The 57,671-nt window shown below is 39.2% G+C and carries 61 protein-coding genes (1 of these 61 running past the window's edge); 28 read left to right on the forward strand and 33 right to left on the reverse strand.

Annotation, left to right across the window (positions count from 1 at the left end; genetic code table 11):
• The coding region (locus ACLCDL_RS14460; protein WP_423149085.1) for an Ig-like domain-containing protein at positions 1 to 1,175 on the forward strand (1,175 nt) is incomplete at its 5' end.
• Here the strand turns inward: ACLCDL_RS14460 and ACLCDL_RS14465 are convergent.
• The gene (locus ACLCDL_RS14465; protein ID WP_423149086.1) at positions 1,176 to 1,463 is read right to left on the reverse strand and encodes a hypothetical protein; all 288 of its coding nucleotides are present in this window, start codon (positions 1,461 to 1,463) and stop codon (positions 1,176 to 1,178) included.
• Between the two features lie 196 nt (positions 1,464 to 1,659).
• Here ACLCDL_RS14465 and atpD point away from each other — a divergent pair, with 196 nt between their 5' ends.
• The 14 genes from atpD to ilvA all read left to right on the forward strand — a co-directional run bounded on the left by atpD (position 1,660) and on the right by ilvA (position 18,302).
• Positions 1,660 to 3,165: a F0F1 ATP synthase subunit beta gene (gene atpD, locus ACLCDL_RS14470; protein ID WP_423149088.1), complete on the forward strand. Its 1,506-nt coding sequence runs from the start codon at positions 1,660 to 1,662 to the stop codon at positions 3,163 to 3,165.
• Between the two features lie 71 nt (positions 3,166 to 3,236).
• A complete protein-coding gene (gene atpC / locus ACLCDL_RS14475) occupies positions 3,237 to 3,479 on the forward strand; it encodes an ATP synthase F1 subunit epsilon (protein WP_423149089.1) in 243 nt (80 codons plus the stop codon).
• Between the two features lie 573 nt (positions 3,480 to 4,052).
• A complete protein-coding gene (gene ilvD / locus ACLCDL_RS14480; protein ID WP_423149090.1) occupies positions 4,053 to 5,771 on the forward strand; it encodes a dihydroxy-acid dehydratase in 1,719 nt (572 codons plus the stop codon).
• Positions 5,772 to 5,849: 78 nt separating this feature from the next.
• Positions 5,850 to 7,589 (forward strand): biosynthetic-type acetolactate synthase large subunit, encoded by a 1,740-nt coding sequence (gene ilvB / locus ACLCDL_RS14485; protein ID WP_423149091.1) that lies wholly within the window; start codon positions 5,850 to 5,852, stop codon positions 7,587 to 7,589.
• A gap of 23 nt (positions 7,590 to 7,612) precedes the next feature.
• Positions 7,613 to 8,218, forward strand: coding sequence for an acetolactate synthase small subunit (ilvN, locus tag ACLCDL_RS14490; RefSeq protein WP_423149092.1), 606 nt, complete (start codon positions 7,613 to 7,615; stop codon positions 8,216 to 8,218).
• 95 nt (positions 8,219 to 8,313) lie between these two features.
• Positions 8,314 to 9,372 (forward strand): ketol-acid reductoisomerase, encoded by a 1,059-nt coding sequence (gene ilvC, locus ACLCDL_RS14495; protein ID WP_423149093.1) that lies wholly within the window; start codon positions 8,314 to 8,316, stop codon positions 9,370 to 9,372.
• A gap of 148 nt (positions 9,373 to 9,520) precedes the next feature.
• Positions 9,521 to 11,035: a 2-isopropylmalate synthase gene (locus tag ACLCDL_RS14500; protein WP_423149094.1), complete on the forward strand. Its 1,515-nt coding sequence runs from the start codon at positions 9,521 to 9,523 to the stop codon at positions 11,033 to 11,035.
• 84 nt (positions 11,036 to 11,119) lie between these two features.
• The gene (leuC, locus tag ACLCDL_RS14505) at positions 11,120 to 12,538 is read left to right on the forward strand and encodes a 3-isopropylmalate dehydratase large subunit (RefSeq protein ID WP_423149095.1); all 1,419 of its coding nucleotides are present in this window, start codon (positions 11,120 to 11,122) and stop codon (positions 12,536 to 12,538) included.
• Between the two features lie 111 nt (positions 12,539 to 12,649).
• A complete protein-coding gene (gene leuD, locus ACLCDL_RS14510; RefSeq protein WP_423149096.1) occupies positions 12,650 to 13,246 on the forward strand; it encodes a 3-isopropylmalate dehydratase small subunit in 597 nt (198 codons plus the stop codon).
• Between the two features lie 112 nt (positions 13,247 to 13,358).
• Entirely contained in the window at positions 13,359 to 14,876 is a 1,518-nt protein-coding gene (locus tag ACLCDL_RS14515) for an alpha-isopropylmalate synthase regulatory domain-containing protein (RefSeq protein ID WP_423149097.1), read from the forward strand.
• A gap of 26 nt (positions 14,877 to 14,902) precedes the next feature.
• A complete protein-coding gene (locus ACLCDL_RS14520) occupies positions 14,903 to 15,481 on the forward strand; it encodes an O-methyltransferase (protein ID WP_423149098.1) in 579 nt (192 codons plus the stop codon).
• A 66-nt stretch (positions 15,482 to 15,547) separates the two neighbouring features.
• Positions 15,548 to 16,609 (forward strand): 3-isopropylmalate dehydrogenase, encoded by a 1,062-nt coding sequence (leuB, locus tag ACLCDL_RS14525; RefSeq protein ID WP_423149099.1) that lies wholly within the window; start codon positions 15,548 to 15,550, stop codon positions 16,607 to 16,609.
• 104 nt (positions 16,610 to 16,713) lie between these two features.
• Complete coding sequence (locus ACLCDL_RS14530) at positions 16,714 to 17,028, forward strand: antibiotic biosynthesis monooxygenase family protein (protein WP_423149101.1); 315 nt, start codon at positions 16,714 to 16,716, stop codon at positions 17,026 to 17,028.
• 32 nt (positions 17,029 to 17,060) lie between these two features.
• Complete coding sequence (gene ilvA / locus ACLCDL_RS14535; protein WP_423149102.1) at positions 17,061 to 18,302, forward strand: threonine ammonia-lyase IlvA; 1,242 nt, start codon at positions 17,061 to 17,063, stop codon at positions 18,300 to 18,302.
• A gap of 6 nt (positions 18,303 to 18,308) precedes the next feature.
• On the opposite strand, the gene ACLCDL_RS14540 is transcribed toward ilvA, so the two are convergent.
• The 5 genes from ACLCDL_RS14540 to ACLCDL_RS14560 all read right to left on the reverse strand — a co-directional run bounded on the left by ACLCDL_RS14540 (position 18,309) and on the right by ACLCDL_RS14560 (position 22,624).
• Positions 18,309 to 19,313 (reverse strand): ABC transporter ATP-binding protein, encoded by a 1,005-nt coding sequence (locus ACLCDL_RS14540; protein ID WP_423149103.1) that lies wholly within the window; start codon positions 19,311 to 19,313, stop codon positions 18,309 to 18,311.
• Positions 19,314 to 19,379: 66 nt separating this feature from the next.
• Positions 19,380 to 20,168 carry an outer membrane beta-barrel protein gene (locus ACLCDL_RS14545; RefSeq protein ID WP_423149104.1) on the reverse strand — a complete coding sequence of 263 codons (789 nt, stop codon included), beginning with the start codon at positions 20,166 to 20,168 and terminating at the stop codon, positions 19,380 to 19,382.
• A 21-nt stretch (positions 20,169 to 20,189) separates the two neighbouring features.
• Positions 20,190 to 20,921 carry a hypothetical protein gene (locus tag ACLCDL_RS14550; RefSeq protein WP_423149106.1) on the reverse strand — a complete coding sequence of 244 codons (732 nt, stop codon included), beginning with the start codon at positions 20,919 to 20,921 and terminating at the stop codon, positions 20,190 to 20,192.
• The gene (locus ACLCDL_RS14555; RefSeq protein WP_423149107.1) at positions 20,911 to 21,480 is read right to left on the reverse strand and encodes an RNA polymerase sigma factor; all 570 of its coding nucleotides are present in this window, start codon (positions 21,478 to 21,480) and stop codon (positions 20,911 to 20,913) included. Before ACLCDL_RS14555 ends, ACLCDL_RS14550 begins: the two co-directional genes overlap by 11 nt.
• A 55-nt stretch (positions 21,481 to 21,535) precedes the next feature.
• On the reverse strand, positions 21,536 to 22,624 hold the full coding sequence (locus ACLCDL_RS14560) for a hypothetical protein (protein ID WP_423149109.1): 1,089 nt from the start codon (positions 22,622 to 22,624) through the stop codon (positions 21,536 to 21,538).
• 88 nt (positions 22,625 to 22,712) lie between these two features.
• On the opposite strand from ACLCDL_RS14560, the gene ACLCDL_RS14565 reads away from it, so the two are divergent.
• Both ACLCDL_RS14565 and vapC read left to right on the forward strand, forming a co-directional pair.
• The gene (locus ACLCDL_RS14565) at positions 22,713 to 22,892 is read left to right on the forward strand and encodes a type II toxin-antitoxin system VapB family antitoxin (RefSeq protein ID WP_423149110.1); all 180 of its coding nucleotides are present in this window, start codon (positions 22,713 to 22,715) and stop codon (positions 22,890 to 22,892) included.
• On the forward strand, positions 22,892 to 23,299 hold the full coding sequence (gene vapC, locus ACLCDL_RS14570; protein WP_423149112.1) for a type II toxin-antitoxin system VapC family toxin: 408 nt from the start codon (positions 22,892 to 22,894) through the stop codon (positions 23,297 to 23,299). Before ACLCDL_RS14565 ends, vapC begins: the two co-directional genes overlap by 1 nt.
• Before the next feature lies 1 nt (position 23,300).
• Here the strand turns inward: vapC and hemJ are convergent, their stop codons facing one another.
• The 10 genes from hemJ to ACLCDL_RS14620 all read right to left on the reverse strand — a co-directional run bounded on the left by hemJ (position 23,301) and on the right by ACLCDL_RS14620 (position 34,813).
• Positions 23,301 to 23,837, reverse strand: coding sequence for a protoporphyrinogen oxidase HemJ (hemJ, locus tag ACLCDL_RS14575; RefSeq protein WP_423149113.1), 537 nt, complete (start codon positions 23,835 to 23,837; stop codon positions 23,301 to 23,303).
• 7 nt (positions 23,838 to 23,844) lie between these two features.
• Positions 23,845 to 24,882 carry a uroporphyrinogen decarboxylase gene (gene hemE, locus ACLCDL_RS14580; RefSeq protein ID WP_423149114.1) on the reverse strand — a complete coding sequence of 346 codons (1,038 nt, stop codon included), beginning with the start codon at positions 24,880 to 24,882 and terminating at the stop codon, positions 23,845 to 23,847.
• Between the two features lie 4 nt (positions 24,883 to 24,886).
• Positions 24,887 to 25,399: a hypothetical protein gene (locus ACLCDL_RS14585; RefSeq protein WP_423149115.1), complete on the reverse strand. Its 513-nt coding sequence runs from the start codon at positions 25,397 to 25,399 to the stop codon at positions 24,887 to 24,889.
• An 8-nt stretch (positions 25,400 to 25,407) separates the two neighbouring features.
• On the reverse strand, positions 25,408 to 26,112 hold the full coding sequence (locus tag ACLCDL_RS14590; protein WP_423149116.1) for a response regulator transcription factor: 705 nt from the start codon (positions 26,110 to 26,112) through the stop codon (positions 25,408 to 25,410).
• Positions 26,113 to 26,117: 5 nt separating this feature from the next.
• Positions 26,118 to 26,978: a sensor histidine kinase gene (locus tag ACLCDL_RS14595; RefSeq protein ID WP_423149118.1), complete on the reverse strand. Its 861-nt coding sequence runs from the start codon at positions 26,976 to 26,978 to the stop codon at positions 26,118 to 26,120.
• A gap of 41 nt (positions 26,979 to 27,019) precedes the next feature.
• Positions 27,020 to 28,393: a glutamate-1-semialdehyde 2,1-aminomutase gene (gene hemL, locus ACLCDL_RS14600; RefSeq protein WP_423149119.1), complete on the reverse strand. Its 1,374-nt coding sequence runs from the start codon at positions 28,391 to 28,393 to the stop codon at positions 27,020 to 27,022.
• Between the two features lie 243 nt (positions 28,394 to 28,636).
• Complete coding sequence (gene hemB, locus ACLCDL_RS14605; protein WP_423149120.1) at positions 28,637 to 29,608, reverse strand: porphobilinogen synthase; 972 nt, start codon at positions 29,606 to 29,608, stop codon at positions 28,637 to 28,639.
• 12 nt (positions 29,609 to 29,620) lie between these two features.
• On the reverse strand, positions 29,621 to 31,210 hold the full coding sequence (gene hemC / locus ACLCDL_RS14610; protein WP_423149121.1) for a hydroxymethylbilane synthase: 1,590 nt from the start codon (positions 31,208 to 31,210) through the stop codon (positions 29,621 to 29,623).
• Positions 31,211 to 31,283: 73 nt separating this feature from the next.
• Entirely contained in the window at positions 31,284 to 32,510 is a 1,227-nt protein-coding gene (gene hemA, locus ACLCDL_RS14615; RefSeq protein WP_423149122.1) for a glutamyl-tRNA reductase, read from the reverse strand.
• A 401-nt stretch (positions 32,511 to 32,911) separates the two neighbouring features.
• Positions 32,912 to 34,813 carry an ATP-binding protein gene (locus ACLCDL_RS14620; protein ID WP_423149123.1) on the reverse strand — a complete coding sequence of 634 codons (1,902 nt, stop codon included), beginning with the start codon at positions 34,811 to 34,813 and terminating at the stop codon, positions 32,912 to 32,914.
• 170 nt (positions 34,814 to 34,983) lie between these two features.
• Between ACLCDL_RS14620 and ACLCDL_RS14625 the strand changes: the two genes are divergently transcribed.
• On the forward strand, positions 34,984 to 35,385 hold the full coding sequence (locus ACLCDL_RS14625) for a response regulator (protein WP_423149124.1): 402 nt from the start codon (positions 34,984 to 34,986) through the stop codon (positions 35,383 to 35,385).
• A 500-nt stretch (positions 35,386 to 35,885) separates the two neighbouring features.
• On the opposite strand, the gene ispG is transcribed toward ACLCDL_RS14625, so the two are convergent.
• From ispG to ACLCDL_RS14650, 5 genes are all read right to left on the reverse strand, one after another.
• Positions 35,886 to 37,877: a (E)-4-hydroxy-3-methylbut-2-enyl-diphosphate synthase gene (ispG, locus tag ACLCDL_RS14630; RefSeq protein ID WP_423149126.1), complete on the reverse strand. Its 1,992-nt coding sequence runs from the start codon at positions 37,875 to 37,877 to the stop codon at positions 35,886 to 35,888.
• A 67-nt stretch (positions 37,878 to 37,944) separates the two neighbouring features.
• Positions 37,945 to 38,553: an RDD family protein gene (locus ACLCDL_RS14635; RefSeq protein ID WP_423149128.1), complete on the reverse strand. Its 609-nt coding sequence runs from the start codon at positions 38,551 to 38,553 to the stop codon at positions 37,945 to 37,947.
• Between the two features lies 1 nt (position 38,554).
• A complete protein-coding gene (locus ACLCDL_RS14640; RefSeq protein WP_423149129.1) occupies positions 38,555 to 39,487 on the reverse strand; it encodes a LiaI-LiaF-like domain-containing protein in 933 nt (310 codons plus the stop codon).
• Between the two features lie 4 nt (positions 39,488 to 39,491).
• Positions 39,492 to 40,037 (reverse strand): PspC domain-containing protein, encoded by a 546-nt coding sequence (locus ACLCDL_RS14645; RefSeq protein ID WP_423149130.1) that lies wholly within the window; start codon positions 40,035 to 40,037, stop codon positions 39,492 to 39,494.
• A 20-nt stretch (positions 40,038 to 40,057) separates the two neighbouring features.
• Positions 40,058 to 40,756, reverse strand: coding sequence for an SDR family NAD(P)-dependent oxidoreductase (locus ACLCDL_RS14650; RefSeq protein WP_423149132.1), 699 nt, complete (start codon positions 40,754 to 40,756; stop codon positions 40,058 to 40,060).
• 75 nt (positions 40,757 to 40,831) lie between these two features.
• Between ACLCDL_RS14650 and ACLCDL_RS14655 the strand changes: the two genes are divergently transcribed.
• The 5 genes from ACLCDL_RS14655 to msrA all read left to right on the forward strand — a co-directional run bounded on the left by ACLCDL_RS14655 (position 40,832) and on the right by msrA (position 45,083).
• Positions 40,832 to 41,566 (forward strand): MlaE family ABC transporter permease, encoded by a 735-nt coding sequence (locus ACLCDL_RS14655; RefSeq protein ID WP_423149134.1) that lies wholly within the window; start codon positions 40,832 to 40,834, stop codon positions 41,564 to 41,566.
• Entirely contained in the window at positions 41,563 to 42,315 is a 753-nt protein-coding gene (locus ACLCDL_RS14660; RefSeq protein ID WP_423149135.1) for an ABC transporter ATP-binding protein, read from the forward strand. The genes ACLCDL_RS14655 and ACLCDL_RS14660 overlap by 4 nt, the downstream gene beginning before the upstream one ends.
• Positions 42,316 to 42,395: 80 nt before the next feature.
• A complete protein-coding gene (locus ACLCDL_RS14665; RefSeq protein WP_423149136.1) occupies positions 42,396 to 43,280 on the forward strand; it encodes an RsmD family RNA methyltransferase in 885 nt (294 codons plus the stop codon).
• A 102-nt stretch (positions 43,281 to 43,382) separates the two neighbouring features.
• Complete coding sequence (locus ACLCDL_RS14670; RefSeq protein ID WP_423149207.1) at positions 43,383 to 44,435, forward strand: hypothetical protein; 1,053 nt, start codon at positions 43,383 to 43,385, stop codon at positions 44,433 to 44,435.
• 102 nt (positions 44,436 to 44,537) lie between these two features.
• Entirely contained in the window at positions 44,538 to 45,083 is a 546-nt protein-coding gene (gene msrA / locus ACLCDL_RS14675; RefSeq protein ID WP_423149137.1) for a peptide-methionine (S)-S-oxide reductase MsrA, read from the forward strand.
• Positions 45,084 to 45,088: 5 nt separating this feature from the next.
• Here msrA and ACLCDL_RS14680 read toward each other — a convergent pair whose 3' ends face one another.
• The 3 genes from ACLCDL_RS14680 to ACLCDL_RS14690 are packed head-to-tail and all read right to left on the reverse strand — an operon-like array spanning position 45,089 to position 48,591.
• Positions 45,089 to 45,403, reverse strand: a complete 315-nt coding sequence (locus tag ACLCDL_RS14680; RefSeq protein ID WP_423149138.1) for a nucleotidyltransferase domain-containing protein — start codon at positions 45,401 to 45,403, stop codon at positions 45,089 to 45,091.
• Positions 45,400 to 45,831 (reverse strand): nucleotidyltransferase substrate binding protein, encoded by a 432-nt coding sequence (locus ACLCDL_RS14685; RefSeq protein ID WP_423149139.1) that lies wholly within the window; start codon positions 45,829 to 45,831, stop codon positions 45,400 to 45,402. The genes ACLCDL_RS14680 and ACLCDL_RS14685 overlap by 4 nt, the downstream gene beginning before the upstream one ends.
• Positions 45,832 to 45,852: 21 nt before the next feature.
• Positions 45,853 to 48,591: a DNA gyrase/topoisomerase IV subunit A gene (locus tag ACLCDL_RS14690; RefSeq protein WP_423149140.1), complete on the reverse strand. Its 2,739-nt coding sequence runs from the start codon at positions 48,589 to 48,591 to the stop codon at positions 45,853 to 45,855.
• 94 nt (positions 48,592 to 48,685) lie between these two features.
• Here ACLCDL_RS14690 and ACLCDL_RS14695 point away from each other — a divergent pair, with 94 nt between their 5' ends.
• Positions 48,686 to 49,123: a DUF6157 family protein gene (locus tag ACLCDL_RS14695; RefSeq protein WP_423149141.1), complete on the forward strand. Its 438-nt coding sequence runs from the start codon at positions 48,686 to 48,688 to the stop codon at positions 49,121 to 49,123.
• Positions 49,124 to 49,132: 9 nt separating this feature from the next.
• On the opposite strand, the gene ACLCDL_RS14700 is transcribed toward ACLCDL_RS14695, so the two are convergent.
• A complete protein-coding gene (locus ACLCDL_RS14700; protein WP_423149142.1) occupies positions 49,133 to 49,390 on the reverse strand; it encodes a type II toxin-antitoxin system RelE family toxin in 258 nt (85 codons plus the stop codon).
• Positions 49,390 to 49,575, reverse strand: a complete 186-nt coding sequence (locus tag ACLCDL_RS14705) for a hypothetical protein (protein WP_423149143.1) — start codon at positions 49,573 to 49,575, stop codon at positions 49,390 to 49,392. Before ACLCDL_RS14705 ends, ACLCDL_RS14700 begins: the two co-directional genes overlap by 1 nt.
• A 138-nt stretch (positions 49,576 to 49,713) precedes the next feature.
• Between ACLCDL_RS14705 and ACLCDL_RS14710 the strand changes: the two genes are divergently transcribed.
• On the forward strand, positions 49,714 to 50,139 hold the full coding sequence (locus tag ACLCDL_RS14710) for a nuclear transport factor 2 family protein (protein ID WP_423149144.1): 426 nt from the start codon (positions 49,714 to 49,716) through the stop codon (positions 50,137 to 50,139).
• 64 nt (positions 50,140 to 50,203) lie between these two features.
• On the opposite strand, the gene ACLCDL_RS14715 is transcribed toward ACLCDL_RS14710, so the two are convergent.
• Positions 50,204 to 52,087, reverse strand: coding sequence for a DNA topoisomerase IV subunit B (locus tag ACLCDL_RS14715; protein ID WP_423149145.1), 1,884 nt, complete (start codon positions 52,085 to 52,087; stop codon positions 50,204 to 50,206).
• Between the two features lie 267 nt (positions 52,088 to 52,354).
• Between ACLCDL_RS14715 and ACLCDL_RS14720 the strand changes: the two genes are divergently transcribed.
• Together ACLCDL_RS14720 and ACLCDL_RS14725 are read left to right on the forward strand one after the other, a co-directional pair.
• Positions 52,355 to 52,531 (forward strand): hypothetical protein, encoded by a 177-nt coding sequence (locus ACLCDL_RS14720; protein ID WP_423149146.1) that lies wholly within the window; start codon positions 52,355 to 52,357, stop codon positions 52,529 to 52,531.
• A gap of 31 nt (positions 52,532 to 52,562) precedes the next feature.
• Positions 52,563 to 52,721, forward strand: coding sequence for a hypothetical protein (locus tag ACLCDL_RS14725; protein WP_423149147.1), 159 nt, complete (start codon positions 52,563 to 52,565; stop codon positions 52,719 to 52,721).
• 66 nt (positions 52,722 to 52,787) lie between these two features.
• Here ACLCDL_RS14725 and ACLCDL_RS14730 read toward each other — a convergent pair whose 3' ends face one another.
• On the reverse strand, positions 52,788 to 53,678 hold the full coding sequence (locus ACLCDL_RS14730) for a TraB/GumN family protein (RefSeq protein ID WP_423149148.1): 891 nt from the start codon (positions 53,676 to 53,678) through the stop codon (positions 52,788 to 52,790).
• A gap of 39 nt (positions 53,679 to 53,717) precedes the next feature.
• Between ACLCDL_RS14730 and ACLCDL_RS14735 the strand changes: the two genes are divergently transcribed.
• Positions 53,718 to 54,221, forward strand: a complete 504-nt coding sequence (locus ACLCDL_RS14735; protein ID WP_423149150.1) for a TlpA family protein disulfide reductase — start codon at positions 53,718 to 53,720, stop codon at positions 54,219 to 54,221.
• Position 54,222: 1 nt separating this feature from the next.
• On the opposite strand, the gene ACLCDL_RS14740 is transcribed toward ACLCDL_RS14735, so the two are convergent.
• The 5 genes from ACLCDL_RS14740 to ACLCDL_RS14760 form a co-directional block, all read right to left on the reverse strand.
• Positions 54,223 to 54,966: a LytR/AlgR family response regulator transcription factor gene (locus tag ACLCDL_RS14740; protein ID WP_423149153.1), complete on the reverse strand. Its 744-nt coding sequence runs from the start codon at positions 54,964 to 54,966 to the stop codon at positions 54,223 to 54,225.
• Positions 54,963 to 56,000, reverse strand: a complete 1,038-nt coding sequence (locus tag ACLCDL_RS14745; protein WP_423149154.1) for a sensor histidine kinase — start codon at positions 55,998 to 56,000, stop codon at positions 54,963 to 54,965. Before ACLCDL_RS14745 ends, ACLCDL_RS14740 begins: the two co-directional genes overlap by 4 nt.
• An 88-nt stretch (positions 56,001 to 56,088) precedes the next feature.
• Positions 56,089 to 56,874, reverse strand: coding sequence for a LiaF transmembrane domain-containing protein (locus ACLCDL_RS14750; protein ID WP_423149155.1), 786 nt, complete (start codon positions 56,872 to 56,874; stop codon positions 56,089 to 56,091).
• Positions 56,875 to 56,991: 117 nt separating this feature from the next.
• Positions 56,992 to 57,570: a uracil-DNA glycosylase family protein gene (locus ACLCDL_RS14755; protein WP_423149156.1), complete on the reverse strand. Its 579-nt coding sequence runs from the start codon at positions 57,568 to 57,570 to the stop codon at positions 56,992 to 56,994.
• Positions 57,571 to 57,603: 33 nt separating this feature from the next.
• A protein-coding gene (locus tag ACLCDL_RS14760; RefSeq protein ID WP_423149158.1) for a hypothetical protein crosses the window boundary here: on the reverse strand, positions 57,604 to 57,671 show its end. Its footprint extends 292 nt past the window's final position; the window shows 68 of its 360 coding nt (coding positions 293-360); its start codon lies off the right edge, out of view — the gene reads right to left on this strand; the stop codon is at positions 57,604 to 57,606.

Here is a 57,671-nt window from a genome sequence, read left to right on the forward strand (position 1 = left end):
CCCTCCCGGCTAACGGTACCCTCATGCTTAACGGAGCGCCTGTTACCAGTGGTCTGGAAATCTTGTCCTCTGCTATTTCGCAGCTGTCATTTATTCCCAATCCTGACTGGAACGGCTCGGCTTCCTTTAACTGGAACGGACAGGATGGTACCGATTATGCTGCTGCCGATGCTACCGTTACTATTACCATTGCCCCCGTCAATGATATTCCTGTAGCAAACGATGATGAGTTTTACATGGAACAAGACACGAAACTAAGCGGCGAGTGCGGCTGTTCCAATGATTCAGACCCCGATGGAGATAAACTGATGTTCACCAAACTAACAGAGCCTGCTAATGGAGCGGCTTCAATCAGTACCACCGGGAAGCTCGCTTATACTCCAAACTCCGGCTACGTAGGTTTAGATAATTTTACCTATCAGGCTTGCGACGCTTCAGGAGCTTGTGACATCGCCCGGATAACAATCAACGTACTGCCTACTACTATTGTTAATTTAACACCCGAATTCAGTAATGTTACAGAAGGAAAAAAGATTTCAGTGACTGCTTCTCTTGTAAGGCCTTTTCCTGAAGATGTTACCATTCTTCTGGACTATGAGGGTACCGCCAGTCTAAAGCAAGACTATCTGTTACGGGATCAATATCAAACCATTATCATACCGAAAGGATCTTTATCTTCCACTGATAAAGTAACTATACACGCGTTAACCGATGCCGCAAAAGAAGGAGATGAAACGATTAATATTACCATTGCAACTGTTTCCAACGAACGGGTAAAAATAGGAAAAGAGGCAAAAGTTAACATTCAGGATGGAGTTTTAGACAGCACGGCTATTGAAAAACCAGTTCCGGAAAATCCGGACATAAAACCAGATCCCCTTGTATCCCCTAATGACGACGGGATAAAAGACTTCTTCTATATTGAGAATATTTTATCCTTTAATTCCAACGAAGTGATAATATATAACCGACAGGGTAATGAAGTTTTCAGGATGAAGGGGTATAATGAAACAGACAGGGTATTCAGAGGTTATGCAAACACCGGATTGTTAACAAATACAAATACCACTTTAGTAGACGGAGTGTACTATTACCTTATTTATACACATCGCTTAATCGACGGCAAGGAAGTTACCCTACTGAACAAAGGATATTTAATTATGAAAAAGCAGTAATCAGCTATGCACCGTTCCCTCTTCAGAATCTGATTCCATTTTAGATTTGCCCTTTTTTCCGTTATAGGCAGAATAAGCAATTACCAAAATTATAGCCGCAGCTATCAGGGCCCATACCCACGGCTGGGAGTACCAGGGATAAGTTTCCCGTGGGCTAAAACCATCGGCCCCATTACTATTGCCGGCACTTTCCTGTGAAAAAGCAGGGAAAGCAACACAGAATGCCAGCAAAAAAGTAATAAAACGAAAACCGGTAAACTTAAAACGTGCAATAATTGAAGTATTCATAAATATCCAGTTGATGCAGGTATAACAGTAGCAAACCTTTTCAGTTTTGCCCGTTGCAGAACATTCTGAAAACTATAATAAAAATCTTTCAGGCAATATTTAAGTTTTCATTTTTTAAACGTATTTTTGCAGACCAAAAAATCAGGGCTTTAAAAGCTCATAATTAGTTGATTTTTAAAAATTTTACCAAAACTATATGCCAAACATTGGAAAAATAGCGCAGATCATCGGTCCGGTAGTTGACGTAAGCTTCGCAGATGAAGCGCACTTGCCAAAAATTTACGATGCTTTAGAGATCGAAAAAGGGAACGGACAAACAATTGTTCTCGAAGTGCAACAGCATTTAGGGGAAGACCGTGTGCGTGCTGTAGCTATGGACTCAACCGATGGTTTAGTTCGTGGAATGAAAGTTGCGGACACAGGAGCTCCTATTAAAATGCCTGTGGGTGAAGGAATAAAAGGCCGTGTATTTAACGTAGTAGGCGATCCGATTGATGGTATTCCTGCTCTTGATAAATCCAACGGACGTGCAATACACAATCAGCCTCCGCGTTTCGAAGATTTGTCGACCGAAACCGAAGTTTTGTTCACCGGTATTAAAGTAATCGATTTGCTCGAGCCTTATGCAAAGGGTGGTAAAATCGGTTTATTTGGTGGAGCCGGAGTTGGTAAAACGGTATTGATCCAGGAATTGATCAACAACATTGCAAAAGCATATTCAGGTTTATCAGTATTTGCAGGTGTGGGAGAACGTACCCGTGAAGGGAATGACCTTCTTCGCGAAATGCTTGAATCAGGTATTATCAAATACGGCGAAGAATTTATGCATGGAATGGAAAAAGGCGAATGGAACCTGGATAAGATCGACCAGAATGAATTGAAAGATTCAAAAGCAACCTTCGTTTTTGGGCAGATGAATGAGCCTCCCGGCGCACGTGCACGTGTTGCCTTATCAGGATTAACTATTGCTGAATATTTCCGCGATGGTGATGGACAGGGACAAGGACGTGATATTCTTTTCTTTATCGACAACATCTTCCGTTTCACCCAGGCAGGTTCTGAAGTATCCGCTCTGTTAGGACGTATGCCGTCTGCAGTAGGTTACCAGCCAACACTTGCTACCGAGATGGGTATGATGCAGGAACGTATCACTTCTACTAAACGCGGTTCTATTACATCTGTACAAGCGGTTTATGTGCCTGCCGACGATTTAACTGACCCGGCACCAGCTACAACATTCGCTCACTTAGATGCTACAACCGTACTTTCACGTAAAATCGCCGAGCTTGGAATTTATCCTGCAGTAGATCCCTTAGACTCTACTTCACGTATCCTTAGCCCAATGGTTTTAGGTGATGAACATTATAATACTGCACAACGGGTAAAAGAAATCCTTCAACGTTACAAAGAGCTTCAGGATATCATAGCCATTTTAGGTATGGATGAGCTTTCTGAAGAAGATAAATTAGTAGTTGCACGGGCACGTCGTGTTCAGCGTTTCCTGTCACAGCCTTTCCATGTGGCAGAACAGTTTACAGGATTGAAAGGTGTTCTTGTTGATATTAAAGACACCATCAAAGGATTCAACATGATCATGGATGGTGAAGTTGATGAATATCCCGAAGCAGCCTTCAACCTGGTAGGTACAATAGAAGACGCCATAGAAAAAGGCAAAAAAATATTAGCCGAAGCAAACGCATAAATGAGTTTGAAGTTAAAGGTTGTAAGTTAAAGGACTTGCAACCTGCAACCTGCAACCCACAACTTATTCATATGACATTAGAAATATTAACACCTGATAAAACTGTTTACGAAGGAGAAGTTAACTCGGTAACCGTACCCGGCGTTCAGGGTTCTTTTGAAGTACTCAAAGGACACGCTCCTATTATTTCTACTCTTGAAGATGGCAAAGTCACGATCAGAGGCGTAAAAGGAGAAGATATCTTTACCATTAAAGGAGGAGTTATTGAAGTAATTAATAATAAAATAATGCTGCTGGCAGAAGGAATAGAATAATCATTATTTATATTTTTTAAAAGACTGCCAACCGGCGGTCTTTTTTTGTTTCTGTACTTTTCAGCAATCAAAGGAATCGACATAAACAGCATTTTTTAATAGGCCATTTTTCAAAGCTTAATATTAAAAAATCTGTTACACAACTACCTTTTCAGGCAGAATTTTTGGAATTCATTAGCAAGGCTAAAACTTATACCGAAAACCGATTTTAGTTTTGGTATAAATACTACAAAATTATATTCGTCCGTATCTAAACTTCTTAGGAATGTTCTGCTAAAAACCTGCATAAAATTAAAATAAAATTTTTTTTAAAAATTTTGATGCTTACTATTGCTGTAATTAAATGTTGTAAGTAACTTGAGCTATACAAAAAAACAAAAAGATGACATTTGTAAAAGGATACAGAAACCTTACTGATAGCATCCCGTTTACCAAGCGGATTAATGCCGTCGGTATACTTCTGATTCTGCTATTTCCAAAACCGGCAAAGGCGTCTTAATAAAAAAATAATCTATACAAGCGCCTTTTTATTTAAAGGCGCTTTTTTTATAAAACGATACTGAAAAGAAAACAATGAAGCCATCATCTGATACATTAGAAACATCAACAGAAGTTAAAGAACTTAACCGTTACAGCAAAACCCTTACTCAGGACCCTACACAACCGGCAGCACAAGCCATGCTTTATGGAATTGGCTTAACTGACGAGGACATGAAAAAAGCACAGGTAGGAATCGTGAGCATGGGTTATGATGGCAACACCTGCAACATGCACCTGAATGATCTGGCAAAACTTGTAAAAGAGGGTGTTTGGGATGAAAACCTTGTTGGATTAATTTTTCATACCATCGGCGTTAGTGACGGTATGAGCAATGGCACGGAAGGCATGCGTTATTCATTAGTGAGCCGTGATGTTATTGCAGATTCAATAGAGACCGTTTGCGGAGCTCAGTATTACGATGCCTTAATCGCATTGCCGGGTTGCGACAAAAATATGCCAGGCTCCCTTATGGCCATGGGGCGCTTAAACCGTCCTTCAATTATGGTTTACGGCGGAACGATAGCTCCGGGACACTATAAAGGCGAAGATTTGAACATTGTATCAGCGTTTGAAGCGCTTGGAAAAAAAATAGCCGGACAAATAGACGAAATAGATTTTAAGGAAATCATTAAAAACTCCTGCCCCAGTGCCGGTGCTTGCGGAGGGATTTACACCGCCAATACCATGGCTGCAGCAATAGAAGCTTTAGGAATGAGCTTACCTTACTCCTCGTCTAACCCTGCATTGAGTGCTGAGAAAAAAGAAGAATGTCTGGAAGCTGGCAAGGCTATCCGCTTACTGCTTGAAAGAGATATCAAACCAAAAGATATCATGACCAAAAAAGCATTTGAAAATGCGATAATAACAATCATGGTAATGGGCGGATCAACCAATGCCGTTCTTCACTTAATTGCAATAGCAAAAAGTGTGGAAGTTGACCTTACACAAGATGACTTCCAGGAAGTAAGTAACCGGATCCCGGTACTTGCTGATATGAAACCAAGCGGACGATATATGATGGAAGACCTTCATAAGGTTGGCGGTATTCCGGCAGTAATGAAATATCTGTTAAAGCTGGGCTGGCTTCATGGCGATTGTTTAACCTGTACAGGTAAAACCCTGGCTGAAAACCTCGCTGATGTACCAGAACTTGACTTTGAAAGCCAGAAAATTATTATGCCTGTTGAAAAGGCTATAAAAGCAACAGGACATTTGCAAATATTATACGGAAACCTTGCAGAAGGCGGCAGTGTAGCAAAGATATCCGGAAAAGAAGGCGAGCGTTTTGAAGGTCCTGCAAGGGTTTTTGATGGCGAATTTGAATTAATAGAAGGAATACAAAGTGGCCGGGTAAAACATGGTGATGTAATAGTAATCAGAAATGTTGGGCCTAAAGGCGCTCCCGGAATGCCGGAAATGCTAAAACCTACTTCTGCGCTTATTGGAGTTGGTTTAGGTAAGAGTGTGGCTTTAATAACCGACGGACGCTTTAGCGGAGGTACTCACGGTTTTGTTGTTGGACATATCACTCCTGAAGCTTTTGACGGCGGACTAATCGGGCTGGTACAGGACGATGATATCATTGAGATTGATGCCATCAGCAGAAATATGACCTTAAAAGTTTCGGAAGAAGTAATTGCAGAAAGAAGATCAAGATGGACTAAACCAACATTACGGGTTACAAAAGGAATATTATATAAATATGCTAAACAAGTTACTTCGGCAGCAGAAGGTTGCGTTACCGATGCATAATACTTGTCTATCCAATAGCCTTAATTTAAATAACTAACAAATAAAACATCTACCATAAACAATAAAAAGAAAAAGATTATGGACACGGCTCAACAGGGAACAATTACCGCTCCTGAAAAAAAGGAAGTGTTAGAACTTACCGGCTCACAAGCAGTATTAGAAGCGCTTATTGCTGAAGATGTAAAAACAATTTTTGGCTATCCGGGCGGTGCTATCATGCCGATATACGATGCATTATATGATTACACGGATAAGCTTCAGCATATACTGGTAAGGCATGAACAAGGCAGTACTCATGCAGCACAGGGATACGCACGAACTTCTGGCAAGGTAGGTGTAGTTTTTGCAACAAGCGGACCAGGTGCAACTAATCTGGTAACCGGATTAGCCGATGCCCAAATTGACAGCACTCCCCTTGTATGTATTACCGGGCAGGTATTTGCTCATTTGTTAGGAACAGATGCTTTTCAGGAAACTGACGTAATTAATATTACAACACCTGTAACCAAATGGAACTACCAGATTACAGATGCTACTGAAATTCCTGAGATTTTGGCAAAGGCTTTTTATATAGCGCGAAGCGGACGCCCCGGCCCGGTACTGATCGATATTACCAAGAATGCACAAATTCAAAAATTCACATTTGAAGGATATACAAAATGCAGTCATATACGGAGTTACCGGCCAAAGCCTATTGTTCGTAAAGAATTTATTGCTGCAGCTGCAGAATTAATTAACAAGGCAAAAAAACCTTTTATCCTGTGGGGACAAGGCGTGCTGTTAGGAAATGCTGAAAATGAATTTAAAACATTCATTGAAAAGAGCGGAATTCCTGCGGGATGGACAATACTTGGTGTTGGTGCAATTCCAACCGATCATCCGTTAAATGTTGGCATGCTCGGGATGCACGGAAATTACGGGCCAAACGTACTTACCAATGAAGCTGATGTAATTATTGCCATTGGAATGCGATTCGATGATCGGGTAACCGGCAGATTAGATAAATATGCGAAACAAGCTCAAATTATTCATTTAGATATTGATCCGGCAGAAATTGATAAAAATGTAAAAGTAACTGTTCCTGTATGGGGAGACTGTAAAGAAACATTACCACTGTTAACCGAACTGGTAGAAGAAAAAAAACATACTGAATGGGTACAAAAGTTTAAAGACTTTTACAACAGCGAAGTTGAAGCAGTTATCAAAGACGAACTTTTTCCTACATCAGAAGAGCTTACTATGGGCGAAGTTATCCAGCAAATTAATGAACTTACTCATGGTGATGCGATCATAGTAACAGATGTAGGCCAGCATCAGATGGTGGCATGCAGATATGCTAAATTCAATAATACCCGCAGTAACATAACCAGTGGCGGATTAGGCACAATGGGCTTCTCCCTTCCGGCAGCTATTGGTGCAAAATTTGGAGCGCCTGATAAAGAAGTAATTGCGGTAATAGGTGACGGTGGAGTTCAAATGACAATCCAGGAATTGGGAACAATCATGCAGTTTAATGTAGGAGTTAAAATACTTATACTTAACAACCAATTTTTAGGTATGGTTAGACAATGGCAGCAGCTTTTTAACGATAAAAGATACTCTTTTGTAAATATTACAAGCCCTGATTATGTTAAAGTCGCCGAAGCTTACCAGATTCCAGGTCAAAAGGTAAATACCCGCGATAAGCTTCGATCTGCAGTTGAGGAAATGATTGCACACAAGGGCTCATACCTTCTGGAGGTAATGGTAACCAAAGAAAACAACGTATTTCCAATGGTACCGCAGGGTTGCAGCGTGAGCGAAATCAGACTTAAGTAAACTTCTTTTAAAAAAACATTACCATGAGTAGTCAGAATAATGATAAGCAGGAATTTAACATAACAGTATACACCGAAAACCAAATCGGTTTGCTGAACAGGATTGCAATTATTTTTTCGAGAAGAAAAATTAATATTGAAAGCCTGAATACTTCTCCTTCCGAAATAGAAAGCATCCACCGTTTCAATATAGTCATTCATGAAACAGAGGAAGTTGTAAGAAAACTTTCACGGCAGATAGAAAAGCAGGTTGAAGTGCTAAAAGTATACTACAACACCAACGAAGATATTATCTGGCAGGAGCTTGCTTTATACAAAGTACAAACCGATGCAATTGCCGAAAAAGCAAGTGTTGAAAGATTGCTTCGCGAATATGGAGCACGTGCAGTGGTTATCAGAAAAGATTATACTGTATTTGAAACAACAGGCCACAGAGAAGAAACAGATGCCCTTATTGAAGCCCTGCAACCATATGGATTAATAGAATTTGTACGTAGTGCCCGGGTAGCAATAATAAAAGCGAGCGAAGGCTTTAATAAGAAGCTAAGGGAATTCGAAAGGAAAGAGCCAGCTCCGGAAGTTATAGAAAATGAATACCTGAACAGTCAGGATAAGATTTTTACCATGTAATTTCTGTTCAGGATTAATAACTTTGCAGATCAAACAGTTAACAGTCAATTAATAAAACAATAATAGAAGAAAGCTAAAGCTAAAAACAAACAATCATGGCAAAATTAAATTTCGGCGGAACTGAAGAAAATGTAGTAACCCGCGAAGAGTTTCCATTATCAAAAGCTCAGGAAGTTTTAAAAAACGAAACAGTAGCTGTTATTGGTTACGGTGTACAGGGCCCTGGTCAGGCATTAAATCAAAAAGACAATGGTATTAATGTTATAGTTGGCCAGCGTAAAAATTCTAAAACATGGGATAAAGCAGTTGCCGACGGATTTGTGCCAGGTGAAACTCTTTTTGAAATTGAAGAAGCTCTTGAAAGAGGAACTATCATTTGCTACCTGTTAAGTGATGCTGCCCAAATCGAATTGTGGCCAACTGTAAAAAAACACCTTACCCCGGGTAAAGCCCTTTATTTCTCTCATGGATTCGGAATTACATTCAACGAGCAAACTGGCATTATCCCTCCTGCTGATGTAGACGTGTTTCTAGTAGCGCCAAAAGGATCTGGTACTTCATTACGCCGTATGTTCCTTGAAGGTCGCGGACTTAACTCAAGCTTTGCAATTTTCCAGGATGCAACAGGTAAAGCATGGGAAAGAGTTGTAGCACTTGGCATTGCGGTAGGAAGTGGTTACTTATTCGAAACTGATTTCAAAAAAGAAGTTTATAGCGATTTAACCGGAGAACGCGGAACATTGATGGGATGTATCCAGGGAATTTTTGCTGCCCAGTACGAAGTTCTACGCAGTAAAGGACATACTCCTTCTGAAGCATTTAACGAAACTGTTGAGGAGTTAACTCAGTCGTTAATGCCATTAGTAGCAGAAAACGGCATGGACTGGATGTATGCAAACTGCTCTACAACTGCCCAACGCGGCGCTTTAGACTGGTGGAAAAAATTCAAAGATGCTACCAAACCGGTTTTTGAAGAACTTTACGAAAGCGTGGCAACCGGAAAAGAATCTCAACGTTCAATAGATCTTAACAGCCAGCCTGATTATCGTGTAAAACTGGAGGCTGAACTTAAAGAACTTCGTGAAAGCGAACTATGGCAGGCAGGTAAAACAGTAAGAAGTTTACGTCCTGAGAACCAATCTGTAGAAGCATAAGAAAGGTAAAAGCTGAAAGGCAAAGCATTAATACCGATCAGACAGATATAAGTAGCGGCCGTCACACATCAGTTGTTGATACCGCTACTTAATTAACTAAATATCATATCAGTCTTTGATACTAAATACTTGATACTATACTAACAACATGTTACACGATCCTAACCGTATATTTATTTTTGACACCACGCTTCGTGATGGAGAACAAGTACCAGGTTCACAGCTTACAACTCCCGAAAAGATAATTATTGGAGAAGCTCTTCAGGAACTGGGCGTAGATATTATTGAAGCCGGCTTCCCTATTTCAAGCCCCGGCGATTTTCAAAGCGTGGTTGAACTGTCAAAGGTAATTCGCAATCCTATAATTTGTGCACTTACACGAGCAAATAAAGGAGATATAGATTGTGCAGCAGAAGCATTAAAACATGCCAAACACCCTCGTATCCATACAGGCATTGGCTCTTCAGACATGCATATTCAATACAAATTCAACAGCACCCGTGAGGCTATTCTTGAACGTGCCGTTGAAGCAGTAAAATATGCAAAAAAGTTTGTTGAAGATATTGAATTCTATGCTGAAGACGCAGGGAGAGCAGATAATGTATATCTGGCTCAAATGATCGAAGCAGTAATTGCGGCAGGTGCAACAGTAGTTAATATTCCCGACACAAACGGATATTGCCTGCCCGAACAATACGGTGCTAAAATCAAATTCCTGAAAGAGAATGTAAAAAACATTGATCAGGCAATAATTTCTGTTCATTGCCACAATGATTTAGGTTTGGCAACGGCAAACAGTATTGCCGGACTGCAAAACGGAGCTCGCCAGGTAGAATGTACCATTAATGGCATTGGTGAACGTGCCGGCAATACATCATTGGAAGAAGTGGTTATGATTCTGAACACACATAAATCGCTCGGATACCACGAAAAAATAAATATAAATACAAAAAAACTATACCCATTAAGCGGAATGGTGAGCCGTATGATGCGGATGCCGGTCCAATCCAACAAGGCAATCGTCGGCCGGAATGCATTTGCGCATAGCTCTGGCATTCACCAGGATGGCGTATTAAAACACCGCGAAACGTATGAGATAATGAACCCCGAAGATGTGGGTATCGACCAGTCTGAAATTATTCTCACTGCCCGAAGTGGTCGTCATGCGCTTAAACACCACCTGGAACGCCTGGGCTATTCAATCGATCGTATTGATCTTGACCAGACTTATCAGCGTTTCCTTGTAATGGCCGACGAGAAAAAAGAAATCAAAGACGACGACCTTCTGCAACTGATGGGCGATGAGACAGAATCAAACTTCAAAAATGGCGTAACAATTAATTCATTGTACGTTACTACTGGCGATCAGGCTGATCCGCAGGCTACAGTTAAGCTAAGCTATAAAGGAACTGAACGCGAAGCCACCGCATCAGGAAATGGTCCGGTAAGTGCAACTATTAAAGCCATAGAGAGTATACTTGGCAATCACGTAGAAATTAAAGAGTTTAATATTCATTCCATTCACGGTGGAAGCGATGATGTATCTAAAGTAGATATGCGTGTTATTCATGAAGATAAGTCCTATATGGGATATGGCTTCAGCACAGATATCGTCAGAGCATCTGCAAATGCATACCTGGATGCACTGAATAAATTTGTATAAAACCGTTCTCCTAAGCAACCGGAGGCGAATTTAAAGGATAGAAATCCTATATAGAAGAGTAAAAACAATAGCTAAAAATAAAAAATGAGCAAGACATTATTTGACAAGGTGTGGGACTCGCATGTGGTACGCAAAATTGAAGGAGGTCCCGATGTGTTATTTATCGATCGCCATTTAATTCATGAGGTTACCAGCCCGGTAGCTTTCTTAGGGTTAAAAAGCAGGGGAATCAATGTATTATATCCTGAACGTACATTTGCTACTGCAGATCATAATACCCCAACTATCAATCAACACTTACCGGTTGCCGACCCGCTCTCGGCTAATCAGTTAAAAGCATTAGAGCAAAATGCGAATGCATATGGAATTCGCCACTGGGGGCTTGGCCACCAAAAAAATGGCATTGTACACGTTGTAGGGCCTGAAAATGGCATTACACAACCCGGTGCAACCATAGTATGCGGCGATTCACACACTTCAACTCACGGCGCTTTTGGAGCGATTGCTTTTGGTATTGGAACATCAGAAGTTGAAATGGTATTGGCTTCTCAATGTATTATGCAGCCTAAGCCTAAAAAAATGCGTATCAATGTAACCGGATCACTTAGCAAAGGTGTTACTCCGAAAGATGTTGCATTGTTTATCATTTCCAAACTCACTACATCAGGTGCTACCGGTTATTTTGTAGAATATGCCGGTGAAGTTTTTGAAAAAATGAGTATGGAAGGCCGCATGACCGTATGTAACCTGAGTATTGAAATGGGAGCACGTGGCGGTATGATTGCCCCAGACGAAACTACTTTTAGCTATATCCAAGGCAGAGAATTTACACCGAAAGGCGACGCATGGGATAAAGCGATGGCTTACTGGCAAACCCTTAAGACCGACGCCGACGCTGTTTTCGATAAAGAATTTACTTTTGATGGCAGCAGCATCGAACCAATGATTACCTACGGAACAAATCCAGGTATGGGCATGGGCATTTCAAACCACATACCTAACGCAACTGAGGTTGAGGGAGGTGTTGCCACATACGAAAAATCATTAGGCTATATGGGTTTCCACGAAGGTGAATCTATGCTTGGTAAAAAGGTAGACTATGTTTTTGTGGGCAGCTGTACCAATGGGCGTATTGAAGACTTCAGAGCATTTACCTCTCTTATTAAAGGAAAGAAAAAAGCAGATGATGTTACTGTCTGGTTGGTTCCCGGCTCTCACATTGTTGAAGAACAGATAAAAAAAGAAGGATTACTGGATATTTTAACAGAAGCAGGCTTCACCTTACGTCAACCCGGATGTTCTGCATGCCTTGCAATGAACGATGATAAAGTTCCTGCAGGTAAATATGCTGTAAGTACTTCAAACAGAAATTTTGAAGGAAGGCAAGGCCCGGGAGCACGAACAATGCTTGCCAGTCCGCTTGTTGCTGCAGCTGCAGCTGTTACCGGAGTAGTTACAGATCCAAGGACTTTAATCGAAGATAAAACTTTAGAATTAGCGTAAAGAAGAGGTTAAAGGCGAAAGCTTAAAGTTCAAAGGGGCAGCAATGTTTTAAATATGCTTAATCCCAGATCTTTACCCTCTTACCTTTTACCGAATAAACTTTTAATAACAATGGCTTACGACAAATTTACGATATTAAAAAGCACAGTAGTTCCTCTTCCTATTGAGAATGTGGATACTGACCAGATCATACCCGCCCGTTTTTTGAAAGCAACGGAGCGTGTTGGGTTTGGAGACAATTTATTCCGCGACTGGAGGTACAATTCTGACAATACTCCTAAAGCTGACTTTGTTCTTAACAATCCCGTTTACCGCGGCAAAATACTTGTTGGTGGAAAAAACTTTGGTTCTGGTTCTTCCAGAGAACATGCAGCCTGGGCGGTTTATGATTATGGATTCAGATGCGTGGTATCCAGTTTCTTTGCTGATATTTTTAAGAACAACTGCTTAAATATCGGAGTATTACCTGTGCAGGTTAGCGCAGAATTTCTGCAAAAAATATTTGATGCTGTTTATGCAAATCCGCAAACAGAACTTGAGATCAATTTACCTGTACAAACAATTACATTGTTATCAACTGGTGAGCAGGAAAAATTCGATATCAGCCCTTATAAAAAAGAAAACATGCAAAACGGGTTTGATGATATTGATTATCTGCAAAATATAAAAGGTGATATCCAGCAATTTGCTGAAAAATTACCGTTCTAAGCAACGCTGAATACAATATAAATTTATCTGATATAAAGGCGTTTCAAAATTTGAAGCGCCTTTTATACAATTCTGCACAACTCTTAAAATAAATCAGGGGATAAGCAATTAAATGACAAAAAGGAAAATAGAAATAATGGATACTACCCTCCGGGATGGAGAACAAACCTCCGGGGTGTCATTTTCCATGTCAGAAAAGCTAACCATTACGCAACTATTGCTGGAAGAACTTTTAGTGGACAGGGTTGAAATCGCGTCAGCCCGTGTATCAGCCGGAGAATTTGAAGCAGTAAAAGCAATAACCGGGTGGGCAGAGAATAACGGATACAGCCATGCGATAGAAGTCTTATCATTTGTAGATAATGGAATTTCCATCGATTGGATGATCAAAGCCGGCGTTAAAGTACAGAACCTGCTAACAAAAGGTTCTCTCAATCATTTAACTCATCAGTTAAAGAAAACTCCTGAACAGCATTTTTCAGAAATCGCCCAAGTAATCGAGTCGGCTCTACAAAAAGGCATTGCAACTAATGTCTATCTGGAAGACTGGAGCAACGGCATGAGAAAGTCTCCGGACTATGTCTGGCAATATCTTGATTTTTTATCGCAGCAGCCAATAAAGAGAGTATTATTACCTGATACGTTAGGTGTACTTACTCCTTCAGAAACGTTTACATATATCACTGAACTCAAAGAAAAATATCCCGCTATTCATTTTGATTTTCATGCCCATAACGATTACGACCTTGGAACGGCAAATGTTTTTGAGGCTGTAAAAGCTGGCATCAACGGACTACATTTAACTGTTAATGGCATGGGCGAACGAGCAGGTAATGCCCCAATGGCCAGTGCGGTAGCGGTAATTAATGATTTTTTACCTGAGGCTGAAGTTTCGATCAAAGAGTCTTCTATATATAAAGTAAGTAAACTGGTAGAGACATTTTCAGGAATACGGATCCCGGCCAATAAGCCAATTGTAGGCGAGAATGTATTTACGCAAACCGCCGGAATTCATGCCGATGGCGACAACAAGAAGAATTTATATTTTAATGATTTACTTCCGGAGCGTTTTGGAAGAAAACGTAAATATGCCTTAGGAAAAACTTCGGGCAAGGCGAATATTGAAAAAAACCTTCAGGAACTGGGCTTGAAACTGAATGAAGAGCACCTGAAAAAAGTTACAGAGCGGGTTATCGAATTAGGTGATAAAAAACAGACGGTAACGCAGGAAGATCTTCCGTATATTATTTCCGATGTGCTTGACAGCAACCTGTACGAGGAAAAGGTTAAAGTAGAATCGTACGTATTAACAAATTCTAAAGGATTGCGTCCTTCAGCAACCATCTCCGTTTGCATTGATGGAAAGCTTATTGAAGAACACGCACAGGGTGACGGCCAATTTGATGCTTTCATGAATGCATTGAAAAAAGTTTACTCTAAAAAAGACATGCATTTGCCGGAATTAGTAGATTATGCCGTACGAATAGCTCCCGGTAGCAGCTCGGACGCATTGTGTGAAACTATTATCACCTGGCAAACAGAAAGCAGGACTTTTATCACCCGCGGTTTGGATTCAGACCAGACTGTTTGTGCCATAAAGGCAACTCAGAAAATGCTAAACATCATTTAATAGCAAGTTCAAGCACAACTATGCCAATGATTGATACTGACATAAAAACTCCCCCTAATTTTAGAGATATTCAGCTGGAATCAGAACGAATAAAATTTTCAATGCCTTCTGATCTGCAAACAGGAAGTTTATTACGAACGCTGGTAACTTCCAAACCACACGGCTCTTTTTTAGAATTAGGTACAGGAACAGGCCTTTCACTATCGTGGATTGTTGAAGCAATGGATAAAGGCTCTACTGTAGTATCGGTTGATAACGACAAAGACTATCTTTCTATAGCAGAAACTTTTTTTTCAAATGATGAGCGGGTATCAATTATTTGCGAAGACGGAAGCCACTGGATAAAGAATAATCAGGACAAAAAATTCGATTTAATATTTGCCGATGCGTGGCCCGGTAAGTACGAGGCATTGGATGAAACCCTGAGCTTGTTAAAAATAGGAGGATTTTATATAATTGACGATATGCTGCCCCAACCCAACTGGCCCGAAGGCCATTCGGATAATGTGGATATTCTTATAAAACACTTGGAAACCCGCAAAGACATACGGTTGACAAAAATCAATTGGTCAACAGGATTGATACTAATAGCAAAAATCAACTAAGGCCTTTTTAAAAAGGTACAAGTTTACATATAGCAATAAACCAGAACAAAGATTAAAACTTAAACAATGAAATTAAACATCGCTCTTTTGCCGGGAGACGGAATTGGCCCTGAAGTTATAGATCAGGCAGTAAAGGTAGTAAATGCAGTAGCAAATAAATTCAGTCACGAAGTTAGCTGGACATCCGCCTTAACCGGAGCGGCAGCAATAGATGCAGTAGGCGAACCTTATCCGGATGCGACTCATGAAATATGTATGGCAGCAGATGCCGTTCTGTTTGGAGCAATCGGACATCCTCGTTTTGACAATGATCCCAAAGCAACCGTTCGCCCTGAGCAGGGACTGCTTAAAATGCGTAAGAAATTAGGCCTGTTTGCAAATGTACGCCCTACTTTCACTTTCCCTTCTTTAATTGATAATTCCCCTTTAAAAAGAGAACGCATTGAAGGTACAGACCTTGTCATTCTGCGTGAATTGACAGGTGGTATTTATTTCGGCGAAAGAGGAAGAAAAGACGACGGTAACACCGCTTTTGATACCTGCACCTATACAAGGGAAGAAATAAAACGATTGGCAAAACTGGGTTTTGAAATGGCGATGTCACGCAGAAAAAAATTATGCTGTGTAGATAAAGCAAACGTATTGGAAAGCTCCCGTTTATGGAGAGAAACAGTACAGGATATGGAAAAAGATTTTCCGGAAGTAGAAGTAAGCTATGAATTTGTTGATGCGGTTGCAATGCGTCTCGTTCAATGGCCAAGCGCTTATGACGTAATTATAACTGAAAATCTTTTCGGAGATATTCTAACTGATGAGGCTTCCGTTATTTCCGGCTCAATGGGATTAATGCCGTCTTCTTCAATCGGTGTACATACTTCTTTGTTCGAGCCTATTCACGGTTCTTATCCCCAGGCGGCAGGTAAAGATATTGCCAATCCGCTTGCTACAGTATTATCGGCAGCCATGATGTTTGAAGATGCATTCGGCTTAAAAGAAGAAGCAGCGCTGATAAGAGAAGTTGTTAATAAATCATTAGCAAAAGGTATTGTAACCGAAGATCTTGCCGGAAAAGGAAACAAATCTTATAAAACCAGCGAGGTTGGAGACTGGCTGGCAAGTAACATTTAAACAAAGTCAGGCTCGTATTGCTTTTAACACTTTTTTTAAATAGTACCTTTATATTAAAACCGCAGCTCTTGTAGAAGCGGTTTTTTTAATTTAAGCGAGGAATTATGATTCTGGAAACAGCAATTCTTTATATAAAGCCTGGACAACAACACCTGTTTGAAAAAGATTTTGCCCTTGCAGGGAAGTATATCAGCTCGGTAAAAGGATATCTCGGGCACAAATTACTGAAATGCATAGAGCAGGATAACAAATATATGCTTTTTGTAGATTGGGAAAAACTGGAAGACCATACCATTGGTTTTAGACAATCAGAAGCCTACACGTACTGGCGGAATTTGCTTCACCATTACTATCATCCCTTTCCGGCAGTAGAGCATCATGAAACATGTATTACAAAAATTGCAAGGATAGATAGTTGATCTGAAAAACACTATGATTAAGCATTAGCAAGATGAATCTTACTCACTTAAACCCGATAGCAGCGCTTGAGCGATTAAAAAACGTCATTAAACGCACTCCGCTTATTTACAATGATCGACTTTCTGAAAAATATTCCTGTGAGATTTATCTTAAAAGAGAAGATCTCCAGGTGGTGAGGTCGTACAAACTTCGGGGAGCGTATAACATGATCAGCCAGCTAAATGCAGAAGAACTTTCAAAAGGTGTAGTCTGTGCAAGTGCAGGAAATCATGCACAGGGAGTAGCTTTTTCATGCCGAAAATTAAACACACGGGGCGTTATCTTCATGCCCGAAAATACTCCCCGACAAAAAATTAGTCAGACACGCATGTTTGGCGACTCCGTTATAGAAATTATTTTAGTTGGAGATACCTTTGACGATTGCCTCCGGGAAGCGCTTGCTTACACAAAAGCTAATAACATGACCTTTATTCCTCCCTTCGACAATTATAAAATAATTGAAGGGCAGGGTACTGTAGGAGTAGAAATATTGCAGGATCTACCCGACGCTGACATTGTTATAGTTCCTGTAGGTGGCGGAGGCCTTGCTGCCGGAGCAGGAAGCTATCTCAAGCAGGTAAATCCGGAAGTAAAAATTATCGGTGTCGAACCGGAAGGCGCCCCCTCTATGTTAACAGCATTACAATCCGGTGCTCCGGTAACATTACAGGAAATCAACCGTTTTGTAGACGGCGCTTCGGTAAAAAGGGCAGGCGAAATAACCTTTCCTATTTGCAGGCAGGTTTTAGACGAAGTGGCTTTAGTTCCTGAAGGAAAAGTTTGTACTACCATTTTAAAGCTTTACAACGAAGATGCAATTGTTGCTGAACCTGCAGGAGCACTATCTATTGCCGCATTGGATTTCTTCACTGATAAAATTCGTGGGAAAAAAGTAGTGTGCATAGTAAGCGGAGGGAATAATGATATTGAGCGGATGCAGGAGATTAAAGAAAGATCTCTATTATACGAAGGGCTGAAGCACTATTTTGTTATAAGCTTTCCGCAACGTCCGGGAGCATTAAAAACCTTTGTTAACCATGTTCTTGGAACCGGCGACGATATTACCCGTTTTGAGTTTATTAAGAAAACAAACCGGGAAAGCGGTCCTGCATTGGTTGGAATAGAATTAAAGTCTTCAGATGATTATCCGGCGTTACTCCAGAAAATGAACGATTATAAATTCGATTATAAGGAAATAAACAAAGACCAAACGTTATTTGAATACCTGGTATAGATAATATTATTCGTCATCAAATTCCAGGAAACGAGAAAATAAAACCTGGATTTTTGTTCCTGGCTGATGATTATCTACTGTCAAATTCATCGCACGTAGCAAAACGCCGTCTTTTTCAAGAACAAGCTCTTCATAAAATCCTTTATAATAAGAATCTTTTACAGTAAAAAGCTTGCTCGTCCAGCTGTTCTTAACCCGGATCCATTCAGGGTATATTGCCGCAAATGATTTCTTTACCGATACTCCAATTGCTTTTGCTTCTGCCCGGGTAATTACATTGCAGTTTCCTAAAAGCTGTGCTGTATAAAAGTGTTCCGGATGATTATAGAGTTTACGAGGCGCTCCCCTTTCAAGAATAATTCCGTTTCGAAGAATCACAAGCTCATCCGCTAATGATAACCCATCAGCCGGATCATGAGAAACAAGGATAATTGTAATACCAAGTACTCTGGATAAACGCCGCAGATCAGACCGCAATTGATTTTTCAATAAGGCATCTATCTGACTGAAAGGCTCATCCATTAACAGAACTTTGGGAGCCGTAATTATTGCCCTTGCAATTGCAACACGCTGCTGCTCTCCACCGCTTAAATCAACAATCCGCTTTTCTGCTAAATGTCCTATACGCAACAGTTCCATCGCCTCGAAAGACTTCTGCTTCTTAGCCTGTAAATCAGTATTTGGAAGCATTGCAGCAATGTTATCGTAAACTTTTGCATAGGTATTAAGATCGAAGTTTTGAGTAACCATCTTCATCTCCCCATGCCCCGGGATTAACTTCTCTTCCGGCCCAAGCACCTTTTTGCCCTCAAACAAAACTTCGCCCTTTTCAGGCGAAAGCAACCCATAAATTAATTTCAACAATGTACTTTTTCCGCTACCGCTGGCACCTACAATAGATACAATCTTTCCTTCAATAATTTCAAGATTTATGTCTCTTACCCCTGCAAAAACTTCGGTAGTATATTGCTTGTGGATTCCTGTAAGTGAAATAAGAGGATGCTCAGGCATTAACAAATATAAAAAAAGCCTGCTTGTATCTTTGTACAGCAGGCTTTTATTTGAAGCTTTTTATAATCAGAAGCCGAAAGTAACTCCCAATGATACATTTTTAAAATCAGCAGGCCCTTGATTTTCCGCGAAAACATCGTTTGCGTAATATTTGGCATATATTCCAAAATCCTTATATCCTACTCTTGCGAATGCCCCATAGCGGAAAGGATTAAAATTAAAATCATCCCTTACTTTTACTTTTCCGCGTTCTGCACTTATTTGTTTTTGTTTTCCGTTAATCAGAAATCCAACTTCGGGACCAACCACCAGGTAAAAATGATTGCCTTTATTATCGCTGTTTGTACGGAGTTCAAATGATAAAGGAACTCGCAGATAGGTGCTCGAAAAACGATTTTTCTTAAAATCAGTCTGCTCTTCAGTATAGGTTAATACGGGCTGGTCGGGCTGAAACGTAATATTTCTTTTCAGGCGGATATGATTCCAGTCGACCCCAATTCCAAGATATGTTTTAAAGTTTTGTGTAAACCGATAACCGAACTGAAAGAATTCAAAACCGACGTTATGTGTTTTTATATTCTCAAATTCCAGGAAGTTATTCTGAGGAGAAAGTGTAAAACTTCCCTTATCGAGGTAGCGGCTGAGGCCAAGGTCGATCCGGGCGAAAGTTAAACCGGCAGTAAACTTTCCGGAAGAACTCTTTTTATCCTGATCCTTATCTTTAGATCCTACTGTAACTTCAATACTTACTTTTTTCTCTTTTTTCAGTGTATCTGCAGCGGTTGAGTCTTGTTCCTGCGCATAACACAGGGTAATACAAGCCCCCAGCACCAATGTACATAGTATACGTTTCATAATATTTAGCAATTAAAATGATTAATTCCGACTTTTAATTTTAACAAATCCAAGGTTCAGCCCCGAAACAATCGAACCTTCGTCTGTATCTGTAAATTCAATTATTTTATCTTTCCGTTTATCCACTTTACTCACTACAAAGTTTACCAGTCCTCCAACCGACTTAATATTGCGTAGCTGTGGTTTGGACTCTTCTTCCGCCATACTTTCAAGCGGTGTTTCTGCCAGAGCAAGAACAGTTTCTGTAGTTTGTGGTGTGAGCGGCTCAGTAGTTTTGTTATCTGCTACTTTTTCAATTGTGATTAAAGGTTCATCTGACTTCACAGGCTCTTCCTTGTCTATTAGTTTAGCTGGAAGAACTTCGGTGTTAACAAGCATTTCCTTTTTCTTAATTCCGATCTCAACTACAGGAGCAACTGCTTTTTTATCGACTGCTTGTATCGAGGCAACCTCAATAGTTTCTTCTTTTAAAGGTTGAGTTGCTGTTTTCGGTTCAGGCTTCAGGATTTGCTTTGAAGGCTTTTGTTCTTTACTTCCATATAAGCGAACCTTTTCCTGTGGCAGATTTAACCACCAGCCGAAAGCTACAACAGCTACAATACTTGCGGCAGCCATCCAGTAAGGCCTTATTTTGCTTTTTTCTTTGACAGGATGCAAAGTTTGTGAAATTTCTACCCACAAATCCTGCGAAGGTTCAGTTTCAAAAGAATCGAACTTCTGCTGAAATAGTTTATCAAACTCTTTATCCGGCATAACTTGCATATTTTTCTCCCTCCATTTTCATAATTTTTTCCTTTAGAATTGCCCTCGCCCTTGATAGTTGTGATTTTGAAGCACCTTCGGAAATTCCCAGCTGTTCGGCAATCTCCTGATGAGAATACCCTTCAATGATATACATGTTGAAAACCAACCGATAGCCGGGCGCCAGTTGCTGAACCAAATTCAGTAAGTCTTTTACTTCCAATCCCTTCATATCAAACATCGATTGTGGCGCATCGTGTACTTCATCTATATCTACCACACTTAGCATACGCTGGTTCTTTCTGAAAATTTCGATAGCTGAATTGACCATAATCCGCCTGATCCAACCCTCAAAAGACCCTTCACCACGAAATTCATTTACCTTTTGAAACACTTTCACAAAGCCCAGCTGCAACATATCTTCCGCTTCAAAACGGTCTTTCGCATATCGCATACATACTCCAAGCATTTTCGAAGCAAGCATCCTGTATAAAAGTTCCTGATGTTTACGATCGGCTCTTTTACATCCATCTAATAAGTCATCAATCGTAAACTTCTGTTTTAAATTCATATCCGTTTGTAGATAAGATGCGAATACGTTTATAATGGTTGCAACGGCATTAAAATTATTTTGTGCTGAATAACTTAAATTCCTGTCGGTACACTAAAAATAAAGAATGATAGAATTCAATGGATTTAGAACTGTTTTTGCCTAAATCAATAACAGGTTCTACACGAAAATCAAAGTAAAGATGAGGCACCAGGTTTTTCTGAAAAACATACCGGAGAAACAGTAGTTGGCGGTTTTTTTCAGAATGACCTTCATTATTAATCTGCTGCGAGATTGATTGAAAAACAGGCATTCCCTGCCTTGAGAAAAAATTAGTGCCCTTCCAGTATGAGGCCGTCAAACGCCCGTACCTGCTGTCTACCCCTGCATTTAAATAAACCCCTTTGCCTTTCGAAAAAGGAAATTGCTTGGTTGGAGATAATTCTGTAAAAGTGGAAATATAGTTCTCTGTTTCAATAGATTTAAAAAATCCGCTCAGTTTGTAATTGATTTTAAAACCGGCAGCGCTGTTTAATAGAGTTTGAAGAGGTTTGGCAGTAGTATCAATTTGGCCGCCCTGGTGGAAAACCAATAATTGAAGAGGTACAGAAAGCTTTAGTTTATTGTTTCGAAACAGACTTATATCCGAAGAAATACCTGCAAGAATCTGTTCCTGCTCTCCCGAGGGCTTATAGATCATTTTTTTCCAATTGATCCAGCCGTCAAAAAACAATTTTGAATTTTGAATTACTACCTGCGTTCCATATTCAACAGGTTCTGTAATTTTCTTTTCAAAATCTACCAGCGGTTCAATATACCGGTGCTGAATATTTCCTTCTAAAACCCCGTTAATTAATGCTGTATTTCCCTTTTGATATTTAATAGAGAATAAAGGGTATGTCTTATAGATCCCTTCGTTTCCAAAGTCTTTTCTTAGATGAATCCCTGCCGAAAGCAATAAATTGGGATGAGCATAGTAAACCAGCTGTGGTTCCAGTTGTGTTCCGTACAACGTATATCCGTCCTGAAATTTATTGAAAAACTCGTAATTGCGGAGGTAGTTGAAGTTAGCAACTGTTAATGCAACATCGCCGGTTTTTAAGGGATGGGGACGAATACGGTATTCTAAACTATCGTTTACAGACTGAGCTTGAACTGATGACAATAATGTAAAAAAAAACAGGATAAACTGGTATCTTATCAAAACAATTTGCACTTTTAAAATGTGTATATTTAACAAAATTTATGTGTATATGCGGACCAATATATATATCGATGAGACATTAATCAGTAAAGCTCAAAAATTAAGTAATATTAAGACAAAAAAAGCAGTGGTTGAAAAAGCACTCCAACTTTTAATTAAAGTCGAGAATCAAAAGAAATTATCTGAGCTATGGGGAAAAGTAGCATTTGATGAAGAAACTAATAACTAATGGAGGTTATTCTTATAGATACTTCTGTATGGATAAATTTTTTTAAAGGGATTGAAACTCCGGCAAGCTTGTTTCTAAAAAATAACCTTGCTAATATTATGATTGCGACCTGCCCTGTTATCATGCAGGAAGTTCTTCAAGGTATTGAAAAAGACGAAGAGTTTACCAAGATCTCCAGTTATTTTTCAGATTTCTTATTACTTCCTCCCAACGAGTCCTACACTCTTGCTAAAGAAGCCGCACAGCTATACAGGAATTTAAGAAAAAAAGGGCTTACTGTTCGTAAACCTAATGATTGTTTGATTGCCTGCTATGCAATGCGTAACGACATTTCATTACTCCAGGATGATAGAGATTTTCTAAAAATTTCCGGAAGCTCTCTTCTTAAAGTTATATCTTTCGATTAACCTACGGTTTCATCCTGTAATATTTATAAATTTTCACTGCAGACATGATGATTACAGCAAAAAGCAGCAGGCCCAGCAAGCCGTACAGCCAATCAATTGCGCTCTTTAGAATAACAGTAAATACGATAGCAACCAGAAAAATAGTGGCAAGTTCATTCCATAAACGCAACTGAGTAGATGACCAGCTGAAGATGCCTTTTTTCAATTGCTTAATGATACGCTGACAAGTAAAATGATATACCAGCAATCCTGCAACAAAAGTTAGCTTTACAAGCATCCAGTTAGTACTTAAAAGTGAAGGATTTAAACAGAGCATACACGCACCGGCCAGAACAGTAAGCACCATAGCCGGGGTAGTGATTATATTCCAGAGTTTAGCCTCCATCACTTCGAACTGCTTTTGCAGAACTTTCTTTTCTTCCGGGGGACGTTCGTTGGCTTCTGTATGGTAAATAAATAGCCGTACTATGTAAAAAAGGCCGGCCATCCAGCTAACAACAAATATAATGTGTATAGATTTTATGTAGAGGTAGGCCATACCAAAATCAATAGCTAAATTCCTTTATAACCTCCACAGCATATTTTACATTATCAAAAGGAATATCCGGCATAATTCCGTGCCCTAAATTAAAAATGAATCCGTCTTCGCCTCGCATCTGTTCAAACAAACGCAAAATCCGCTCTTTTATCACTTTTTTATCAGCATAAAGTATATGGGGGTCCAGATTTCCCTGAACAGCTATTCCTTTAGGAAGCATACGTTTAATATCTAATAAACTAGCATTCCAATCTACAGATATAACATCAGGCTTAGCTTCCGCCATCAGTGGAGCAAAAACAGAGCTTCCTTTACAGAAAGAAATCACCGGAATATCTTTCCTCTTTAATTTTGAGATGATTTCAGAAATATACCTGTGTGAAAATTCTTTGTAATCATCCCACGACAGGGCCAAAGCCCAGCTGTCAAAAATCTGCACTGCATTAACACCTGCATCAATTTGCAGATTCAAATAATCAACAGTAACTGCAGCTATTTTAGACAATAACTGATGGGCCAGTTTCGGTTCATTATGCAACATTAATTTGGTAAGCTTAAAATCTTTAGACGATCCTCCTTCCACCAGATAGCTCATTACGGTAAAGGGAGCACCGGCAAAACCTATTAAAGGTATTTGTCCGTTTAAACGTTGCTGAATAACCTTTATGGCATCTGCCACATATTGCAACCGGCCGGTAACGTCTGTTTGAAGCGAGTCTATATCCGACTTATTTCTTACAGGATTAGAAAACTTAGGGCCAACTCCTTGTGTAAAGCTCAAATCTCCCCCCATTGCTTCCGCAGTAACCAGGATATCCGAAAATAAAATTGCAGCATCAATCCCAAGAAGATCAACAGGAAGCATAGTCACGTCGGCTGCTATTTCGGGGGTTTTACACATTTCGAGGAAGGAATATTTATTTTTAATATCCCAATACTCTTTCATAAAACGACCTGCCTGCCTCATCATCCAAACCGGAGGTCGCGGGGTAGGCTTTGAAAAAGCGGCTTTTATAAATAAGGAGTCTTTAATTTGTTCCTGCATCACGTTATTTTGGTATTTCTTTTTCTATTTTTTGAATAATGTTTTGTACTCTCGAACTTATTTTCAATGATCTGGCTGCTTCAATGTAGCCTTTTACCTTGATATAATCTTTTTTCCGCAAATTAAGATTGGCTAATTGCACCAGTACAATTCCCTTATCGTTCTGATTTCGAAGCGGGAAACGGGAAGCAATTTGAAAATGGCGTTCAGCTTCTTCAAAGTTATCTCTTTGCAACTCAATGTTTCCAAACATGAACTCATAAAATCCGCGTCTGTTCTTACTTAAGTAGTCCGGATCTTTAATTTCTCTCAGCAGTTTTTCTGTTTTACTATAATCTTTCTGCTGAAAAGCCCTGGCTGCCAGAACGACTGTACCCTGTTTAAAATATCCCCAGATTAAAAGGACTACCCCCAGCCCTGCTATGGCAGAAATTTCAAATGCTTGTTGATAAACCGCCCATCCTGCCAGGATAATTGCCACACAAATAACGGCAAGCCTGGCTTTGAGATTTAACATGCGCTGCTTTAGTGATTATCCGTAAATTTATACCCTACTCCCCTGATGGAATGAAAGTATTTCGGATTTTTCTGATCAGGCTCAAAATATTTACGGAACGTAAGGATAAAATTATCAATGGTGCGTGTGGACGGATAAACATCGTAATTCCATACCGTTTCAAGGATCTGCTCACGCGAAACCGCTTCATTTCTTCTTTCAATAAGTAATTTAAGAAGCATGGTTTCCTTTTTGGTTAAAGGAGTTACAGAGCCATCATCATTTTTCAACTCAAAAGAGTTAAAATAAATAGTTTTATCACCTATACGGTAGGAATTTAATTCCTTCAGATCATCTCCTTTCAGACTCCTTTTTACCAGGTTATTTACCCTGAGAATTAATTCTTCCAGATTGAACGGCTTTACAAGATAATCGTCGGCACCCTTTTTTAAGCCTGTAACCCGATCTTCGCTTGTATTTTTTGCGGTAAGAAACATAATGGGAACTTCCGAATTTTCCAGCCGGATAGTTTCAGCAACCTGAAAACCATCTACTTCGGGCAGCATTACATCCAGGATAACCAGATTAAAGCGTTCCTCTTTAAATATTTTCAATGCTTTTTTACCGTCTGTTGCGGTACTTACCTTGTAGCCTTCAAGCTCCAGGTTCAGTTTAATAGCTTCGAGCAAATGCTCTTCGTCTTCAACTAATAAAATACGTTGTTTAGTTGCCATGTGAGTTAAAATATTACTTCAAAAATGGTCCCTGAAGGAACGTTATTTTTGACTTTGATTTGTGCCTGGTGATGATTTAGTACCTGTTTAACAATAAATAACCCTAAACCTGTTCCCTTGGTTTTACGTGTATCCTCACTTCCCACACGATAAAACTTTTCAAATATGCGAGTTTTTTCCTCGTCATTTATACCAATTCCCTTATCTGCTACTTCAAAATGTATGTTGCTGCTGTTTTTCCAAACTTTTACTTCTATATCCGAACATGGCGGAGAGTATTTTACAGCATTTTCAATCAGATTGGTTACAACAGACGTCAGCGCAAATTTATCTCCTTCAACAAAAAGACCGGGTTCTATTTCTGCTTTAATTGTTTGAGTTTTACAGGTATGTACCTGCAAACGATCGGCTACTTTTTCTACCAGTGTAGAAAAATTGAACTTCTCTTTCGGGAAAGAATACGACTCATTTTCAATTTTGGTAGCAATAAGCATATTTTCAACCAGGTCGTCCAATCGTTCAATGTCTTTCAAAGAGTTCTGCAGAAACGATTTAATCTGATCGCGATCCAGTTCCCTTTTCAGTATTGTTTCGAGATATAATTTTATGGACGCTAATGGCGATTTGAGTTCGTGAGTAACAGACAAAAGAAAGTTTTTCTGTTGCGCATGTAAGGTGCGTTCTTTCTTTAAAGTTTTATGCAAGTGATAAGCTCCAACACAAAAAAGGAAGATGAAGACAGCTCCTTCGCCCATAATCATTCCTTTACGGTTAGGCTGTGCCTGGATCAATAAAACGCCCCACCAGATCAGTTCTGCAAAAGCATAAATGATAAGGCAGTAGAATATAACCAGGGGCTTTCTCATATTAATTGAGCTGTTTGAGTGAGGTTAACAACTACATAAAACTACTTGGCTCTGAAAACTATATCAAGGCTATCAAAAATAGCTCTTTTTGCTTTTTCGAGTTCTATTTTGGTATGAGCTGCTGAAATAAATCCTACTTCATAGCCCGAAGGACCAAGATAGATCCCTCTGTTTAACAATTCACGGTGAAAAAGTTTAAATTTCTCCATGCTTGCCGCATCTATATCTTCTGCTTTTTGAATATCATTGTCGGTAAAGGCAAACCAAAAAATAGATCCTATTGAAAATACCCTGAATTTATAATTTCGGGCAGAAGTAAACCGCTGAACAGATTCTGTGAACTCTTTCGTTTTATTATTAATATCGCGATAAAAACCCATGCGCAGCAGTTCTGTTAACTGGGCTATACCTGCAGCCATTGCTACCGGATTACCTGACAAGGTTCCGGCCTGGTAAACAGGCCCCTCAGGAGATACCTTAGCCATTATTTCCGCAGAAGCTCCATAAGCTCCTACAGGCATTCCGCCACCTAAAATTTTACCATAGGTAATAATATCGGGCTTTATATCATAATGCCTGGCAGCGCCTTCAAATCCAAGCCTGAAGCCTGTTATTACTTCATCAAAAATCAGCAGGGAATTATTTTGTGAGGTTATATCGCGAAGAAAATGGATATAATCCTTATCCTGGATCAGCAAGCCATTATTAGCAGGAACTCCTTCTATTATTACTGCAGCTATCTGGTCTTTAAACTGAGCAAAAGCTTCTTCTACAGCTGTACGGTCATTCAGAGGGACAACAATCGTTTCGTCCGCAAATGTTTTAGGCACCCCTGCGGAAGATGTTTCGCCAAAGGTAACAAGGCCAGAACCTGCTTTTACTAATAAGGAGTCGACATGTCCGTGGTAACATCCTTCAAACTTTACTATTTTTGACCGGCCTGTATAACCACGTGCCAGTCGTAAGGCAGACATTACCGCTTCTGTGCCCGAACTAACAAAACGGATTTTTTCTATCAGCTTGTTATTATCCAGGATAAGTTCGGCAAGTTGATTTTCCAGCGCAGTAGGAGCACCGAAACTCATGCCTTTACCTAAAGTTTCTGTTACCTTTTCACGGATCTTTTGATTATTATGCCCCAAAATTAATGGTCCCCACGAGCAGCAAAAATCAATAAATTGATTTCCATCAGCATCCCAAACAAAACAACCATCACCACGATCAATAAATAGAGGCGTTCCATAAACCGATTTAAACGCACGAACCGGTGAGTTTACACCTCCCGGGAAATACTTCTTCGCTTTCTCATACAACTCTCCGGATTTCTCGCGTGAAATATCCGGTTTCCCGGTAGTAGAAACCGGCCTTGATTCTTCTTCTGATCCTGAAAATATCTTCTTTAACGAGTCTAACATTTCTTAAGCTGTAAGTTGAAGGTTATAAGTTCTAAGTTTACTTGACTATAACTTACAACATCGTATACTTATTATTACTATTACTTCTATTTAATAAATTAGCCGCTTATAAATCATCTTCACTTAGATCGAGTAACATTTTTTGAAGTTGTAACTTGCAGGTTATAAGTTCTAAGTTTATAGTTACTTACTCTTTTTCTACTATATTAAATACTTATAACCTACAACATCACACTTATAACTCTAAAACATCCATCCTTTTTCAAGAATTTCACGGGCATGGTAAGTGATAATAATATTAGCTCCTGCCCTGGCAAAGGCGTACATATTTTCCATTGTTATTTTTTGTTCATCAATCCATCCGGCTTTTGCGGCTGCTTTCACCATCGAATATTCTCCTGAAACATTATAACAGGCAACAGGCAAATTGGTATTGGTACGCACACGATGAATAATATCCAGGTAAGCCAGTGCCGGCTTCACCATTAAAACGTCTGCGCCTTCATCTTCGTCTAAAAGAGCTTCACGAATTGTTTCGTTCGGATTCCTGAAATCCATCTGATAGGCTTTCCGGTCACCTTTATTTGGTGCAGAATCTGCTGCTTCCCTGAAAGGCCCATAATAAGCCGAAGCGAATTTAACACTGTAACTCATGATAGAAGTGTCCTCAAAACGATTGGAATCCAGTTTTTCGCGAATACCTAAAATCCTTCCATCCATCATATCTGACGGTGCTACCATATCAGCGCCTGCTTGCGCATGTGCCAAAGCCATTTTAGCCAGAACTTCTACCGTTTCATCATTTTGAACATAGTCATTATGAAGAATTCCGCAATGGCCATGTGTAGTATATGCACAGGTACATACATCGGTAACTATAAACAGATCTCCACCAAAAGCATTCTTTAATTCACGTATGGCTCTGGCAACTACCGAATTTTCACTGTAGGCAGTACTTGCATCCTCGCACTTATCTTCACCAACGCCAAATAGCAAAATTTTATTGATACCCAACTTTAAAGAGAGTTCTGCATCTTTAATTAAAGTATCAACCGAAAAATGGCTAATTCCTGGCATGGCATCAATACCATGAGAAATATTATTACCCGGCACAACGAAATACGGATAAATAAACATATCTTTTGTTAACCGTGTTTCGGCTACCATTTCTCTCACTACCGGCGTTTTCCGTAATCTTCTTGGACGAATTAACATATCAAATCCTTTCTAGTTATAATCAAGGCCAAAAACAGCTTCAGCCAACCCAATCTCATCCGGCGAATATGGCAGTGTATATCTTATTCCCATTTCCGCTATCTTACTCCCGGTTGATTTACCTATACAAATCACTTGTTGACCCGGCTCTAATAAATTATCAGCAAAATAAGCTTCTACATTAGACGGGCTTGTAAAAATTAAAACTTCTGCCCCTGTTGGAGGAACATCTTCTTCCAGAATCGTTTCATAAATGGGCAGATCAATTACCGTAGTTTCTTCTGATAATTGTTTTTGAATTGTTCTAAGTGAATCTTTAGCTCCCGGAAAAAGAACCCGCTGACCCACTGTAAGTGCGGCAAATTCTTTTCCAATATCAGTAGTATCAATACCTTCTTCTTCTCCGGTAAATTCCGGCACCCTTCCAAAACGGCGCAGCATATCTTCCGACCCCCGGCCTACAACTCCAAATTTTGTTTTTGAAGAGAAAGAAGGGTTTAGTTTAAAGAAATATTCTATTGCGTTTTTACTGCTAAAGAATACCCAGTCTAAATTTTTAAGTATATAGGGGTCGAGTTTATGAATGATTGGAACCGTACGAATTAAAGAACGGTCTTCGACCGCTATTTTATGCTTTTCAATTGCCCGGCGGAAATAACTGCCTTCATACAGCTGGCGGGTAATGAATACCGATTTGGGAAATTTCCTGTTTTTATCAAACTTAGAATGAATCTTTTCAGCAAGGCCATCCAATGTGTCTGATTCGATGAAATGCCGGTCGGGGAAAGATTCGCCATCGTCTGCTTTTGATGTCCACACCTGGAATTTATCCTCATCCTTGCGGCAAAAACATCCTAAAGGCATGTGGCATCCCCCCTCAAAGATGTTTAATACTTTTCTTTCAACACTTATCTGTTCGGCAACACCGGGATTGTGAATTTGCTGCAGGGCCTCAAAAAGTTCTTTATCATTTTCCCTGATCTGGATAGCGAGAACGCCCTGTGCAGGAGCCGGAATAAAATCATTTGGTTCCAATTCTTCCACGTAAAATTCGCTCAGATCTATTCCCAGACGTTCTACTCCCGCTTTAGCAATCATTATTGCATCAAAATCTTCGTTCCGAAGTTTCTGAATACGGGTTGGAACATTTCCCCGAAGGTCATCTACTTCCAGATCAGGACGAATGGCGAGTAACTGAGCTTTCCTCCTGTTTGAAGAGGTTCCTACAATACCGCCGAATTTCACAGAAAGCTTTTGCTTAATATCAACACAATCCTTTAAAATAAGAAGAAGTTCGGCTGGATCTTCACGGTCAGACACCGCTGCTATTATCAGACCCGGAGGATTTTGGGTAGGCAGATCTTTATGAGAGTGAACGGCTAAATCAATTTTTCCGTATAGCAACTCCTCTTCCAGTTCTTTTGTAAAGAAACCCTTTCCTTCCAGTTTGTCAAGCCGAAGATTCAGAATACTATCGCCTTGCGTTTTTATAATTTTAAGTTCGGCGTCTATACCGATACCGGCAAGTTTATCCTTTACAAACCTTGCCTGCCATAGAGCAAGTTCGCTTCCACGGGTACCTATACTAATTTTTCTATTCACGTTAATTGACTTGCCCCAAAAATAATTTAAACGAGCTATATAATTTGGAGTAAATTAAAATTGGCAGTAGATACTAACTGTTATTTACCAGTATTTCTTTAGCCATTACCATTGGAACACTGATAAATTTTTTCTCCATGTAATTCATTACTTTCTCTAAAACCTCACGGGAATTATCATCTAAACCACTTACTTCCTGAGCAAAAACAGAATTTAAAGCAATGTGACGTATTTCCTTTATCTTTTCAGGAACTTCTTTCATTGCAAGTTCAATTCTGCGCTGTTTAAGGATAGGTTTAAATTCTTCTATATTCTGTTCGATAATTCTTTCTGCATGAATCAGTTCCTGGTAACGTTCGCTCAGGTTTTGGTTTGCAATTTCCTGCAAACTGCTGATTTCAATGTAATGAACCGGATTTGAAGCAAGTACCAGGCCACATGTATCGTTTGGAATAGCAAGGTCAACAATTACTTTTGAGCCGGATTCGCCGTTTAGCAACGACTGGTAAACTTCGTTTGTAATTATTGGTTCGGTAGATCCTGTACAGGTAATGATTACGTCGAATCCTTTCTTATAATTTTTTAATTCATCCAACGTAAAAGCTTCTCCACATAGTTCCGCAGCAAGCTCCTGAGCTTTCGATAAAGTACGGTTAAAAACCGAAAAGTTGGAATATTTATGTTTTTGAAGGTATTTTGAAAGATTTTTATTGGTTTCTCCTGCTCCGATTATTACTATACGTGCATTGGAACACATTTTTAAGTCACGTAATTTACGATAAGCAAGGGATACGACAGAGATAGGTTTTTGAGAGATTTTGGTGTAGGTATAAACTTCCTTTGCCGTTTTAACTACCTGATTCATAATCAATCGCATGTAGTCTCCGGTGAAACCCGCTTCTCGGCATCGTTCATAAGCTTTTCTAACCTGCGCAAGAATTTCTTTTTCGCCTACTACCAGGCTCTCTAATGAACACGAGATACGAAGCAGGTGATTCAGTGCTTCCACATCTTCGTAAATAGATACCTGGTTTAAAAACTGATCCAAATGCTCTTCAGGAACGCAGAAGTTTATCGTCCGGATAAATTCTTTAACAAATTCAGAAGAAAGAGATTGAGAAGCTGAAAACACAAATTCAACCCGGTTGCAGGTTCCGATATAGAATATCTCAGGGATATCAAATTTTGCACGTACACTTTCTAATCTGCTTTCAAGGGTTTCATTACAAATTACAAATTTCCCTAAATCTTTTAGTTCAATGTGCTTATGAGTAAATGCAATGACTTTTAAATACTTCAAAACTCTGCTAATCTTAAAAACTCAACAAAAGTAATTATAGGCTTCAACTGCTTAGTCATGTCTTTGTCAAACAGAATTATTTAGAATCCTTTTAAATTATTGCCAAAGATCATTTGTAAAACCACGGCAAATATCAAAATAAGAATTTAATGCACAAATGATTGAAACAGGCTAAAAAATATGAGAATAGTCATCTCTTAAAAATACCATTCAAACACTTAATATGGTGAATATTTAGAAAGGTGATTACAGAATAAATGTTTTTTTTTAATCCTGAAACTCTGCCTGTTCAGGCACGTACAACTCCTTGTATAAGAGATTATTCATTTTTCATAGTTTAGGTTTTAGGTTGAAGTTAAGGGAGTGAGGTAAAACTGCTCCCTTTTCTTTTTGTTGCCTGCTTAAGAATCAGCTACTGAAAGGCTTTGCTGTTTTAAAGGTAAGCTAAAACAAAAAGTAGATCCTAAGCCATACTGGCTTTTAAACCATATCCGCCCATTTTGACGCTTAATAATCTCGGCAGAAATATACAAGCCCAACCCCAGGCCAGCTATAGAATAATTTTTTTCTTCCTGAACACGGTAAAAACGATCAAAAATAAATTGCTGCTTGTCTTTAGGAATACCCACTCCAAAATCCTGAACGCAACAAACAATTTCGTCTCGCTCCATACCAAAAGTAACCAGCACCTTATTTTTCCCCGGCGAATATTTAATAGCATTGGTTAGCAGATTTACAAGAACCTGCCCTGTTCTTTCCCTATCGCCAAAGCAAAGTATCCGTACGGTAGACTTCACTACTATTTTATGGGAAGAAGTACGTTCTACTTCGCTCACTGTTTCATTAACAAGTTCATCAAAAGAATATTCGCTGTTACGCAACTGGAGTTTCCCCGCCTCTATCCGGCTGATGTCTAAAAGATCATGAACAAGTACAGTAAGGCGTACAATCTGGATTACCATCTTTTTTAACATCACACAGGCTGTTACATCTCCAATGTTACCAAACATCCTTTCCAGTACTTGTGCATATGCCTTTAGCGATGTAATAGGTGTTTTTAATTCATGGCTTACAATACTAATCAATTCATCCTTCCGGCGTTCTAACTCCTTATTCTCAGTAACATCAAGTATGGTCCCTAACATTCGCACAGGTTCTTTCTGCTCGTTACGAAAAACCTGCCCCATTAACTGCACCCAATGAATGGACTCATCAGGCCATTTTACCCTTACATGAATTTGTAACCGGTCTTTTTCATTTGCTTCTTTCAGCACTTCCAGAACTGTTTCCCGGTCTTCTTCCATTACATGCTGTAGAAATTCGTCTACAGTCCAGCTCTCTCTATGCTCATTATACCCCATTATTTTATCTGATTCAAAATAGGGTACAGATTTTCCAGATACCATATCCAGATCCCAAACACCTAATCCGGAAGATTCTATTGCAAGGTTCAGGCGGTGCTCGCTCTCTTCCAGTTTTTTACGCAATATAACAGATGAACTCACGTCCATAACAACTACCAAAACGCCTGAAATAGCTCCGTCTGCTTCGTAATACGGCTGGTAAAACCTGCTTACATATATTCTCTCATCCCCCTTTGTAGTAAAGGGAACATCAATGTTAAACAAGCAAAAAGGCCTTTGTTCAGAAACATAGCGTGATAACTCTTCAAAATCATCTATAGCTCCCACTACATCAATTAAGGATTTACCAACCAACTCCTGTTCTTCCTTTTTGTGTAAGCCCAACAAATAGGGGTTCATAAACTCCACTATAAGATCAGCGCTTTTATAGATAGCAACCCCTACCGGAAGTTGTTTCAGGATGGATAGAAAACGGGCTTTCTGCTCCTGGGCCTGTTCTTTTGCCTTCTGCTCATTTTCTTTTAAAACCATCAGGTTAGTTACATCTACCGGAGAATGGAGGATATACTCAATTTCATTATTTTCATTTAAAACCGGTGTATTGGTTGAAATACAGAACCTTCTTTCATGATCTGCAGTTCCAGGAATTGGTATTTCAAAGGGGTGAACTTCCATTACTACTGTACTTTTTGTCTCCATTACACGAAGCAGGGTTTGCTGAAAGCCGAGCAGGTTACCTGAAAGTTCCTTTTTTTTATCACCATTAAGCACTTCGAATAAACCTTTCCCCCGAATATCGGTTAGTAAATTCAAAGCATTCAGATAAGCATCATTTACTTCTATGATTGTAAAATCCGGCGCATCCGGTTTAAGTACAAGCAAGCAGCATTGCGATGCATAAAAGAGCTTTTTATAACTCTCATTGCTTAAGGCAGACATAGGTAGATGTTTATTAAAGTAGCTTTACTACTCTTTAAATTTAAATAAAAAAAAGAATTAGAAGGAGAAGTATTTAAAGTATCTGAAAATTTATAATAGAAACAAGCAACCTTTGGTATAGTTTTTCGTAGTTAAATTCATCTGAGTTAAACTTCATAAAAGTTTAACGATTGAAAAACAGCTCTCATTTTACAATTATAAACGTGGCTCAAAGAATTCTTATTATTGAAGACGAAGAACATACCTTGGAAATTCTTGAATTGATATTTACTGAGGCTGGCTTCAGCGTAAAAACTTCAAAAAACGGCGAAGATACTTTTGATCTGATACAGGAATTTAACCCTCAATTCATCCTGCTTGATATCGTTCTGCCCAAACTGGACGGACGGGATATCTGCAAAGCGATAAAAAAGAATCCGGATACAAAAAATATTCCGGTAATTATTCTTTCTGCCCATCCTGGGAAATACTACGCTTCTAATGAAGTTGGAGCCTCTGACTTTGTTCAGAAACCTTTTGATATTTACACTCTTGTAAATAAAGTAAAAAACCATTTATCGGGCACAGCTTAATTTTACTTTATATGTTGATTTTTAATGATTTTTTTGATCTGTAAAAGAACCAGAAAGGCATTGTTATGTTATAATAATAACAGTTGATTTATAGCTGTGAAAGCGATTTAAGAAGCATAAATTCTGAAAAAAATGCCTTCCCAAAAATTTACCGGTGATTTAGCGTCAGCAATTGAAACTTTTCTGAAAGAATTACCGGATCCAAAAAACTGCAACCTCTCAACTGTTAAAAGTGATTTCTTTATTAACGGAAAGAAAGTTACGTTGCAGGCCCAAAAATCCAAAGGTTTTTTAGGGATGACATGGAATATTGAGGTTCGAAAAAACTAATAAAACCTGCAATTACCTTATATCCTCTTACTCTCAGACTAAAGATTTTTTTTGAAACAATAAAAAACTAATTACAAACGTTAATGGAGGGAAGCTTCTATTCTATATTTTAATTTAAAATACTATAGATTAAAACTTCCGCACAGCTCCATTTTTTAATGGAGCTTTTTTCATTGAGAGAGATTTCCTGGTTCCAGCCAGTTACCATCCTGCCTGATGATTTCTATCAGTTCGTTCAGGGCATCGGCGGTATCAACGTTTTTTTTAACTACTTCCTTACCTCTGTATAGTGTAATTTTTCCGGGTCCTGTGCCTACGTACCCATAATCCGCGTCTGCCATTTCCCCGGGACCATTTACAATGCATCCCATAATACCAATTTTTATCCCTTTAAGATGATCGGTACGACTACGGATCCGCTGAGTTGTTTCCTGCAAATCAAACAGTGTCCTTCCGCAACTTGGGCATGAAATATATTCAGTTTTTGAAATCCTGGAGCGTGTAGCCTGTAAAATCCCAAATGCAGTACTTACAATATTTTTTACAGGGATACCAGGAGCCTCAAGCCAGATGCCATCTCCAAGTCCGTCTATCAGCAACGCCCCTGCATCTGCCGAAGAATAAAGCTGAAAATCTTCCGGATCTGATAAAGTATATGATCTCCTTATTATTACCGGAACGTCTATTCCGGCTTCAATCAACGAAAAAAAGAACCGCCGCTGTTCGGCCATCCCATGTTCGCTGTCGGTTTCTAATACAAAAACAAGCGTTTTATCAAAAAGGATAGTATTAAAATCTTCTGAATGTAAGTCTTTGGCATTTACACGAACCAGGTTTAAAAAAGGATCCCGCTCAACAGAATTGTTATATTCGCTCAGGGAAAACAAGGGATGGCAATTACTCCTTTTTTCAAGATTTTTCCAGGCGGAATAATTATACAACTGCTTTAAGTTGCCTGGCATTGAAAAAGATGGCAAGTTATCTGCGAGGTAAACAAAATCAACCGATTGTTCACCCATTGTATATTTATCCAGCAAAGCTGAATAATTATAACCGACTGAACCCAAAATGAATGGATCCTTCAAGTTAGCTTTTGAAAGATCAATTACCACTCTTGGGACCTGATGCCCGCCAATAAAGGTATTAAGCTCTGCAGATTCACGTTTCTTATACTCGTAGGGACTAAATCCTGCAAGATTGATCACTTCTGATGTTCCGCTTTCTGTTAATTGTATTGCAGAAGCTGCAGTATTACGGGTTTCATATCGTTTTGCCAGCGTTATAGCCACGGGAGCTTCAAATTCAGGCTCTTCTGTTAACGAAACACGAATAGTATCACCAAGTCCATCCTCCAGTAAAGCACCAATTCCAACTGCCGATTTAATCCGTCCATCCTCTCCGTCGCCCGCCTCCGTTACACCTAAGTGCAGCGGGTAATTCATTCCCTCCGCTGTCATAGTTTCAACCAGTAAACGATAGGCCTGCACCATCACCTGCGGATTACTTGCTTTCATAGAAATCACCAGGTTGTAGAAATTCAAATCCTGACACATACGGATAAACTCCATAGCCGATTCAACCATTCCCCTTGGAGTGTCGCCATAATAGCTCATTATGCGGTCAGACAAAGACCCGTGATTGGTACCAATCCTCATGGCGGTACCGTATTCTTTACAAATTTTTACAAGTGGTGCAAACTTTTTATAAATGCGTTCAAGTTCAGCCTGGTATTCCGACTCGGTATAGTCTAACTGATTAAATCTTTTCTTATCTGCATAGTTACCGGGATTAATGCGCACTTTTTCTACTATCCGGGCGGCCACTTCTGCTGCATTGGGTGTAAAATGAATATCAGCAATAAGAGGGACATCATAGCCCCGCATACGCAGTTGCTTTTTAATTTCTGCCAGGTTTTGTGCTTCTTTAACACTTGGCGCTGTTAAACGCACATATTCGCATCCGGCTTCTACCATCCGTATGGTTTGTTCTACAGAACCGATTGTATCCATTGTATCAACAGTGGTCATACTTTGAATACGTATCGGATTATCTCCTCCTAAAGGAAGAGCGCCAATAGTTACTTCGCGGGTTTGAAAACGGGAATATTCGGTTAAAGAATTACAGTATTTACCTTTCAGCACAGAAATCGAATCGGCATTCATTAATCAGTATTTTTAATATTGCAAAACTACTAAATCCTGTTAGTTTTTTTACCTCTATGGCTAATGCTTACAAAAGCCTGTCTTTTATTACAAGCGTACCGGCAATTTTATCATGAAGGCACTGTTGCCTTTTGCTCAAAAAACCCACCAGATAGCCTATTCCTAAAGTAAAAAAGGAAAGAATTTTTGCAAGGTTGCGAACAAAAGAGCGGCTCGATGTAATGCGCCTTCCCTTTTCGTCAGTCACTTTTAAGCCAAGCCAGTATTTTCCAAAAGTACCTTGCCTGAAAGAGGCCTCGGCAATAAAAGCGTAAATAAATTTAATGCCCGGAACAACTATCAATGCTGCAAATACAACCGATATTTTACCCATCTGGCTTTTCAAAATTCCAACCGCCATTACAGCAAAAAAAGCGTAGATGAATGTTATTATAAGATAATCAATAGCGGCTGCAAGTAAACGCAGATCCAGACTGGCAAAATATTGGGGAAGAGTAAGGGCTTTATCAAATCCGAACAAACTCCTTAGTTCCAAAAGTTCATGAGCTTCTTTAAAATCATCCATTCCGGCACCTTTTACAAAGGTACCGGGATGGATCTCCATTTCTTTCAACTCCTCTAAAGAAAAAGGACCCGCAGGTTTGCCGTTCAACACCACATAAAAATGCTGCTGCATCTCAATAGCGGTTTACTTTAAAATCAGAAAGTCCGCCTTTAAAATAAATATCAATTTTCTTTGCTGAATTAGCATAGTTTGGGGTGGTGTAAGACCCATCAGGCTGCTGATTAAACCCGTCAAAGTTTTTTGATGACAAGCCGGAATCTACCCGTATTTTACACCCTACTGAAGATGGAACTGAAATATTAATTTCGGCAACACCGGTTTCGGCAGTAACATGCGTTGTTGTTACAGGTTCGCCTAATTTCACCTCAAACGAAGCGGCTCCGCCTTTTAATTCAAGCCGGTTCACTTTAAACGGAGTAAGATCAAATTCTGTTTTCCCTGCACCTGTTTCTACATTAATATCCCAAACAGGGCGGGTATTCAATCGAAGGCGGGCTTCATTACCATCCGTATCGCCCATATCCCAGCGCTTATCTTTGTTATTCATTCTGAAATTCAGAACTTGAACACTATCAGATGATATTTTTTGAAGCGAATAATGGCCATAGTTCTGCTCTACATCCGCATCAAACAAGTTCGTTGTGGTATCACTTAAAGTATAAACAGTGGCTCCGCCAGAAATATTAAGGGTAGCTTTGCTGGTACCAGGTTCGAACGCTTCTGTAAACGTATTGCTTGTTGTCCAGTTTTTGGCAGTGTCAGTCTCGCCTCTGCCAGACCACCAGGCACGGCGCTCATATTTCTTATTGATACCAAAATAAGCTATTGTTGCTAAAGCGCCAACCGTTATAACAATTGCAGCAATGGACCCTAACTGGCTTCTGCTGCCCGCAAAAATCATATTGGCGCCGCTAATAATGAGAATTAAAGGCCAGAGCTGCCATACTGAACGCCAGTAAAAATCTATTACGTGGAAATTATCTAAAAGCAGAATTGCACCTATAAATACAAATACAATTCCCCATATAATATTTTCAGTTTTCATAAAATCAGTTTAAGGGTTGATCAGAATTCAGGTCTTTTTCTTCCTGTACTTTCTCGTTATTTGATTCCGTTTTTGTTGATTCATAATGTTGTGAAGCTTGTTTCTTTCTTGAATTAGAAAGAATAAGAACACCCGGAATGATAAATACAATAGGCCATAACTTTTCAATACTGAACCAATACGGAATGAAGTTAAATTCATCAAAGAGGAAATACACACCAAGGCACACTAAAATTATTCCTGCAATGAAACTTCCGTTCCGGGTATTTTTTGGTTTAAAATCATTGGAAAATGGAGCATTCCCCGGAATATGCTGATCACCATAAACCTTATAATCTGCTTCAAATTTGGAATAAGGTCCAACCAGAGGCCGGGCCGGAATAGCAATCCACAGAATAATATAAATAAAAACGCCTGAGCCTCCGAAAACTGCCATTAAAATAAAGGCAATTCGTATAATAGTAACGTCTACACTTAAGTAATCGGCGAGGCCGGAAGCAACACCTCCTAATATTTTTCCGATTTCGTCACGCTGTAATCTTCTTTCCATTTTTTTGTTATTAATAGTTTTTAAATCTCGCCGGCCAAAGGTATTATTATCAGTTCGTCGACATTTGCACCGACACTCATTTGTAAAATTGAGAGAACCGCTTTTGCTACATCATCTGCCGAAACAAACCGTTCTGAGGGTATATCAGTTCCCTTCCAGGAATCCGTCAGTGTTGACCCTGGCAAAACAGCTGTAACTTTTACATGATGCGGCATTAATTCTTCTCTTAATACATGAGTTAGACTGAGAAGTGCTGCTTTTGTTACAGAATAAGATCCGGCGCTTATAACGGGATTTTTGGACGCAATGGAACAGATATTAAAGATATTACCCGATTTAAAATCCCGCATTTTTTTACCGAAGAATTTACACAGATAGTAAGCAGGGTAAAAATTAACTTCCATCTGCCGTTGAAAAACAGTATCTTCTTCATCCAGGATAAATGCGGGAATATAGGTTCCGGCATTATTTACCAAAACATCAACAGTAGCAAAGTGTTGTTGTACAAAGCTGGCAAAACGCTGCAACTGGGCAGGATCGGCAACATTTGTTTCAATACCGACAGCCTTTATATTAAATCTGGAAGAAAGTTCTGTACAGAAAGAATCTATTTCAGATTGAGAACGGGAACAGATAGCAACATTATATCCCGCACCGGCTAGTGCCAGGGTTATTGCTTTTCCAATTCCTTTGGTTGCAGCTGTAATTATAGCATTCATATTTTATATCGTTTAAGCTTTAGGCCGATCAATTGTAAATTCAAAAAAACTGTAATTTAGGCAAAATTTAAATTAATGATTTTTCATCCCTTAGGCAAATATATCCTGTTATTAAAAGCGGTGTTCAGAAAGCCCGAAAAATGGAACATCTACCGCAAAGAAATTATTAAAGAGATGAATTCGATCGGTGTTGGTTCATTAGGGATTATTTCTATTATTTCTGTTTTTCTTGGGATGGTTACCACCGTTCAAACCGCTTTCCAGCTGGTGAGTGATCTGATTCCAAAATCCATTATAGGTTCTATTGTTAGAGATTCAACTATTCTTGAATTAAGCCCTACAATTTCGGCAATTGTACTTGCAGGAAAAGTAGGATCAAGTGTTGCCTCGCAAATTGGCACCATGCGGGTTACCGAACAAATAGACGCACTTGAGATCATGGGAATTAACTCCCCCGGCTACCTTATTCTTCCCAAAATTTTAGGCGCAGTAACCATGATCCCTTTATTAGTAATTATCTCCATTGGTTTAAGCATATTCGGAGGTTACCTGGCAGGTACATTATCAGGGGCAGTAACAGCTAACGACTATCTAGCGGGATTAACATCGGGCTTTATTCCCTTTACGCTTACTGTGTGTATGATTAAAGCCATCATATTTGCTTTCATTATTACTTCCGTATCTGCATACCAGGGATTTTACACGGAAGGAGGTGCACTGGAAGTTGGTATTTCGAGCACAAGGGCAGTAGTAATTAGCTGCATTGCGATACTGGGTGCTGATTATATTGTTGCTCAATTATTGTTATGATAGAGATTAAGAACATCTATAAAACTTTTGGCGAGAACCCGGTACTTCAGGGTATTTCTGCAGAATTTAAAGAAGGAATGAATAACCTGATAATCGGAGGTTCCGGATCAGGCAAAACTACCCTACTTAAATGCATGGTGGGATTGCACGAACCTGATCAGGGGTCGGTAATTTATGACGGCCGTGATTTTACTCGTATGAACTTTGAAGAACGTATAGAGATCCGGAAAGAAATCGGCATGCTTTTTCAAAGTTCGGCTCTGTTTGATTCGATGACGGTAGAAGACAACATCATGTTCCCGCTTAATATGTTTACCAACCAGAAACGCCGTGAAAAACTAGATAGAGTAAATTTTTGCCTTGAACGGGTAAACCTGGCGGGTAAGAATAAACTTTTTCCATCTGAATTATCAGGTGGAATGAAAAAAAGGGTTGGCATTGCCCGGGCAATTTCAATGCAGCCGAAATATCTTTTTGTTGATGAGCCAAACTCGGGCCTCGACCCCAAAACTGCTATAGTAATTGATGATCTGATAAATGAAATAACCGAAGAATATAAAATAACTACCGTAGTTGTAACACATGACATGAACTCAGTTATGGGAATTGGAGATAATATCATGTTCCTTTTCAACGGGAAAAAAGAATGGGAAGGATCGAACAAAGAGATTGCACATACAGACAATCAGGTGTTGAACGATTTTGTTTTCGCCAGCAAATTTACCCAGGCAGCAAAAGAAAAACTGTAATCCCGACAATGTTTATAAGTAAAAAGCATTTACCCGTTTAAACTTTTTACTTTTGACGTTATACTTTCGATTTATTACTGATGATTCAACTACTTACTCCGCAAAACTGGAAAGATTATGAACTGATTGACTGCGGGGATTTTGAAAAACTGGAGCGTTTTGGAAATGTCATTCTGATCCGCCCCGAACCGCAAGCGGTATGGAATAAAAGCTTAGCAGAGGCTGAATGGCAAAAGCTGCATCATATAAAATTTAAGGGAAGATCAGCTACGTCGGGAGAATGGATCAAAAAAAACACCAGATTGCCCGATCGCTGGATAATCGGTTATGAAAATAAGGATGTGGCAATTAAACTGCGTTTAGGACTCACCTCTTTTAAACACCTGGGCGTTTTTCCAGAACAAGCCGTTAACTGGGATTATATCTCATCCTCCATTAAAAAATTTAAAACAAGCCAGCCCAAAGTATTGAATCTTTTTGCCTATACCGGAGCTGCTTCATTAGTTGCCAAAGCCGCCGGCGCCGATACTACTCATGTTGATTCAATAAAACAGGTAGTAAGCTGGGCAAACGAGAACCAGGAACTTTCTTCACTAAAAGATATCCGATGGGTAGTGGAAGACGCTTTAAAATTTGTAAAACGTGAGATAAAAAGAGGTAAAAAATACAACGGTATCATTCTGGACCCTCCCGCCTACGGACATGGGCCAAACGGCGAAAAATGGAAGTTGGAAGACCAGATTCAGGAAATGATGCAGGACGTGGTAAAACTGCTGGACGAAGAAGAACACTTCTTAATTCTGAATACCTACTCGCTTGGCTTTTCTTCGGTTATTGTAGAAAACCTCATTCGCTCATCGTTCAAAAACGTACAAAACCTGGAAACAGGCGAGCTTTATCTGCAGGCAACTGCCGGTTCGAAACTACCCCTGGGTGTTTTTGGAAAATTTTTAAAAATCCAATAATTATTGTAACCTTTTTTGGCGATTCAAGTATCTGAACTAACTTTGCGACCGGTAAAAACATCTGCTTTGTAAAGTGGGAATAAAGGGAATAAAACAACTATGATTAAAACAACAAAAGCAATTGCGCTTTTAACTATTGCTGCAACTTCATTTACAATTTTCAGCAGCTGCGGAGACAGCACAACAAAAGCAAACGGAAAAGAAACCGTAAAAAAAGCAGATACTGCAATAAAGATTGACCCGGCTAAAGCTACCGCTTCTTCCTATCCTGCAATTGACACCGCTGCGTACAATAAAAAGATACAGGAACTTGCAAACGGAGATACTACCGGAAGATGGCCTGTAAAAAACCAGCCTTATCCGGTTGCCGGTGCTATTTTACCATTTAAACGGGTTATTGCTTTTTACGGAAATCTTTATTCCAAAAGAATGGGAATACTGGGTGAGCTTCCACCGAAAGAAATGCTTGCAAAATTAGATTACGAAGTAAAAAGATGGCAAAAAGCAGACCCTAAAACGCCTGTTCAGCCTGCACTGCATTATATTGCTGTTGTTGCTCAGGGCGATCCCGGCAAAGACGGCATGCACCGTTTCAGAATGCCGGCAAAACAAATTGACTCAGTTTTATCAATTGCCAAAAAAAGGGATGCAATCGTCTTTTTAGATATACAGGTAGCTTTCAGTAACATCCGTCAGGAACTGCCTTTATTAGAAAAATACCTTAAACTTCCGCATGTACATTTAGGAATTGATCCGGAGTTTTCAATGAAGACCGGTGCTTTGCCAGGAACCAGAATTGGAACTTACGATGCAGCAGACATTAATTACTGCTCAGAATACCTTGCAAAAATAGTTCGGGAAAATAACTTACCTCCTAAAATATTTACCGTTCATCGCTTTACCCGTAAAATGGTAACAAACTACCAGAATATCAAACTGCGGCCCGAAGTTCAGATGGTTATGCACATGGACGGATGGGGTGAACCTGACCTGAAGATTGGAACTTACCGTCATTTTATATTCCCCGAACCGGTGCAGTTTACAGGCTTCAAACTTTTTTACAAGAACGACCTGAAAAAATCTCCTAACAGGATGATGACTCCCGAGGAACTATTAAAGCTTAAACCACAACCGATATATATACAATATCAGTAATTAACCATATTTATTTAAAAAAGCCAGCTTGTTAAAATTGTAAAGTTTTCGGGCTGGCTTTTGTATTTCAAAACTATACCAGCCTTATTGGGTTTTAAGTACATGGCGTTACAACAAGCAACATTTGGAGCAGGCTGTTTCTGGTGCACAGAAGCGGTATTTCAAAATTTAAAAGGAGTTAAACAGGTAACTTCGGGATATATGGGCGGTGAAACTGTTAACCCAACCTATATGGAAATTTGCAATGGCGATACCGGACATGCAGAGGTTATACAGCTCGATTTTGATCCTGATACGATTACGTATGAAGAACTTCTGTTAGTATTTTTCAAAACACATAATCCGACAACTGTAAACCGTCAGGGAAATGATGTAGGATCGCAATACCGCTCGGTTATATTTTACCATACACAGGAACAAAAGGAGCAGGCAAATAATATTATTGATCAATTAACAAAAGAACTTGTTTTTGAACGGCCTATTGTTACCGAAATAAGCCCGGTTTCTGACTTTTACAAAGCAGAAGACTATCACCAGAATTATTTTAACGATAATCCCAATAAACCGTATTGTGCCTTTGTTATACAGCCGAAGCTCGCCAAGTTTACTACAGAATTTAAAGACAAGCTAAAAGCGGAATTATCCTGATAGCCCTATTTATAAAGCTTTTTTTGATAAAAAATTTTTCCTACTCTTTTTATATGTTCTATAAGATCAGGATTGCTTATTTGTTTATAAATAGAAAGGTCAAAAGTGTAAGGAAGCAGTAAATCATCCAATTTTAAACTAACAGAATTTAAGACGTGTAAATTCAGTTCACTTCCTTTTATAGTAAGATCTAAATCTGAGCCGTTTCTGTAATTTCCCTTTGCCCTTGAGCCATAAATTATTACTTCATCAATTTGACAGAATGCGGCAAAAACAGCATTTATTTTATCAATTATTTCTTCTTTTAAACCAAAGTTCATGCTTCATTATTCCGACTTGTTCCCATTTCCCGAAGTAAATATTCCATTTTTTCTTCTAATATTACAAACAAATCAAAATATCTAAAAACAGTAGCCTCTGCAATTTCTGCGGCCGTTTCTTCATTATAAGTGTGGCTTGTTCTATTCCTGTCTTTATACATCTCCATCCAACCTTCTCCATCTTCCAGTAAATCTGCTTTAAATGCTTCCCGAATAGCATCTCTTGACCCAAAAATATTCTTATTACCACTTGCCTGCAAAAAGTCTTTTAATGTATTCCAGGCAAGTTCAAAAGTATATTCAAAAGCCTGAATTAAGCCTTGCTCTTCTAATTCATTCAGCTCCCCCTTATCTATAAACTTTTTCAATTGAGATAAAGCCTTCTTATAATTAGAAAAGCGTTGCACCCACCGTATATCCTGTTCCATTTTATAGTCTTTTACTACTGATTAAAATAAACCTAACTGTCCTTTATCATCTATCTCCACATCTTCAGGATTAGTAATTTCAAAAGTTATTACTTTTTTCACAGGAAGCTGTTCTTCAGAAACCGGTTCTATTTCGTTTAAAATATCATCTGCTGATACGGACTCTTCTGCTTCTGCAACTTCTCCCGGTTCTTCAACAACTTCGGGCAACTCGCTGGGTTCGGCTGTCTCATCTGAAAGCAGCACTACTCTTTGAACCGGATGCTGACTGAGCCGGTTTCCCTGCGCTTTTATACCTTTAACATCAATCAGTTCAGACAGGCCTTGCTCATAAACTTCGGGCACCTGGCTTTTTCCTTTCAGCACTTCAATTTCTGCTTTAGGCTGCTGAACTTTTGTAATAAAAATCAGTTTTGAACCAGCCTCTTCATTAATAATGCTTAACTGCTTGCCTATTGCCAGATCTTCAAAAACAAAACGTTTTACGTAGTAATTTTTTGACTTTCCATCATAATGGACGGCAGTATAAACTTTCTGCGGATAGTATTTTTCAATACGGATCATTTTATCATCAAAATGATTGCTAAGATCAAAACTGGTAAGTTCATAGATTCCGTTGCTCAATACAGTCAAAATTTTATCGGCGCCATCAAACTCACCAAGATACTTGCCCCTTCCATCTACATTTAAGCGTCGCAGCGTTTCATCAAACCATATCTTACGGCCTGCCAGGGTAGATACGCCTTTTGCTTTAAGAAGTATTTTTTTTACGGGATATTTAGTCACTGTATTTCCCATAGAACTGCGGCCCTTTATCGCTATTTCGGCAAAATCCACGTCAATCTGCAGCTTACGTAATTTAGAATGCGGCTTCAACTGAACAGAAACAAGTTCTGCTTCACCGTTAGGATTGGCAGTAAAATAAAGAACTTTTGACCCTTTGGTACCCTTTGTAAGTGTATATTCCTTATCGCGGGTAACGCCAAGGACCGAGAACCGCTTTACATAAGAAGCACCGCTTTGTCCGTCTTTATAGATCATGTTGTACACTGTCCGTTCATCATTCTTCTTAAATACACCAACGTATAAAATATCTTTTCCGACAAAAACTTTGTCCTGAACTTTTGTAACCAGAAATAATCCGTCTTCCCTGAAAACAATTATCTCATCCAGGTCAGAGCAATCGCACACAAACTCATCCTTTTTTAATCCCGTGCCTATAAAGCCGTCTGTTCGGTTTACATACAATTTCACATTTGCCAGAGCCACCTGGGCTGCTTCAACTTTATCAAAGGTGCGCAGCTCTGTTTTCCGTCCACGATCTTTTCCGTATTTTTCTCTTATACGTTCAAACCAGGCAATCGCATAATCGGTGAGATGCTTTAAGTGATATTTAACCTCTTTGATCTCACTCTCCAGGCTCTTCATCTGCTCATCCGCCTTTTTTACATCAAACCTGGTAATGCTGCTCATGGGCTTGTCGATCAGCTTCTTAAAATCTTCGGCTACGATAGGTCGATACAGCTGCGAAAGGAAAGGCTCAAATAAACGGTGCAAAACTTCTACTACCGTTTCAAAATTACCTGAACTTTCATATTCCGGATGCTTATACATCCCCTCCTGGATAAATATCTTCAACAGAGAACTGAAGAATATTTTTTCCTGAAGCTCGTTGAGCCGTATCTGAAGTTCCTGTTTAAGCAGGTCTTTGGTATTATGCGTGTTTTCAATAAGAATATCGTTAACACTTAAGAAGTGCGGTTTGTCCTCTTTGATCACACAGGTATTCGGCGATATGGAGATTTCGCAATCGGTAAAAGCATAGAGTGCATCAATGGTAACATCAGGAGAAATGCCGGGTGCCAGATGAACGATGATCTCTACGTTCTGAGCTGTATTATCTTCGATCTTCCTGATCTTAATTTTACCTTTATCATTTGCCGAAATAATGCTGTCAATTAAACTTCCGGTAGTTGTAGTAAAAGGAATTTCGGTTATTGCCAAAGTTTTTTTATCCTTTTCTATGATACGGGCCCTAACTCTTATTTTCCCCCCACGCTGCCCTTCATTATAAGCGGAGCAATCTGCCAAGCCGGCTGTAGGAAAATCGGGAAGAAGATTGGGCCTGTTGCCCCGTAAAACTTCTACTGAAGCATCCAGAAGTTCTATGAAGTTATGCGGCATAATTTTGGTAGCCAATCCTACGGCAATACCATCCGCCCCTTGCGCAAGTAACAAAGGAAACTTAACCGGCAGGGTTACCGGCTCTTTATTTCTTCCATCATAGCTTGATTGCCATTCGGTGGTTTCAGGGTTAAAAACAACCTCATTGGCAAATTTAGATAAACGGGCTTCGATGTAACGTGGAGCAGCGGCAGAATCGCCTGTCATCGGGTCACCCCAGTTTCCCTGGGTATCTATCAGCAGGTTTTTTTGCCCGATCTGCACCATGGCATCGCCAATAGAAGCATCTCCATGGGGATGATACTTCATGGTATTCCCGATAACATTAGCTGCTTTATTGAAGCGTCCGTCATCCATTTCTTTTAAAGAATGAAGAATGCGGCGCTGCACAGGCTTTAATCCATCATTTATATGAGGTACAGCCCTGTCAAGGATTACGTAAGATGCATAGTCAAGAAACCAGTTTTCATACAAGCCATTTAACGGCGTTACGTTATGAAGTTTTTCCTGACCGGCATTTTCAGCTTCAGGCTGATTTTCGTTATTTATATTCTGATCTTCTAATTCTTCACTCATCCTTTTCTAAAACTCATTAAATATGAAATATGGTAAAGATAACAGATAGCTCAGAATTAGATGCAGGAATTTATGAACAGTAGTTAAATTTGTAATGAATACACTAAAGTTTGATATTAAAATGTGTTATACAAATACGTTTATAAAGGTATCTGAAGATTGTCCGGTAAAGCAGAGCGAAATTCCGGTTCAGAAAAAAGACAACAAACCGGCACATGTAATTCAATACGAATTATTGATCAACAATCCATACAAATTTGGCCATGAGGATTTGATATTTGAAGTTTTTATCCGGCAAAAAGGAATCCCTGAAGAAACTCCTGCTGCTGAGATGGAAAAAATAAAAGAGGAACTTTTTTCAAAAGGGCATCCTTGTTTAAGAGCTTCGGCCTTGACAAAAAGATATGGATTTGGAGCACATTACAATGAAGAACAAAAAATTGCCATTTACCCAATGGAATCAAAAGAATATAATGCGTTTTTAAATGACAAATCAGTTAAGATACTGAATGCAATGCGAACAAAAAGGTAGAATCTAAATTTACAGATAGGCGTCTTTTCGATGTCTGATTCTATGTACTTCTATTATTTGAATAACATCTTCAATGACATAAATCACTCTATAATCCGACACTCTTATTCGATACGCATTTTCCCCTTTCAATTTCTTAACTCCATCGGGGCGAGGATCCGAAGCCAACTTATCGATAGCTTCTATAATTTTTTTATTATACGGGACAGGAACTTTTTCTAACTCTTTAAATGCGGCCTTTTTGATTCTTATGTGGTACAGTTTCATTAAGGCTGATTTAATCGCTTCTTAGCATCTTCCCAGGAAATTGATTCTTCACCTCTACGAAGTTCAATCGCAATTAAATCGTAAACATCTTCTAACAATTCTGCATGTTTTGATAATTTACTCAAATCAATTTGCATTAAACGACGGTCATTGGTTTCGTCTTTTAATATCGTAATTCCTTCCATACAACTAATTTACAAATTAACTCTCATAAATATTTATATCTTAAAGATGTTATGAAAATTATAATATAAATTCCTCCGCTAAAACTGTAACACCAGGAATTTAGCCGCGTCTTATATTCAAAACTAATTCCAAATATTATGAAAGCGCTAAAAACTATTTTACTGGTATTTATTGTGGTAGCGGCACAGCAGGTTTCAAAAGCAGCCGTTGATGGTAACGATGAAAAAGCGGTTAAAAATGTCATCAACACGTATCTTGATGCTTTTTGTCACGGCAAACTGAAAGGATTTTCGCAACTGCTGGATGAAAATGTAAAATTCACAACAGAACGCGGCGATAAAATCATTACCTACACAAAGTCGGAAATGCTGGATGCTCTAAGAAAATCAGCTAATGTTGAACAAAATTGCAAAACAGATTATTCGATAATAGAAAACCTGCCAAATCAGATGGTTGTAAAAGTAAATATGAAATATGAAAGTTTTACCAAAGAAAACTTTGTTACACTTACAGAATCAGAAAATGGCTGGAAAATAACACATGTATCTACAGCCTTTAAATAAGAATAAAAAAATCATTAAAAAGCAAAAGGCTTGTCTCTGCAGGCCTTTTGCTTTTTAGCTGGATTTATGCAGCGTTTTCTTCTGCAATAGTCTCAATTGCCGCTGCCATTTGCGAATCGTCTTTTTCAATCCGCAAATTCTGAACGATATGCTGCTGCCGGTCGGGAGTGTTTTTTCCCATAAAATAGCTCAAAAGATTCTGAATATTAGAATCCTTTAGAATTACCGGATCCAGTCGGATATCTTTCCCGATAAACAATCCAAATTCGTCGGGTGAAATTTCTCCCAATCCTTTAAAGCGGGTAATTTCAGGTTTTGCTCCGAGTTTTTTAATGGCATTTTGTCGTTCTTCGTCACTGTAGCAATAAATAGTTTCTTTCTTATTGCGAACACGGAACAAAGGAGTCTGGAGTATATACACATGCCCCGCTTTAACCAAATCCGGAAAAAACTGAAGAAAAAAAGTCATCATTAAAAGCCGGATGTGCATGCCGTCCACATCGGCATCGGTGGCAATCACGATATTATTATAACGAAGGCCGTCCAGTCCGTCTTCAATATTCAGAGCATGCTGCAGCAGGTTAAATTCTTCGTTTTCGTAAACGACCTTTTTTGTCAATCCAAAGCAGTTCAAAGGTTTTCCTTTCAGACTGAATACAGCCTGCGTCATAACATCACGTGATTTTGTAATGGAACCACTGGCGGAATCTCCCTCGGTAATAAAAAGTGTTGTTTCCTGCTTCCTTTCATGATTATCTTCAAAGTGAATTTTGCAATCTCTGAGTTTCCTGTTATGTAAGGACGCCTTTTTTGCACGCTCGTTTGCAAGCTTTTTAATGCCCGCTATGTCTTTCCGCTCCCTTTCTGACTGGAGAATCCGCTTTAATAATGCATCCGCAGCCTGCGGGTTTTTATGGAGATAATCGTCTAGTTCTTTTTTAACAAAATCATTTACAAACCCTCGAACCGAAGGGCCATCAGGGCCAACATTTTGCGATCCGAGTTTTGTTTTTGTCTGAGATTCAAAAACGGGTTCCTGTACCCGAATGGAAACTGCAGCAACAATAGATGCACGAACATCAGAAGCATCAAATTCTTTTTTATAGAACTCCCGGATAGTTTTTACCACAGCCTCTCTAAATGCGGCCTGGTGTGTTCCACCCTGTGTAGTATGCTGGCCGTTAACAAACGAATAGTATTCTTCGCCGTACTGCTGGCCATGTGTCATAGCTACTTCAATATCCTCTCCTTTTAAATGAATAACCGGATATCGGATTGTTTCTGCATCGGTATTTTTCTGCAGCAGGTCTTTCAAGCCATTTTCAGAGAAATATTTCTTCCCGTTAAAATTGATAGTTAACCCGGCATTCAGGAAAACATAATTCCAGATCATGTTTTCTACAAATTCAGGAATAAAATGATAATGGCGGAAGATGTATTCGTCGGGAGTGAAGTTTATTGCAGTTCCGTTTCGTTGCGTTGTTTCTTTTTCCGGCTCTTCCCGTATCAGCTCTCCTTTGCTAAACTCTGCAAATTTTGTTTTCCCATCACGGTAAGACTGGACCGTAAAGTTTGTCGACAATGCATTTACCGCCTTGGTTCCCACTCCATTTAGTCCAACCGATTTCTGGAAAGCTTTACTATCGTATTTACCGCCTGTATTAATTTTTGACACGCAATCAATAACTTTTCCAAGAGGAATACCCCGGCCATAATCGCGTACCGCAACCTTATGTTCGCCTAAATTGATATCAATAGTTCTGCCCGATCCCATTACAAATTCATCAATCGAATTATCTACTATCTCTTTAAGCAACACATAAATTCCGTCATCATAAGCAGTACCATCTCCCAGCTTTCCAATATACATTCCGGGCCTTAGCCTGATATGTTCTTTCCAGTCGAGCGATCTGATACTGTCTTCACTGTAATTAATATCTTCTGCCATTTTCTTATGATTAACTCTTCACAAAACTACTATTTTAAAAATTCTGTTCCGAGGGGGATAACATTTAAATGTATAGGGCAATGTACAGCTTTTGTAGCTGGCAGAATACAGCGGTTACAATATTTTAAACAAGAGAATAATTTGTTAAAATTTAAGAAACGTTCTGTTTCAGCCAATTAGCCTCTTTTACTTTAAAACCCATTCCCTATAAAAAAATTGGTACAACTTTAGAAATAGATCTTACAAATACTTTTATGAATAATGGTTGTGATCAGCAAGAAAAGTACTAATGAAAATGAATCGGAAGAAAAGCAGGACCAATCCTGGGACAACCCCAGAAATCCTGAGAAAGCTTCTGACGAACGGGATTTAGAACAGCTTGAGCGACAAAAAAAAGAAGCCGAGCGCAGAAAAGAAAACCTTACTGAGAACGACGATCAATAAAACAATTCATTCAACCGTAAAACCTACGAATATGAAAAAGGAACAATCAGCAACAATGAAGTTAACTGAAAAATTTGACAAAGAATTATTTCATATCCTGTCGCATGATTTGGCGAAAGTAAAGAAATCAAAAAACTCCTTTATTGTCAACTTACCTGAAAACCCTGATAAATCGCTTTTAGTAGCATAAAAACAAAATCTAAACCCTTAATAATAGTAAGGGAAAGTATATCGCCGCTTTTCCTTGCTGTTTTTATTATTTTAATAACAAGGGCTTAATTTCATATCCCTGGTTCTGCAGTATTCTTAGCAAACCTTTTTCTCCTACTAAATGTCCCGCACCTACGGCAATAAAAACCGGCCCTCTTTTCATAATTACAGGAAGTTTCTGACTCCATTTATAATTGCGCTCAAATAGCATTCTGTTCATTTCTTCATCATTAAAATCAGCCGATTGTTTAAAAAGGTGTTCTAACTCAGCTAAATTTTGTTCTTTATATGCTTTCAATAAGCGGTTTCCCTCCTCCCTGTTTTTCTCCAATTGTTCAACAAATTTTAAAAGCTGTTCTTTTTGCCTTTCTTCAGGAATATCAAAAATAATTTCTGCCTGCTCTTCGAGGGTTTCCAGCCCGATGACTTCTTTTTTATTTTCTCTGGCGAGATTCTGAATGTAGCCATCCAGCGGAGGATTTCCGGGGCTAATTTCTTTGGGAGCAATAAAACTAAGTAAGGTAAGCTGGATGGCTGCAGGTTTTAATCCATTGAGGATGCTAAGGTTCATTCCGCTTTCCTTTTTAAAAACACTGTTAATCTCCTTAAACTGATCTTGAGAAAATAATTTATCCAGAGTCTGATCTTTCAATAACATGTACGGCATCAGTTGCTGCTGCATTTGCAGTTCATCGCCAACAACTATTTCACCGGCAACTGCACTAACCTTATTAAAGCAACTTTCAAGCACCGGGTATTTTTGCCAAAAATCTTTGCCAATGAGGTGATACGTTCCAAATATATAAGAGGGCCGTGAGAGCCCATTTCCACTGACTTCAAAAAGAAGACTGTTCGTTAAACTTTCCTTATTTTTACTGGTCTGAGCATTAGTGCTTAGAAAAAGAAATGATATGATACAAAGAAGAAGCTTTTTCAATTAAATGATAAGTTATTACTACTTTAAACTTTATTTTTGATGCAAAATACAAACATGAAACCAATTCGTACACTTATACTTTCGTTTCTGCTGCTTGCCTCTTTTCCGGGCTTTTCACAGCAGCCATCCGGTACTATTCCTGATTTTACTTTTTACAAATTAGACAATACGCCTTTTACTAAAAAGCAGTTAAAAAATAATGGCAAAAAGATCATGTTCATTTTCTTTGACATTACCTGCAGCCATTGCCAGGAAGAAATAACTGATATCGGGAAACATTACCAAAGCTTTAAAAATGTTGAGTTTTACATGGTTTCAATGGATGAGGTTCCGGGCATCAGGAAATTTATGGGCAGTTATGGAAAAGCGCTGAACGGCAAGAGTAACGTTACCGTTCTGCGTGATGCAAACCGTGAGTTTATTCCCCGTTTTCAACCTGATCGATACCCAGCCTTATTTCTATACACTTCGCAGGGGAAACTTATTAAGTTTTTTAGTGGTGAAAAGAGCGCAGCAAGTATTTTAAAGGCGGTTAAAATATAATTTATAACCCTAAAACATTTTTTAAGCGGGCATAGCCCGATTTGCTTACCGGTAGGCTTTTTCCACTTTTTAAAACTGCCATATACGATTCCTTTTCGTAAGGATCAAGGCGGGTGATCTGGGAAAGCTGAACAATGAACGACCGGTGAATGCGGGCAAACTGAGAACTGTTTAAAACCTGCTCGAAGTAATTCATGGTTTTATTCTTAAGGAACATTTCAGTTGCCGTATGAATTTTAACATAATCGTCGTAAGCTTCTAAATACTGTACGTCAGCGGCATTTATTATGCGGATGTTGTTACCTGTTTTAACTACGATACGCTCCGCCTGCGACGTTTGCGTCACGGTAGTTTCAACCATTGAATGAACTTTTTGCTTAACCTCTTCCAGGTTTTTCTGCTCAAACCATTTGTCCATTCCTTTCCTGAACCGGTCGCGGCCAAAGGGTTTTAAAAGATAATCTACCGCATGAGTTTCAAACGCTTTTATAGCATATTCATCAAACGCCGTTGTAAAAATAACATTTGGCTGATGATCAAGCAGCTCAAGCATTTCAAAGCCGTTAATTTTAGGCATCTGAATATCCAGAAAAATAAGGTCGGGCTGGAGCTGATTTACCGCTTTAACACCTTCAAAACCATCATTACATTCGGCGATAACCTCTATCTGAGGATATTCTTCCAGGTACTCTTTTACTACTTCTCTTGCCAGTGGTTCGTCATCAATCAGAATAACGCGTGTCATACTTGAGGAATTTTAACAGTTGTGGTAAAGATATTCTTTTCACCACGTGTTTCAAGAAGATCTTGCCTTCCAAAAAGCAAATATAATCTTCTTTTGATTCCTGTTATTCCAAAACCTGTTCCACGCCTTGGTTTAGCGGTATTGGGGTCGTACGGATTTTCAATACTTATTACTAACTGATGATCTATGCAGTAGGCTTTTAAGCGGATAATAACTTCGCCTATGGTATCGTATAAGCCAAATTTAATAGAGTTTTCTACCAGGGGCTGAAGAAGCATTGCAGGTAAACGCAACTGCTTACATCCTTCTTCCTGCTCAACTTCTGTTGCCAGCCTATGGCCGAAACGCACTTTCTCAATTTCAAGATATAATTGAAGATGTTGTAGTTCTTCTTCAAGTGTTACAAACTCGTTTTCTTCTTTTTTAAGTGTTCCACGCAAAAAATCAGACAGTTGATAGATCATTGTCCTGGCCTCTTCGGGCTTTCTGCCAATCAAAGCACTGATCGAATTCAAACTGTTAAACAAAAAATGTGGCTGAAGCTGTTGCCGAAGACGAAAAAGTTCAGCCTCTCTTGCCAGCTTCTCAGCATCGGCTTTACGCTGTTCATTTTCTTTTTGTTCTTGCTGAGTAAACCATAGCATGCTTACAAGGGCCATCCAGCTTATCATTAAAAAGCCTATTCCAAAACGTACCGGCAAAGATTTATCCAAAAGGGTATCATAAAAAACATCTTTTTCAAGCAGATAGCTTAACAGGTAATTACTCATTAAAAGCCATAAACCTGTTAGCAAAAAACACCAGGCCGCAATATAAAAATAGCGTTCTTTTCCGGGCTGGTAATACCTTAGTGTGTTGCTTATGATTAACGCCGATAACATCAATAGCAGATTACTTACAAGCGAATCAATAGCAGCAGTTCGCCATTCTAAACCCAGCCAGGCCAGCGTAACAAGATGCAGAACAAACCAGATAAGCCAAACACCGGCAAATATCCATTTTACTCTGGTGGAAGAAAGAAAAGAAGCAGCCACAATAGCAGGATTAGAAATTCTTTTTAACTTTTTTTATTACATTAACAAGGGTTCCCATTCTTATTTATCATTCATTCCCTGTTCAAAATCAGAAACTTCTGATTTCAATACCTCCTAAAATGGAAGTTCCTTTAATTATCAATACCTTATCAGATTCGGTGGGCTGAGAGATAAACTGACGCTTGTCTTCCACTCCGCCTAAAATTGCAACCACTTCTGAAGATACTTTCCAGTGAGACGGCACTATTATCTTAGTACCTCCCATAACCGTGGTAATTTCCAGCGTTACAGTTCCTGTAATATCTGCTTGAATGAAGTTGAGTTCTGCTCCTCCCATAATCGTCACCACGTCTCCGCCTCTGAAATTTTTACTTACAATATTCTTTTTTACTCCTCCGAACACAGCCACGGTATCTAAAAAATCTTCTTTAGAAAAAAACTCCTGCTTTACTTCAGGGCTGGAATAATCAGCAGCCGCTGTTTCATTCTCATCCTTAACTCTTTTATCCCATTCTTGATTCTTGCAGTAAGAACCCATAAAATTCCTGGATCTGTTGCGCCCGGTTATCAGGAATAAACCCAAGCCAATAATTGCCAGCGGCCAGAGAAACTCATGGAGCGAGAGGCCGGGAAAAACACGTTCTGACAAGAACAAGGTGCCTATTATTAATAGAATATAAGCGGCAGGATGGCGAAATTGATGTCTTACCCCTATTATTACTCCCCAGGCAATTAAAAGCATCGGCCAGCTTATTAGCCAGGAAGGGATAAAGAAACCGAGACTTCTAATTAATAATATAAACCCGATAATAAGCATTATGAAGCCTACCCACACTTTTCCCGAACGATGATTTTTATGATTGTGATTATACATATTCATTTTTTTATTAAAAGTATAGTGAATTACCCGATGTACAAATACCAATTAGGCAAAACGCATTAAAGAATCGGCAAACGGCAGATCTTTATCGGTGAAAATTAAAGAAAAGAATTATCGCTTTATAATCTTTTGAATTTCTTGTTGCAAAACCGGAACTACTTCCTCTACAAACCACCTGTTTTTTGAAAGCCAGAAACGGCTGTTTGGAGAGGGATGAACAATAGGAAAAAATTGAGGCAGGTAAGAATGATATGATTTTACAGTTTCAGTAAGATTTTTGTGGCGGCCTTTCAGATAATACCGCTGAGCATAGTTGCCTACAAGTAAAATCAACTCCTTATTGGGCATTTGCTTCTGTAATTCTTCGTGCCAGCTTAATGCACATTCGGGCCTTGGAGGGAGGTCGCCGCTTTTTCCTTTACCCGGATAACAAAAACCCATGGGCACAAGAGCTATAATTTCAGGATTATAAAAAACTTCATCAGAAACACCCATCCATTTTCTAAGTTGTTTGCCGCTGGCGTCATTCCAGGGAATTCTGCTTTCGTGCGCCTTTACACCCGGCGCCTGGCCAATTACAACAATCCGCGACCTAGAAGAAGCCGTTAGCAGCGGAGCAGGACCTAAAGGCAGGCAGGAAGAACACTTGTTACAAGTTCGTATTTCTTTTAATAATTCTTCTATCTCCATCACACTGCCGTTAACAAAAAGTTATAGATCTATTCAGCTCTCTTCTTTTTTCACTAATAATAGTTCTTCTTCACTTAAGCACAAATATCCAAATTCATAAA

Origin of the sequence: Rubrilithobacter danxiaensis (assembly GCF_047272945.1) — a bacterium.
GTDB lineage: Bacteria > Bacteroidota > Bacteroidia > Sphingobacteriales > Sphingobacteriaceae > Rubrolithibacter > Rubrolithibacter danxiaensis.

Coding starts and splice junctions, on each gene's coding strand:
- ACLCDL_RS14465 (WP_423149086.1), bottom strand. CDS start 1,463: ATGAATACTTCAATTATTGCACGTTTTAAGTTTACCGGTTTTCGTTTT.
- atpD (WP_423149088.1), top strand. CDS start 1,660: ATGCCAAACATTGGAAAAATAGCGCAGATCATCGGTCCGGTAGTTGAC.
- atpC (WP_423149089.1), top strand. CDS start 3,237: ATGACATTAGAAATATTAACACCTGATAAAACTGTTTACGAAGGAGAA.
- ilvD (WP_423149090.1), top strand. CDS start 4,053: ATGAAGCCATCATCTGATACATTAGAAACATCAACAGAAGTTAAAGAA.
- ilvB (WP_423149091.1), top strand. CDS start 5,850: ATGGACACGGCTCAACAGGGAACAATTACCGCTCCTGAAAAAAAGGAA.
- ilvN (WP_423149092.1), top strand. CDS start 7,613: ATGAGTAGTCAGAATAATGATAAGCAGGAATTTAACATAACAGTATAC.
- ilvC (WP_423149093.1), top strand. CDS start 8,314: ATGGCAAAATTAAATTTCGGCGGAACTGAAGAAAATGTAGTAACCCGC.
- ACLCDL_RS14500 (WP_423149094.1), top strand. CDS start 9,521: ATGTTACACGATCCTAACCGTATATTTATTTTTGACACCACGCTTCGT.
- leuC (WP_423149095.1), top strand. CDS start 11,120: ATGAGCAAGACATTATTTGACAAGGTGTGGGACTCGCATGTGGTACGC.
- leuD (WP_423149096.1), top strand. CDS start 12,650: ATGGCTTACGACAAATTTACGATATTAAAAAGCACAGTAGTTCCTCTT.
- ACLCDL_RS14515 (WP_423149097.1), top strand. CDS start 13,359: ATGACAAAAAGGAAAATAGAAATAATGGATACTACCCTCCGGGATGGA.
- ACLCDL_RS14520 (WP_423149098.1), top strand. CDS start 14,903: ATGATTGATACTGACATAAAAACTCCCCCTAATTTTAGAGATATTCAG.
- leuB (WP_423149099.1), top strand. CDS start 15,548: ATGAAATTAAACATCGCTCTTTTGCCGGGAGACGGAATTGGCCCTGAA.
- ACLCDL_RS14530 (WP_423149101.1), top strand. CDS start 16,714: ATGATTCTGGAAACAGCAATTCTTTATATAAAGCCTGGACAACAACAC.
- ilvA (WP_423149102.1), top strand. CDS start 17,061: ATGAATCTTACTCACTTAAACCCGATAGCAGCGCTTGAGCGATTAAAA.
- ACLCDL_RS14540 (WP_423149103.1), bottom strand. CDS start 19,313: ATGCCTGAGCATCCTCTTATTTCACTTACAGGAATCCACAAGCAATAT.
- ACLCDL_RS14545 (WP_423149104.1), bottom strand. CDS start 20,168: ATGAAACGTATACTATGTACATTGGTGCTGGGGGCTTGTATTACCCTG.
- ACLCDL_RS14550 (WP_423149106.1), bottom strand. CDS start 20,921: ATGCCGGATAAAGAGTTTGATAAACTATTTCAGCAGAAGTTCGATTCT.
- ACLCDL_RS14555 (WP_423149107.1), bottom strand. CDS start 21,480: ATGAATTTAAAACAGAAGTTTACGATTGATGACTTATTAGATGGATGT.
- ACLCDL_RS14565 (WP_423149110.1), top strand. CDS start 22,713: ATGCGGACCAATATATATATCGATGAGACATTAATCAGTAAAGCTCAA.
- vapC (WP_423149112.1), top strand. CDS start 22,892: ATGGAGGTTATTCTTATAGATACTTCTGTATGGATAAATTTTTTTAAA.
- hemJ (WP_423149113.1), bottom strand. CDS start 23,837: ATGGCCTACCTCTACATAAAATCTATACACATTATATTTGTTGTTAGC.
- hemE (WP_423149114.1), bottom strand. CDS start 24,882: ATGCAGGAACAAATTAAAGACTCCTTATTTATAAAAGCCGCTTTTTCA.
- ACLCDL_RS14585 (WP_423149115.1), bottom strand. CDS start 25,399: ATGTTAAATCTCAAAGCCAGGCTTGCCGTTATTTGTGTGGCAATTATC.
- ACLCDL_RS14590 (WP_423149116.1), bottom strand. CDS start 26,112: ATGGCAACTAAACAACGTATTTTATTAGTTGAAGACGAAGAGCATTTG.
- ACLCDL_RS14595 (WP_423149118.1), bottom strand. CDS start 26,978: ATGAGAAAGCCCCTGGTTATATTCTACTGCCTTATCATTTATGCTTTT.
- hemL (WP_423149119.1), bottom strand. CDS start 28,393: ATGTTAGACTCGTTAAAGAAGATATTTTCAGGATCAGAAGAAGAATCA.
- hemB (WP_423149120.1), bottom strand. CDS start 29,608: ATGTTAATTCGTCCAAGAAGATTACGGAAAACGCCGGTAGTGAGAGAA.
- ACLCDL_RS14620 (WP_423149123.1), bottom strand. CDS start 34,813: ATGTCTGCCTTAAGCAATGAGAGTTATAAAAAGCTCTTTTATGCATCG.
- ispG (WP_423149126.1), bottom strand. CDS start 37,877: ATGAATGCCGATTCGATTTCTGTGCTGAAAGGTAAATACTGTAATTCT.
- ACLCDL_RS14635 (WP_423149128.1), bottom strand. CDS start 38,553: ATGCAGCAGCATTTTTATGTGGTGTTGAACGGCAAACCTGCGGGTCCT.
- ACLCDL_RS14640 (WP_423149129.1), bottom strand. CDS start 39,487: ATGAAAACTGAAAATATTATATGGGGAATTGTATTTGTATTTATAGGT.
- ACLCDL_RS14645 (WP_423149130.1), bottom strand. CDS start 40,037: ATGGAAAGAAGATTACAGCGTGACGAAATCGGAAAAATATTAGGAGGT.
- ACLCDL_RS14650 (WP_423149132.1), bottom strand. CDS start 40,756: ATGAATGCTATAATTACAGCTGCAACCAAAGGAATTGGAAAAGCAATA.
- ACLCDL_RS14655 (WP_423149134.1), top strand. CDS start 40,832: ATGATTTTTCATCCCTTAGGCAAATATATCCTGTTATTAAAAGCGGTG.
- ACLCDL_RS14660 (WP_423149135.1), top strand. CDS start 41,563: ATGATAGAGATTAAGAACATCTATAAAACTTTTGGCGAGAACCCGGTA.
- ACLCDL_RS14665 (WP_423149136.1), top strand. CDS start 42,396: ATGATTCAACTACTTACTCCGCAAAACTGGAAAGATTATGAACTGATT.
- msrA (WP_423149137.1), top strand. CDS start 44,538: ATGGCGTTACAACAAGCAACATTTGGAGCAGGCTGTTTCTGGTGCACA.
- ACLCDL_RS14680 (WP_423149138.1), bottom strand. CDS start 45,403: ATGAACTTTGGTTTAAAAGAAGAAATAATTGATAAAATAAATGCTGTT.
- ACLCDL_RS14685 (WP_423149139.1), bottom strand. CDS start 45,831: ATGGAACAGGATATACGGTGGGTGCAACGCTTTTCTAATTATAAGAAG.
- ACLCDL_RS14690 (WP_423149140.1), bottom strand. CDS start 48,591: ATGAGTGAAGAATTAGAAGATCAGAATATAAATAACGAAAATCAGCCT.
- ACLCDL_RS14695 (WP_423149141.1), top strand. CDS start 48,686: ATGAATACACTAAAGTTTGATATTAAAATGTGTTATACAAATACGTTT.
- ACLCDL_RS14700 (WP_423149142.1), bottom strand. CDS start 49,390: ATGAAACTGTACCACATAAGAATCAAAAAGGCCGCATTTAAAGAGTTA.
- ACLCDL_RS14705 (WP_423149143.1), bottom strand. CDS start 49,575: ATGGAAGGAATTACGATATTAAAAGACGAAACCAATGACCGTCGTTTA.
- ACLCDL_RS14710 (WP_423149144.1), top strand. CDS start 49,714: ATGAAAGCGCTAAAAACTATTTTACTGGTATTTATTGTGGTAGCGGCA.
- ACLCDL_RS14715 (WP_423149145.1), bottom strand. CDS start 52,087: ATGGCAGAAGATATTAATTACAGTGAAGACAGTATCAGATCGCTCGAC.
- ACLCDL_RS14725 (WP_423149147.1), top strand. CDS start 52,563: ATGAAAAAGGAACAATCAGCAACAATGAAGTTAACTGAAAAATTTGAC.
- ACLCDL_RS14735 (WP_423149150.1), top strand. CDS start 53,718: ATGCAAAATACAAACATGAAACCAATTCGTACACTTATACTTTCGTTT.
- ACLCDL_RS14740 (WP_423149153.1), bottom strand. CDS start 54,966: ATGACACGCGTTATTCTGATTGATGACGAACCACTGGCAAGAGAAGTA.
- ACLCDL_RS14750 (WP_423149155.1), bottom strand. CDS start 56,874: ATGTATAATCACAATCATAAAAATCATCGTTCGGGAAAAGTGTGGGTA.
- ACLCDL_RS14755 (WP_423149156.1), bottom strand. CDS start 57,570: ATGGAGATAGAAGAATTATTAAAAGAAATACGAACTTGTAACAAGTGT.